Consider the following 57,671-nt stretch of genomic DNA (forward strand, 5'->3'; position numbering starts at 1 on the left):
GTCGAAGTCTGCTGCGGTCGCGGACGCGTCCAAGGACGCATCCCAGGACGCGGCTGCGGACGTGGACGTGAACGGGACGCCGAACTCGTCGGCGAGCTCGAACCCGGGTGCCAACGGTTCGCCCGACTCCGCGTCGAACGCGAACCCGAACCCGAACACGAACGCCTCGGCGTCCGCGGGGGCATCGGTCGACGCGGACGGGAACAACAACCCGGCTGCGAAGGCGGCGGCGAAGGCGGCCGCGAACGACGACGCCACCTCGCAGGCCTCTGCTGCGACCGACGTGACGGCGAAGGCCGCTGCGAAGACCGCCGGCAACATGGTCACCACCGCTTCTGCGGACGCGACCCAGGACGTCGCGGCGAACACGAACGCGGCGGCGAGCGTCGCGGCGAAGGCTGCGTCGAACGCGGACAACTCGTCCTCGACGAACGCGCAGGCATCGGCTGCGAAGAACGCCAACGCCAGTGCTGCATCGCAGGCCGCTGCGACGTCGAACGCTTCGAGCAACGCCTCGGGCAACGCGTCCGGCAACGCCAGCGGGCAGAAGGGCGACCTCGCCTTCACCGGTTCCGACGTCCTCCCGGTCGTCGCACCGCTCGCGGGCCTGCTGGTCCTGCTCGGAGGCGCGATGCTCTTCGTCGCGAAGCGCCGCAAGGCCTCGGAGAAGGTCTCCGACAAGGCCTGATACACCCCGTGGGAGCCCGGCGGAGCCGGGCTCCCACGGCCACGGATCCCGGTGGGGACCACGCTCTCAGCGGTCCCCACCGGGGTCTCCCGAGCCTCCCGGCTCGCGCACCGACCTCACTGCACCACATTCCGAAAGTGATGACATGAAACACAAGGCACCCCCTGGCGCGCGGCGCAAGGGAATCCTCCTCGCGAGCGGCGCGATCGGTCTGACGACCGCGCTGCTCGGGACGGTCGCGGTGTCGGCTGCCACCCAGCCGAACCAGGAATCCGGGACGGAGGCTCGACCCACCTCCTCGACGACGGCCGACGGTACGGCGCGCGACCCCGAGCTCCTCCTCGTCGAGGACTTCGAGAACGGCATGGGGACGACGCCGAAGCTGATCACCGACTACGTGGGGACGGATGGCCGGACCTACACCGCCGACCCTTTCTGGGTCAACGCGTCGCAGTGCAACGGCATCGTCCTCAGCTACACCAGCTCGGACATGGCCGGGTGTGGTTCCGGTCCTTCGCAGCAACTCAAGGCCCTCGCCAATGCGCTCGGCCAGGTCACCGGCACGCCCGCCGAGACCAACCACATCGTCAGCGCCTACACGACGTCGATCAACCCCGCGCGGGGGAGTGTCCAGCTCGAATCCGTGCAGCCGTACCAGGTGGACGAGAGCGGCCGCTTCATCTCCTTCGGTGTGAGTGCTGCAGCGGCGAGCTGTCAGGTCTCCTCCGCTGCGCCGCCGCTCCTCGACTTCTCGTTGATCGACGGTACGACCGAACACAAGATCGCTGACACGCCGATCAATCCCTGCACCGACAGGGGATCGTCGTCCTACACGGTGGGGAGCATCCCCGTGAAGGCCGGCCAGTTCGTCTCGAAGGGTGGACTCCTGTTCACCGGCGACACCGTTCGATGGCGGATGCGCAACCAACAGCCGACCTCCAACGGCAACGACGGCGCCGTGGACCGAGTGTCCATCCTCGACTCGACGCCGACGATGACCCAGACGCTGACCGGGACCCCGATCGTCGGTGACACCGCTCGCATGACCTACCGCGTGGTCAACACGACGGAACACGGGCAGAAGCCCGGTTGGTCGTTCACTGCCGACCTCCCGTCCGGCCTGACGGTCGCACCGACGCCGAACCAGTCGACGACCTGCGCTTCGCCGGAGGTGGCCGCCGCAGCTGGCGCGACCTCCGTGAGCGTGGGCGGCGGCCTCGCCGAGGGTGCTGTGGACTGCACCGTCTCGGTCGACGTCACGACCACGACGCCCGGCACCTACACGGCCGACAGCGGCCTCGTGACCACGCACACCGGTCTCGACCTCGCCGGGACGTCCTCGGTGACGTTTGCGCCGGAGCAGAACGCACTCACCGTGACCGGTACCCCGGTCATCACCGGTGGCAACGGCGACGCCGTGGCCGACCTCGGTGAGCAGATCGCGTTCCGTTACGACGTGAAGAACGACGGCAACGTCGCGGTCCACGACCTGAAGATCGGCGAGTCGGCCGACTCCTGCGCTGCGACGGACATCGCGGCGGGTGCGACCGTCTCGTGCACCACCCCCACCCGTGCGGTCACCCAGGACGACGTCGACGCCGGCAGCATCGACGACTCGGTGTCGATCTCCGCGTTCTCGCGTCTCGACGTGCCGGTCGCGGGTTCCGGTGCTGCCACGGTGAGCACCAGCGAGCAGAACGCCGGGGCGGGGCTCGTCCTCGCGCCGGTCGTGAAGACCACCGGTGACCCGGGTGTCGGCGACACCGTCACGCTGAGCGTCACGGCCTCGAACACGGGCAACGTCACGCTCCGTGACACGCGCATCGAGATCGGCGGTGCCCGCGGGATGACCGTCACGTGCCCGGTGTCGATCGCGCCCGGCGCGTCCGTCGAGTGCGACGTCGCGGGGTCGTACGAGGTGACCCAGGCCGACGTCGACCACGGTTCGGTCGAGTTCACGGCCACGGCGACGAGCACGTCGCCGAAGGGCGTCGAGGTCGAGGCGGAGGCGAGGACCACCCAGACGACCGTGGCGCAGGCACCCGAGGTGTCCGCGTCGTTCTCCGGCACGATCGCCGGGAAGGCCCCGAAGGCCGGCGACTCCGTGTCGTTCACCGGTTCCGTGGAGAACACCGGCAACGTCACCCTGCACGGGCTGACCGCGACCGTCCCGGGCTTCGACGGCCTCACCGTCGCCGTGACCGACGACGAGCTCGCACCCGGCACCTCGACCGCCGTGACGGTGTCGGACCACACGCTCACCCAGGCGGACATGGACGCCGGCACGCTGACCGTCCCGCTGCACGTCGCCGGCGTCGGTCCGAAGGACCAGCAGGTCGAGGACGACGCACGGGCAGATCTCCAGATCGAGCAGCGGACCGCGCTCACGGCGAAGTTCGGGGCGTCGCTCGACGCCACGGCTACGCCGAAGGCCGGCGACACGGTCTCGCTCACCGGCACGCTCAAGAACAGCGGCACCGTGACCCTGTCGGACATCACCGCATCGATGCTCGGTCGATCCGAGCTCTCCGTCGACGTCCCCTCCGGTCCGCTCGCTCCCGGTTCCGAGGTCCCGGTGACGATCGCTGCGTACCCGCTCGCCCAGGACGACATCGACGACGGTCTCGTCTCGTTCACCATGCGCGGTGAGTCGCACGGGCCGAAGAGCCAGGTCGCGAACAGCGAGGCCGGCGCGAGCCTGGACCTCGAGCAGGCCGCCGGTGCGGGCCTCGCACTGGCGCCGGTCGTGAAGACGACGACCGACCCGGGCGTCGGCGACAAGGTGTCGCTCGGCGTGACCGCATCGAACACCGGCAACGTGACCGTCCGCAACACGACGATCGTCATCGACGGTGACCGCGGCATGACCGTCACCTGCCCCGCGACCATCGCACCCGGCAAGTCCGTCAAGTGCTCCGTCGAGGGCTCCTACAAGGTGACCCAGGCCGACGTCGACCGTGGCTCGGTCACCTTCGACGCGACCGCGACGAGCACGGCGCCCAAGGGCGTCGAGGTGAAGGCATCTGCGAAGGCCACGCAGGCGACCGTCGCGCAGGTTCCGGCCGTGTCGGCGAAGTTCAGCGGCACGCTGAGCAGCAAGAAGGCGCCGAAGGCCGGTGACGCGGTGTCCTTCACCGGATCGATCCGGAACAGCGGCAACGTCACCCTGCACGGTGTGACCGCCGCCGTCCCCGGGTTCGACGGCCTGCGTGTGTCGGTCGCCGAGGAACGACTCGCACCCGGTGCCTCCGCCGCGGTGTCGGTGTCCGACTACACGCTGACCCAGGCGGACGTCGACGCGGGCGCGCTGAGCGTCCCGATGCACGTCGTCGCCGTCGGCCCGAAGGACCAGCAGGCCCAGGACGACGCTGAGACCGAGCTCGAGTTCGAGCAGCAGGCGACGATGAGCGCGCGCTTCGGCGCCGTGCTCGACGCGGAGGGTGCTCCGAACGCGGGCGACACCGTGACGCTCACGGGAACGCTGGCCAACACCGGCACGGTGACCCTCGCCGACGTGCAGGTCTCCCTGCCCGGCCACGAGGACCTGGCGATCGAGGCGCCGGAGACGATCGCTCCGGGAACGACGGCGAAGCTCACCATCGCCGGGTACCCGCTGTCCCAGACGGACGTCGACTCCGGCACGGTGCGCTTCTCGCTCGCCGCTGCCGCGACGGGACCGAATGGGCAGACGACCTCGGCGGACGAGACCGCTGACGTGACGCTGCTGCAGGAACCGCAGGTGCAGTCCGTGCTCTCGGCGCACCTGGCCGAGACCGACCACGGTTCGGCTCCGCGCGTCGGCGACGAGGTCGTGCTCTCCGCGACCGTCTCGAACGCGGGCAACGTCACGCTCGAGGGCCTGGAGTCCGTCGTGTCAGACGGCGACCCCGAGCAGGTCGGCGACGGCACCCTCGCCCCGGATGCCGAGGTCGTGCCCGAGCTGGCACCGTACGTCCTCACCCAGCAGGACATCGACCGCGGGACGGTCGGGTTCGACCTGACCACCGCGGGCACGACGCCCACGGGTGACTCGGTCTCCTCCGGTGACCACCGCGACGTCTCGCTGGAGTCCTCGGCCAGCATCGACATCAGCGGCGAGTACACCGCGTCGAACTCGGCGGAGACGCTGCGCCCCGGCGACGTCGTCACCGGTTCCTTCCGGTTCGCCAACACCGGCAACCGGACGCTCGACCGCGCCGAGGTCGAGCAGCAGGTCGGCACGCGGATCTCGTGCGGGACCGAGGCGCTGCAGCCCGGGCAGGTGGAGTCCTGCGAGACGAGCTACACGGTCACCGAGGCCGACGTCGCATCCGGCTCGCTGACCTTCTCCGCCAAGGCGAAGGGCCAGTACACGGTCACCGAGCAGGCCGACGAGGCGACGGCAGCCCGCGCAGCCACCCCGGCTGTCGCGCAGAAGACCGTGTGGGTGTTCTCGAAGGAGATCACGAAGAAGTTCGTCGTCGAGGCGGCTCCGCAGGAGCTCGCCTTCACCGGGACGAACGTGGTCATGATCGGCCTCCCGGTCGCGATCGTCGTGCTGCTGCTCGGCCTGGTGCTGCTGCTCGCAGCCCGGAACGCGCGGCGCCGCCGAGTGTGACCTGACACGGACACGACGACCCCCGACCACTCCGGTCGGGGGTCGTCGTGTTCCTGCCGGCGGACGGGAGGCCCGGTACACTGCTCGGGACACGGTCACGTCTCGCCACGTGGCCGTGTCATGGAGGGTTGTCCGAGTGGCCGATGGAGCCTGTCTTGAAAACAGGTGGGCAGCGATGTCTCGTGGGTTCGAATCCCACACCCTCCGCCATCATCAAGGTCCTTGATCCGCATGATCATGCGGATCGCGCTGGGCATCGTCTTCGTTCCCGGCTGCTCCTGCCCGCGATGTGACCTCGATCGTCTGCCCAAGATCGTGATGAAGGCGGCTCTCGATGAACGTGTGGCTCGACCTTAGGTAGCGGCCCGCGGGCGATGACCGGGGCTGGCTCTGCAGCGTCGTAGGCGACTCATCGGAGTTTCCTCGGGTGGACTCGGCGCCAGCCGAGCCTCTCCCTCGTCACGTCGTCGCCTGGCCAAATGGTGTGGCAGCGGAATCCTTTCGCACAGGCAATCTCGGAGCGTGCCCCGCTTGGGGGCGTCGAACTGCGGCGGCTCAGCCTGTACGTTCCCCGAGGTGGGGATCGCTCACCAGTGACCCGATCAGGAGACCTCGATGACCAGCACCGCCGCCGCCTCACAGCAGACGTATGCCAATGCCCGACCGCAGAAGCACATCGGCACTGCCTACAAGTGGGCCTTCTTCTTCGGCGTCGTCGGCGCTCACCGCTACTACATGGGGAAGATCGGCACAGGCATCCTCTACACCTTCACTGGCGGCCTCTTCGGCATCGGCGTGCTCGTTGACATCTTCACCCTCGACGGCCAGGTCATCGACGTCAACGAGAAGAACTCCGTCGCGCCGACGCTGCGGTAGCACTCGCGTCGGATCCGCCGGGGAGGAGCGAGGCGAGCCATGTCTGAGCCTCCTCTCAGGTGGTCCGCGCATTCGGGCGACTCGGCGTCGGGTACACAGTGGTCATGTAGTCGTCGCGGACGAGATCCCGAACTGACTCCGCCGAGACCCGTACCGCGACCGCGAACTCCGCGATCGAGCACTGACACGCGAACCGCGCGCAGCGCGGCGCCCAGCCTCCTCGCTACCAGGCTGTCTCAGTCGCCCACGTCGAAGCCGTGCAGCGTGGTCCGATCTCGTCGTCTGCGCCAGTGGAGCTGTACTTCCAGGGATCTGAGACGTCTGCCGCGCAACTGCCGGGCAGGGTGGTCTCGAGAGGCACACACTCCTCACCGATTCGTCACTCGCTCGTGCACCCCTGCAAAGGCCCTCCGTCCTGGAGGTCGGATGCACCACGGTGTTCGGCTTCCGGAGCCGTTCCCCGTCTGCGCGAGTCGATCTCGGTGGAACCATCGACGTCGTTCGGCGTAGCCGTCACCGCGTGCGTCCTGCTCGTTCCCCAAGGGGCGTCCTGCCACAGCCACACCGATCGGGGCGAGACGAACGACTCTCTGATGATCGTGACGATGCCAGCGGCGATGCCGCAGTACGCAAGGACGAAGGTCACCGCCGTCTCGTCGGTGAGCGCGAGCACTGCTACTCCATACGGGAGGAACGCTGCGACGATCGCCCACAGCTGCCATCCCGTGCGTTCGTACCGCCGCAGCCCGATCGGGAACACCGGGACCGCGGCTGCAGTCAGCGCAACGACTCCGACCAGGTACCCCTGAGGGCCGAACCGGAGTGCAAGGCTGAGTATCCACGCATTGAAGTACCAGAGCGACAAAGCTGCAGAACTCAGGAGCGCAATGCGAACGATCACGTTCCCGCGACTGAGTCGCTTCGGAGAAGCGGTGAGCATTCGTCGATTGTATGGCCTTCTCGACGACCCTCGATGCCGTGTTCCCTGCGCCGGGCCCATCGCCGAGAGATGAGCTCCCTCGCCTCCGGGGGTCCTCGCTTCTGCCGCGACGGAGCACGGAGGCGCCCCGCGTACCGTCGACGGCATGAGCGACATCATCATCTTCGGCGGCCACGGCAAGGTCGCACTCCTCGCGACCCGCATCCTCAGCGAGCGCGGTCACCACGTCACGTCCGTCATCCGGAACGCCGACCAGTCCGACGAGATCCGCGCCCACGGCGGCGATCCGGAGGTGGCCGACATCCAGACGCAGTCGCTGTCGGACCTCGAGGAGCTCGTCCGCGGCAAGGACGCGGTCGTGTGGTCCGCCGGCGCCGGCGGGGGATCGGCCGACCGGACCTGGGCGATCGACCGGGACGCCGCCGTGCTGACGGTGCAGGCGGCTGCGCGCGCAGGTGTGCAGCGCTACGTGATGGTCTCGTGGGCCGGGTCGGTCCTCGACCACGGGGTGCCGCAGGACGACGACTTCTTCGCCTACGCCCAGTCGAAGATGATCGCGGACGCGGTGCTCCGGGACTCCGGGCTCGCGTGGACCATCGTGGCACCGAGCACCCTGACCGACGACGAGCCCACCGGCAGCATCGACTGGGACGGCGAGGCGACGAAGGTCTCGCGTGCCGACGTGGCACACGTCGTCGCGGACGTGCTCGAGTCCGACGGCACCGCCGGCAGCACCTTCCGCTTCAACGGCGGATCGACCCCGATCGCCGAGTTCCTCCGCGCCGACCAGGCCTGAGTCGCCGCGCCGCCCGGCGCCGCCGGGCTGCCGCGCCGCCGGGCTGCCGGTCCGGTGGCGCCGCAGCCGGCACCGGCCCCGGCGCCGCCGGCCAGTACGGTGGTGCCGTGGGAGAACCGGCGGAGCGAGGGCGTCGCGCGGTGATCGTCGAGGCCGCCGCGGGGGAGTTCGACCGCGACGGCTACGCCACGGCCAGCATCGCCGGGATCGCCCGCGCGGCCGGCATCGGGCAGGGTGCGCTCCACCACCACTTCCCGACGAAGCTGTCGATCGCCCACGCGGTGATCGACGAGCAGAACGCCAGGACCTTCGCCGCGATGGACTTCACCGACGAGTCCCCGGTCGGGTCGCTCGTGCGGGCCTCCCGCGCGATCGCGGACCTGCTCATGGCGGACCTGGTCGTCCGGGCCGGCATCCGGCTCTCGCTCGAGCACGGCGTGCTCGCCGGCGCGACCTCGAGCTTCTACGAACAGTGGATCGCCGGGGTGGTGGACGTCTTCCGGCTCGCCGTCGCCCGCGGCGAGGTCGGGTCCGCACTGACACCGGAGCAGCTCGGTGACACGGTGGTGCCCTACTTCACGGGGGTGCAGCTCGTGTCGAACGTCCGGTCGGGGCGTGCCCATCTGCTGCCCTCGGTAGGGACGATGTGGCGCGTCCTGGTCCTGGCATCGGTGGAACGGGCACACCGCGGCCGTCTGCTCGCCCTCGTGGACGACCTCTTCGGCTGAGCGAGGTCAGACGTCGTGGAGTTCGCGGTCGCGGAACCACTTCAGCAGCCACGCGGCGCTCGTCCGGTCGAAGGACCGCGGGAAGTCGGTGGTCCCGGTGAGGAACGGGCTGAACCCCTCCTCGACGGCGAGGTCGTGGTCGTCGAGCCCGCGGTAGGCCATCGACCACCCGTCGAACCGGCGTCGCTCGATGTCCTCGCGGATCAGCGACGTGACCTCGGAGTGCCGCGGGTCCTGCGAGATGACGGCGAACCGGTCGTCGACGCTCCACGCCGGACCCTCGAGCAACTGCATGAACCGGCCGCCCTTGGCGACGAGGAGCCCGGAGACGCCGAGCGCCTCGTTGTTGAGGCGGGCTTCGCGGAGCAGCTCGCCGAGGTCGGCGTCGGAGAAGGGCTGTTCCGCGCGACTCATGTAGACGATCGAGACGAGCACGGGACCATCCTGCCGGGTCAGACCTGACGGTGTCCGACGGAGGACTGGAATCGGATGAGGTACCCGTCGGGGTCGGTCACCAGGAACTGGCGGACACCGGCCTCCCGCGCGGCGTCGACGCGGTACCACTTCGTCTCCGGCTCGAGGAAGAGCGGGATGCTCGCCGACCGCAGGTCCGCGGCGATCGCGTCGCTGTCCGGAACGCTGACCTGGAGGTTGATCCCGCGACCGTAGGGCCGCTCGAGCGGGCCCGTGACCCACTTCCGCCCGACGCCGGCCTGCTCGAGCATGACGTGCGCCGAACCGAGGACGACGTACGCGAAGCGTTCCTCCGGTCGGTCGTACGCCACGGTGAACCCGCAGAGGTCGACCCAGAACGCCAGGCTCGTGTCGAGGTCGTCGACGAGGAGTTCGGGGACGAGGGCGGGGTCGGGCGATGGCGAGGTCACGGGTCCAGCCTAGGATCGACCCCATGGCGACCGTCCTCCTCGTCCGGCACGGACGTACCACCGCGAACGCGACCGGACTCCTGGCGGGCCGCACCGCCGGGGTCGCGCTCGACAGCACCGGCAAGCAGCAGGCAGCCAGGACCGCGGAGCGCATCGCCGCCGTCCCCCTCGCGGCCGTCGTGTCGAGTCCGCTCGAGCGCTGCCGGCAGACCGCGCGCGCGATCACGGCCTTCCAGGACGGCACACCCGAGCAGCGCATCGAGCGCGGGATCACGGAGTGCGACTACGGCGAGTGGCAGAACCGGAAGCTCGCCGACCTGGCGAAGGAGCCGCTCTGGCGGACCGTGCAGACGAACCCGAGCGCGGTGGTCTTCCCCGGCGGGGAGTCCATGCAGACCATGCAGTCCCGCGCGGTGTCCGCGATCCGCCGACTCGACGCCGAGATCGAACAGGAGCACGGCCCGCACGCGGTCTGGGTCGCGGTGAGCCACGGCGACGTCATCAAGTCGATCCTCGCGGACGCCCTCGGCATGCACCTCGACCTGTTCCAACGGATCACGGTCGGTCCGGCGTCCGTGTCCGTCGTGCGCTACGGCGAGCACCGCCCGGAGGTCGCCGCGACCAACACCGACTCCGGCGACCTGTCGTGGCTCAGGGCGGCGGCAGCCCCGACCGGGGACGCCGCGGTCGGCGGTGGTGCGGGCAACGAGACCGGAACCGCCAGTCCCTGAACGGACGCAGGCACCCGCTCCTACAATGCGGGTATGCCCCCCATCGTCCACGGCTTCGACTGGCCGGACCGTCTCGTCGTCGGCACCATCGGGCGCCCCGGTGAGCGGTCCTTCTACCTGCAGGCACGCGACGGCCGCCGTGTGGTGAGCGTCGCCCTCGAGAAGGAACAGTCCGCGGTCCTGGCCGAGAAGCTCGACGAGCTCCTCGACGAGGTCGCCACCGTGGAGGAGAACCGGTTCAGCGTGCCCCCGACGGTGCCGCGCGAGCTGCACGACGTCGACCCGCTCGACCAGCCGGTGGAGCCCGAGTTCCGGGCCGGCGCCCTCAGCCTGGGGTTCGACCCCGCGACGGCGCAGGTGGTCATCGAGGCGTACCCGATCGAGGACGAGATCGAGATCTCCGAAGAGGCCGACGAGACCGGGGAGATCGAGGCCGTCGTCGAGATGCCCGAGCCCACGGAGCTCCTCCAGGTCAAGATCCCGGTCGGCACGGCACGCGCCTTCGTCGAGCGGACCCGTGAGGTCGTCGCGGCCGGACGGCAGCCCGGCGACGCATGACCGGAGCCGAGGCGAGCGGGATGCAGCTCACCGCCCGCATCCGCGAGGCATCGAACGCCACGTTCCTCGCCGAGCTCGACGGTGAGCAGGTGGTCTACAAGCCGATCGCGGGGGAGAAGCCCCTCTGGGACTTCCCGGACGGCACACTCGCCGGCCGTGAGGTCGCCGCCTTCCTGGTCTCCGAGGCGTTCGGGTGGCGCGTCGTGCCGCCGACGTGGCTCGGTGACGGGCCGCTCGGACGCGGCATGGTGCAGCGGTGGCAGGACGTCGACCCGGACCAGGACGCCGTCGACGTCATCCCGACCGAGGAGGCCGAGCAGCCGGACCAGCGGATGAAGACCGTCCTCGAGGCGATCGACGAGCACGACCGACCGGTCACCCTGGTGCACGAGGACACCCCGGCCCTCCGCCGGATGGCCGTCTTCGACGTCGTGGCCAACAACGCGGACCGGAAGGGCGGGCACGTCCTCGCGATGCCGGACGGCCACCGCCACGGTGTCGACCACGGCCTCACCTTCCACGTCGAGCACAAGCTCCGCACGGTGCTCTGGGGCTGGGTCGGTGAACCGCTGCACGACGACGAGCTGGCCGGGATCGACCGCGTCGTCACCGCGCTCCACGGAGACCTCGGCGTACAGCTCGAGGAGCACCTGACCGTCGACGAGATCGACAACCTCGAGGCGCGATGCGCCGCCCTGGCGGCGACCGGCCGCTTCCCCGCCCCCAACGGGTACGGGCCGGCCGTCCCCTGGCCGCTCTTCTGAGCGGACCTGCGCAGCAGGGCGACAGGGACGCCCGCGGGCGCGCGCACACTCGTCGTCACCGCGCGCAGATGGCGAGGGACGACGGACGGGAGGCCCGTGGCGGCACCGCCACGGGCCTCCAGGCCGTCAGCCGAACCGGCCGAACCCGCCCCAGTCGTCGTCGCGGAAGAGCGCGCCGCCGCGTCGTGACCCCAGGTAGGAGCCGACCACGGCGACCCCGAGGTCGTCGTTCTCCGGCGCGGTGACCGTGCCGTCCACGCGCCGGGCCATGCCGTCGATGAAGCGGGCGAGACCTGGGTCGTCGCCGAGCCGGAAGAAGGTCGTCTGCGCGCCGAGCCGGCGGGCGTTGTCGAGCTCACGGACGCTCAGCGCGATCGTCATCGGGTCCGGCGGGTAGCTGAAGAACACCTGCCCGTCGGGCTCGAGGTGCGACGTCGGCTCGCCGTCGGTGACGATGAGCAGCACCGGTTGCGCCGTGGGGTGCTTCCGGAAGTGCCGGTTCGCCAGGAGCAGCGCGTGGTGCAGGTTCGTGCCCTTGTCCCACATCGCGTCGAGGCCGACAAGCTGCTCGACGTCCATCACCTCGGCCTCGCGCCCGAAGGCGATGAGCTGGAGCTCGTCGCCGCGGAACCGGGTGGAGATGAGCGTGTGCAGGGCGAGCGCGGTGCGCTTCATCGGGACCCAGCGGTCCTCCATCGCCATCGAGAACGACGTGTCGACCAGCAGCGCCACGCACGCCTGCGTCCGTGCCTCGGTCTCCTGCACCTCGACGTCGTCGATCGTCAGGCGCACCCCGGCGTCGTCACGGCCTGACGCTGCCGTGCGGGTGACGGCGTTCGTGATGGTGCGGGGGATGTCCCACGGCTCGGTGTCGCCGAAGGCCCACTGGCGGGTGGCGCCGGACGGCTCGCCGGACGCTCCCGAACGGCGGAGGTCACGTGCGCCCTGCCGACCGGACATCTTCTGCGCGACGTCCTTGAGCAGGCTCTTGCCGAGCTGCCGCATGGCCTTCGGCGTGAGCTTGTACTGCCCGTCGGCACCGCGACGCATCGTGCCGGAGTTGCGGAGGGCCTTCTCGAGCTGCTGGAGCGTCCTGGCGTCGACCGCGGCGTCGTTCCCGAGCTGCCGGGCGAGCGACTCCAGGTCGAGGTCGTCGAGGTCCGAACCCGGGCTCGACTGCGCGAGCTGCTCGGCGAGGGCGTCGAGGTCGGCGATGTCCTGGAACACCCCGGTGCCGTCGCCGAGGCCGAGCCCCTGGTCGCCCTCCATCCGCTCGGACCCGCCCCAGTCCTCCCCGGGGCGGAGCGCGCGGAGGTTCCCGTCGAGCTGGCTGAGCGCGCCCATGAGGTCGGGGGAGCCGAACGCCTGCTGCGCCAGGGCATCGAGTTCGTCGCGCTGCTCCTGCGTCATCGAGTTCCGCATCCGCTGGGCGGCGGCCGACCGGGCGGCGAGGTCGTCGAGCAGTTCGTCGACGTTCTGCGGACCCGACGGGAAGTACTCGCCGTGCTTCGCCATGAACTCGTCGAACTGCTCCTGCGTGTCGGTACCGGCGCGGTGGTCCTCGAGGAGCTGGTTGAGGTCCTGCATCATCGCCTGCACGTCGGCGCGGTCGGCGTCGCTGGCGTTCTCGAGCGCCTGCTTCATGCCGGTGAAGCGCTGGTCGAGCATCTCGCGGCCGAGCAGGTCCTTGATCTCCTCGAACTTCTGCCTGGCCTCCGGGCTCTTCCAGTCGTAGGCGCCCAGTTCGCTGACCGCCGCCGCCGGCGACGGCGGGAGGCTGTCGAGCTGCATCTCGGCCAGGGCACGGTCGCCGTCGTCCATCTCGGTGTCGCGCGCGAGCTGCCCACGCTCAGCGAGCACGGCCTCGTCGAGCAGCTGTTTGATCTGCTGCAGGGTGCCGTCGAGGTTGTTCTTCGCCGTGAGTTCGCGGCGCTTCTCGGCGACGCGCCGTGCCAGGTCGTCGAGACCGCGCTGGTCACGGCCGCCGCGGCGCAGGAACTCCCGCATGGCCCGCTCGGGGGAGTACCCCGCCATGACGTCCTGGCCGATCGCGTCGAGCGCCTCGGACAGGTCGGCGGGCGGCGCGAGCGGATCGGGACCGCCCTCGTACCTGCCGTACCGGGTGTCCCGCGACAACCGGCGGTTCTGCCGACTAGCCATAGACGGCTTCGCCCCCGCCGGACTCCTTGCTGATCTTGCGCGCGAGGAACAGACCCTCGAGCGCGAGCTCGATCGCGCCGGCCCGTTCGCCGTCGTTCGTGGCGCCGAGTCGTTCGCAGATCTGGTCGTAGAGGTCGGACTCGCCGAGCGAGGGGAGACCCTCGAGGAACGCCCGCGCCGACACCTGCTCGCCGGTGGTCACCATCGTGCCGCCGTCGAGGGCCTCGACCAGCTGGCCGAGGTCGAGCCCGCGCAGCCGGGACCGGACGGTCTCGGCGGTCGCGGTGCGGAGCAGGTGCTCGAGCACCTCGTCGGCCCGGTCCTCCTCGCCGGACTCGAACTCGATCTTGCCGCCGAGGACGTCGACCGCCGTCTCGAGGTCGATCGGTCGGGCGACCGGTTCCGTCTCGCCCTGTCGTGCCGCGCGGTGCACGGCCGCGGCGGAGACGGTCTCGGCGCCGGCGATCGAGAAGCGTGCGCTGACGCCGCTCCGCTGGTCCACGGCGCTCGACTCTCGCAGCGCCCGGGTGAAGCGGGCGAGGATCTCGACGAGTGCGTCGGGGACGTCGGCGGTCAGGTGCGCCTCCTGGCGGATGACGGCGATCTCGTCCTCGAGCTCGATCGGGTAGTGCGTGCGGATCTCGGCGCCGAAGCGGTCCTTGAGCGGCGTGATGATCCGGCCGCGGTTCGTGTAGTCCTCGGGGTTCGCGCTGGCGACGACGAGCACGTCGAGCGGCAGACGGAGCACGTAGCCGCGGATCTGCACGTCGCGCTCCTCCATCACGTTGAGCATCGCGACCTGGATGCGCTCGGCCAGGTCGGGGAGCTCGTTGATGGCGACGATGCCGCGGTGCGCCCGCGGGATGAGGCCGAAGTGGATCGTCTCGGGGTCGCCGAGGCTGCGACCCTCCGCGACCTTCATGGGGTCGACGTCGCCGATGAGGTCGGCCACCGAGGTGTCCGGCGTCGCGAGCTTCTCGACGTAGCGGCCGTCACGGTGCCACCAGTCGATGGGCATGGCGTCGCCGAGCTCCTCGGCACGGCGGATGCTCGCGGTCGTGATCGGCTCGTAGGGGTGTTCGCCGAGTTCGGAGCCGGCGATCACCGGGGTCCACTCGTCGAGCAGCCCCTGCATCGTGCGGAGGAGCCGGGTCTTGCCCTGGCCACGCTCGCCGAGCAGGACCACGTCGTGGCCGGCGATGAGGGCACGTTCGAGCTGTGGGATGACGGTGGTCTCGAAGCCGTGCAGGCCGGGCCAGGGGTCGCGGCCCTCGCGGAGGGCACTGAGCAGGTTGTCGCGGATCTCGGCGCGGACCGTCTTCTGGACGTGACCAGAGGTGCGGAGCTCGCCGACCGTTCTCATGGTGGGTCGGGTCACGTGGTCGACGGTACGCCTGACCGCCGACGAACCGGCCCACCTGTTCGCCCAGGGCGAGTGACGACGGACGGAAGGCTCGGTGCCAGCTGGCACCGAGCCTCCCGTCCGCCGTCGGCGTCAGCCGAAGAGCCGCTTGCTCGCGATCTCGGCACCCTCGGTGAGCGCGCGGAGCTTCGCCCACGCGACGTCCGTCGCGACGAACTCGTAGCTGGCGAACGTGGCCAGGCCGCAGTCGGTGCCGGCCACGATGCGGGTCGGGTCGCCGACCGCCTCGGCCGCCTCGACGATGCGGTTCGCGACGAGCTGCGGGTGCTCCAGGTAGTTCGTCGTCACGTCGATGACGCCGGCGACGAGGACCGCGTCCTCGGGGAGCGGCAGGTCGCGGAACGCCGGGAACTCGTGCGCGTGGCGGGGGTTGCCGAACGGGATGCTGAAGGACCCGACCTGCGCGCGGTACAGGTGGGGGAGCAGGACGTCCACGGGGACGTCGTCCTGGTGCGGACCCTGCCAGTTGCCGTAGCAGACGTGCAGGCGTGTCTGCTCCTTCGGGATGTTCCGGAGCGCGTGGTTGAGCGCGTCGACGTGCAGGTCGACCGCTGCCAGGAACTCGTCGAGGCTGGCGTCGCCGAAGTGGATGACCCGCTCCATCGCGAGGTCGGGTGCGTCCAGCTGGAGGACGTGCCCGCGGGCGACGATCTCCTCGTACTCGATCCGGAGCTGTTCCGCGAGGGCGAAGACGTACTCGCGGTGGTCGGCGTAGTGCGGGTTCTGGTCGTCGAGCAGCAGCGTCGTCGCGACGATACCGGGGGTGGCTGCGGAGATGAAGGTCCCGGCGGGCTTCCGCCCGGCTGCGGCGTTCCGCGCGAGTTCGCGCTCGAAGCCGTCGAGGTCCTCGCGGATGCCGGCGCGCTCTGCGTCGTACTCGAGCAGGCCCTGCGCGACCGGGGTGTCCCAGACCCGGGCGAACTCGGCGCCCTCGTCGATCTGCTTGGCCTGGAAGGCCGCGTAGTCCGGGAACTTGAGCGAGTCGAGCGTCGGCTTCCGGTGCCCGACGCCGCCGAAGCCGCTGAGGCGCTCGCGGATGTACGTCGAGAAGCCCACGCGGGGGACCTCGCCGTCGTTGATCACGTCCAGGCCGGCGTCGAGCTGGGCGTCGACGGTCGCGGCGAGGACGGAAGCCGTCTCGTCCCGGAGGGCCTGCTCGTCGTACGGCTTGCCCTGGTCGCGGGCGACGAGCAGGGCAGTCAGCTCGGGGGTCCGGGGGAGCGAACCGGTGTGGGTGGTCAGGATGCGGTCGGTCGAGTTCTGCAGCGGCACGGCTCCACGCTACTTGTGAGAATCCATAGCAGCCGCGATGATCATCATCGGGTCGTCCGGACGCCACCGCGCCGACACCCTCGCGACCGGCGCAGGAGCCGGATTCGATAGGGGGATCCGGCTCCGCGTCCGGCCCGGTCGTACCGGGGCCGAACAACATGCGCGCGCACGGCGTACGTTCACCGTTCGTGAGCAGCGCAACGACGAACGGGGCCGTCAAGAGCCTGGTCCCCGCACGCATGGACAGGCTCCCGTGGACCCGCTTCCACTGGAGTGTCGTGGTGGGCCTCGGGGTCTCGTGGATCCTCGACGGGCTCGAGATCCAGATCGTCTCGAACGCCGGGTTCCAGGCCGATCTGCACCTCGCCACGCAGCAGGTGACCTCGCTCGGGACCATCTACCTGGTCGGACAGGTCGTCGGTGCCCTGGTGTTCGGGCGCATGTCCGACCGGCTCGGCCGCCGCAAGCTCTTCATCCTGACGCTGGCGATCTACCTCATCGGCTCCGGCATCGCCGGGTTCGCGCAGGACTTCTGGTTCCTGGCGGCCTTCCGGTTCGTCGCCGGACTCGGCATCGGCGGGGAGTACGCCGCGATCAACTCCGCGATCGACGAGCTCATCCCCTCGAAGTACCGCGGTCACGTCGACATCGCGATCAACGGCACGTACTGGGGCGGTGCGGCCCTCGGCGCCTTCGCGAACATCTACCTGCTCGACCCGTCGCTGTTCTCGGAGAACATCGGGTGGCGCATCGGGTTCTTCCTCGGCCCGGTGCTCGGCATCGCGATCATCTTCCTCCGACGGCACATCCCGGAGAGTCCACGGTGGTTGATGACCCACGGCCGCGAGGAGGAGGCGGACGCCACGGTCACGCAGATCGAGGAGTCCGTCGAACGGTCGACCGGCAAGCGACTGCCGGACGTCGACGCATCGAAGGCCATGACCGTGACCCCGATGGACCGCGTCCGGTTCACCACGATCGTGAAGGTGCTGTTCCAGCAGTACCCGACCAGGACCCTGGTCGGGGCGACGATGATGATCACGCAGGCGTTCCTCTACAACGCGATCTTCTTCACGTACGCGCTGGTCCTGACCAACTTCTTCGGCCTGAAGACCTCGCAGACGTCGATCTACTTCTTCCCGTTCGCGATCGGGAACCTGCTCGGTCCGCTCGTGCTCGGTCGGCTCTTCGACACCTGGGGTCGTCGGCAGATGATCTTCAGCACGTACCTGGTCTCCGGGCTCGTGCTGGCGGTGTCGGCGTTCCTGTTCCGCGCCGACGCCATCTCCGCCACGGTGCAGGTCGTGTTCTGGTGCGTCTCGTTCTTCTTCGCGTCGGCTGGAGCCTCGAGCGCGTACCTGACGGTGAGCGAGATCTTCCCGCTCGAGCTCCGCTCGCAGGCCATCTCCTACTTCTTCGCCCTCGCGCAGATCTTCGGCGCAGTCGCCCCGACGATCTACGGCGCCTTCATCGGGGACGGGTCCTCGCGTGAACCACTCTTCTGGGGGTACCTGCTCGGGTCCGGGGTGATGATCGTCGGCGGGGTGATCGCGCTGATCTTCGGCGTGGACGCTGCGCGGAAGGGGCTCGAGGACGTCACACAACCGCTGTCCGTCATCGTCAAGGAGGAATCGTCACGGCGGTGAAATCCGACATCCGGGATGTTTAGCGCCTGATCGGCCCGCCTGCCACTGTCGTCCCATCGATCCCGAGTCGGGGATCACCGAGAGTGGGAGTGCTGTGATGCGAGACGACGTGGTCGGGCCCCGTGCCCTCCACAGTGCGAGGGCCGGTGAGACGCTCCACCGAACGCGGTGGCTCGGCCGCGGCGGTGGCGCCGATGCGTGAAGGTCGGCACATGGGGTACGACGAACACCCGGGCTCGCGAGCGCAGAGTCCCGCCATGATCGCTGACAGCCCGCTCGATCCGCTGGGCGTGCCGCGCAGCCTCCTCCGCGACGCCGTCTTCTTCCGACTGCTCGACCGCATCCTCCGTGGCGAGTACCGGCGGGGACAGCGGCTCCGGCTCGACACCCTGGCGGACGACATGCGCGTGTCCCGGACCCCGGTCCGAGAAGCCCTCGTCCCGCTCGAGATGCTCCGGCTCGTCTCGGTGCAGCGGTACGTGGGGGTCGTGATCGCCCAGTGGTCGGTCGACCAGATGAAGGAACGCATCCGGGTGGCGTGCACGATGCTCGCCGAGCCGCCGGTGACCGCGGACGCTCCCGCTGAGCGCTTCGACCCGTTCTGGATCCGGGAGTGCATGAGCGAAGCCGGGGCGTTCGTCGAGCTGTCCGCGTGGTTGCTCCGACGCACCGGCGCCTCCGTCAGTGCGGACTGGGTGGCGTCCCAGCGCCCCGTGCTCGACATGTTCTTCACGGACGACGTCGCGGTCGCGAACGGCATCGACGCGGTGGTGGACCGCCGTCGCCGGCAGACGCTGGCCGACGCCGCGCGGACGGCGGCGATGCGAGGCGACCGCCAGGAGTGCACCCGGCTCGTCCTCGAACTCGGTGACCTGCTGGTGGCGCTGCCGGACCGGTTCCGTGCCGCGGTACCGGCCTGACGGCAGGAGCGTGCTGCTCCGTCTGCCCCGTGAAGGTGGGCTTCTCCGCACTCTCTCTCCGGTTGCACACTGATTCGTCAGGCAGTCCTGTGGCAGCCTTGTCCGGTTGCCGTCTCCGCGGCACCGGTGCAGCAGGTCGCATGACGTGCCTGCCGTCGCGGGGGTCGCCGCGGTGTCGAACAGGACGACGCCGCCATCGTGTCCGCAGACGACAGGAGTGCCCGTGAACGACGTTCGTGATCGATCCCACCGACTCAACCGAGCCAACGGGATCGCCCGTCACGGACGTCTCCGCCGCCGCTCGCCCTTCGGCACCGTCGCGAAGGTGCTCTCCGGCGTGGTGGCCGTCGCCCTCGTCAGCTCGGCGTCGGTCGCAGCCATCGCGGCGAAGCAGGTGAGCGACGACCTCGGTGAGGGCGTGCGGATCCAGGGTCAGCCCGTGTCGCAGGCCAAGCCGGCCGGGAACGTCCTCAGCGCGTACCAGGGCGGCTTCACCATGCTCGTGGTCGGCACCGACAACGACCCAGCCCAGGGCCTGGAGTACGGCGAACGCGATGCCACGCTCAACGACGTCAACATCCTGCTGCACGTCTCCGCCGACCACACGAACGCGACCGCGGTGAGCATCCCGCGCGACCTCGTCACGCCGATCCCCGCGTGCCAGAAGCCCGACGGCTCCGGATCGACCCCGGCGATGGCGGCGCAGCCGATCAACAGCGCCTGGGGCGAAGGCGGCCTCAACTGCGTCGTGCAGACCGTGCAGGGGTTGACCGGCCTCGACGTGCAGTACTCGGCGGCCGTGTCCTTCAACGGCGTCATCGAGATGTCGAACGCGATCGGCGGCGTACCCGTCTGCGTCGCGTCGCCCATCCACGACCGGTACACCGGGCTCGACCTGCCCGCCGGGACGACGACGCTGCAGGGGTCGCAGGCGCTCGAGTTCCTCCGGACGCGGCACGGTGTCGGTGACGGCTCGGACCTGGGGCGGATCTCGAGCCAGCAGGTCTTCCTGTCGTCGCTCCTCCGCACGGTGAAGTCGAACGAGACGCTGACCTCGCCGACGACGCTCTACAAGCTCGCCCGCGCGGCCGCCTCGAACATGCAGCTCTCGCAGAGCCTCAACGACCTCGGGACGATGGTGCAGATGGGTCGAGCGCTGCAGGACCTGCCGCTCGACAAGGTCAACTTCGTGCAGTACCCGGGCACGACCGGCGGCACGGGTGTCTACGCGGGCAAGGTGCAGCCGACGAAGTACCTCGCAGAGCAGCTCTTCGACAGGATCAAGGCGGACGAGTCGTTCTCCCTCGGTGCCGGGAGCACGGGCATCGGGTCCGAAGCGGACCCGACTGCCTCGGCGTCCCCGTCGTCCGACCCGTCCGCTCCCGCGGCCGACCCGTCCTCGGCAGCTGCGGCCCCGTCGACCCCCGCGGCCGGCGCTGGCGCTGCGACGCCGTCGGCCCCGGCCACCTCCGACACGATCGACGGGTTGCAGGGGCAGTCCGCGGCGCAGCAGACCTGCTCGAAGGCGTTCGGCTCGTAGCGCGTGCCAGGTGCCGGCTCGTAGCACGCGGCCGGCGCCCGGCACGCCGCGGAGGCCTCCGTGCTGGCGCTGCCCGCCGACGAAGAAGCGGGGACGTGACCGTGGCCACGCCCCCGCGGAGTCGCTCACCGGCAGACGCCGGACATCGGGCGAGCCGGGTCCAGGCCGGGAGCGACGCTGGGTGCTGTGTCGCGACAACGGGGTGGAGCCCCGGAACGTGATCGCCGCGTCCCGATGAGACTAATCACCGGGGTACAGCACCACAACCCTGACCTGTCCCCACTTCGGGGGACCGGTCGTGCGTGGCGGTCGACGTGCCGGGTCGTGACGCAGCCCGTCCTCCTGTATGGTGGTGTGAGCGTCCGCGAGGGCGCATGGAGACGTCGCATAGTCAGGCCGAGTGCACCACCCTGCTAAGGTGGAGTCCCCTTTCGGGGACCGAGGGTTCAAATCCCTCCGTCTCCGCACTCACCGAGACCCCCTGTTCCGCAGGGGGTCTCGTCGTTTCCCCGACGGCTGCCAGCCGAGCGTCCGACAGGCGTCCGGAACGACCGATGGCCAGCCGCGTGGGACGCAGCTGGCCATCGGTGTCGATCAGTGGGCGGGTACCGCTCAGGAGTTGTCGATCACCCGGACGTAATCGATCTTCATCTGCTGGGGGAACTGCGTGGTGCCGTCCGGGGAGCCCGGCCAGTTCCCGCCGACCGCCAGGTTCAGCACGATGAAGAACGGCTTGTCGAAGACCCACGGGTTGCTGCCCGTGTCCGCGGGTGTCACCGTCTTGTAGGCCACACCGTCCACCGACCAGGTGATCGACCCCGGCTTCCAGTCCACCGCGAACGTGTGGAACGTGTCGGCGAAGGACCATCCCTGCGGGTGCTGGTAGCTCGACGTGATGCCCTGGCCTCCCGAGTAGCCAGGGCCGTGCACGGTGCCGTGGACGGTCGCGGGTTCGTAGCCGACGTTCTCCATGACGTCGACCTCGCCGGAGTTCGGCCAGCCGACCTGGGGGAGGTCGGCGCCGAGCATCCAGAACGCCGGCCATATGCCCTGACCGCGCGGGATCTGGATGCGGGCCTCGACCCGGCCGTACTGCGGCGTGTACTTGCCCTGCGTGGTCAGACGGGCGCTGGTGTACGAGCCGTCCGACTCGCGCTTCGCGGTGATGACGAGGTTGCCCTGGCCGTCGAGTGCGGAGTTGTCGCGCGAGTCGGTGTAGTTCTCGAGCTCGTTGTTGCCCCAGCCTCCGCCGCCGGTCTCGTTGGTCCAGACCGACCGGTCGGGTGCGCTGCCGGCGGGACCGTCGAAGTCCTGCGACCAGATGACGTCACCGCTCGCGGCGTTCGCCGGTGCGCTGGCGGTCAGCGTGGGCGTCAGCCCGAGCGCCGCTGCCGCGGCGCCGGCGACCACGAGTGCGACCGCGCGACGGTGGTTCGTGATGCTGTGCATCGGTGTCCTCCTCAGTTGCTCGACCCGAGCCCGGCCCGGGTCGATCGCTCGACCCGGGCCGATGGCCCGACGCGGCTCAGTTGTACGACGCCAGTCGGTTCGGCGCGGTGTTGCCCGCCGGCGTCGGCACGGCCCCACCGACCCCGTTGATGACGCTCGAGATCGTGCCCGTGTCGCCCAGGGACACCGTCACGAGCCCGTGGGCACGGACGCCGGCGGTCTGCGGCACCTCGAACGCCCGGTCGGCGTGCACCGCGGGGTTCGTGTTGAAGAAGCAGTAGACGCCGCCGCCCCAGATCTCGTGGTTCGTGACGTTCGACGCGACCTTGTACGCGGCGTAGCCGGCGCCGGTCGGGCTCTGCCACGAGGCGTTGTCCGGTACGTCGTACGGCATCTCGTTCTGGAAGAAGATCGTCTTCCCGTTGTTGCCGTTCCACTGCACCTCGTACTTCTGGTAGTGCTCGACGAACAGTCCGGTCGCCAGGACGTCGTTGCCGTTCACCTCGACCCCGGTGGCGCCGGTGTTGACGGTCCATCCGGTCGCAGCACCACCGTGGTCGGCGCGCCACGCCCAGATGTGGTCGACGAGGGTGTCGTCCGCGTTCACCTGGAGGGTCGTCGTCGCCTTGCCCTGGATGCTCGAGCCGACGCGGAAGAACACGTCCTGGATGCTCTGCGGGTCTGCGGCGTGGTCGACGTGCGAGCCGCTCGTCCCGAGCCGGATGAGCTGGGCACTGTTCTGCGACCCCGCGTCCACGACGAGGTTCGACACGTTCACCCCGGCGACGTCGGAGGACGTCAGCACGGCGTTCCCGCGGGTGGGGACGAGCGTCGGGAAGCCGATGCCCGTGATCACGGTGTCCGGGCGCGTGACCGCGATGGCGGAGTCGAGCTGGTACGTGCCCGGCGTGAAGAACAGGTTGAGTCCCTGCGCGAGCGCACTGTTGATCGTCGCCGCGGAGTCACCGGGGTGCGCGACGTAGAAGTTGCGCATCGGGATGTCGGTCCCGGCGGTGTTCGGCCAGGTCACGCCGCTGGAGTTCTGCTTCAGCGACGGCACGAACACGTGGTACTTGTTCGACGAGTCGACGTAGAGGTAGGGCTTCTCGCGGGTCGTCGGTGTGGTGGACAGGGTCGTGTAGCTCTTCGAGAAGTCGTTCGCGGGTGCGCCCTGCACGCCGGAGAACGTCATGTTCCAGTTGCCGCCCTGCCACGACCCGATGGCCGAGTTGCGGGTGTACCACTGCTGCTGCGACCCGGAGGTGACGGTCCCGTCGACCTTCGTGTCGGCGATGTACCCGCCCGACGAGTAGCCCTGGCCGCCGTCCTGGTTGGAGGGGCCCATCGTCAGGTTCCCCTCGACGTGGACCCGACGCATCGGCGCCGCCTGGGACACGGCCCAGCGGTCGGTGCCGCCCTCGGGGACGATCGCCAGGTTCTCGACCGATCGCCAGAAGTTCTGCGTCGCGTTCTTCTCGTCACCGGCGTTCCAGCCGGAGTCGACGTTCACCGCGCCGTTGATCGTCACGTCGTCGGGGTTCTTCCCGAGGCCGGCGACCGACGTGTAGAACCCGAGGTTGGCCCAGACCCGGCCGTAGCTGCCGGGCTTGAAGAGGAAGGCGTACCGCTGCGACCCGAACTGCGCGGTGGTGCTGCGGAGCTGCGCGTTGAAGGCGGCGTCGACGTCGGCCTGGATCGTGGAGGCCGGGGTCGAGGGGCTGTAGATCTTGACGTTGCTCCCGAAGTCCGGGGTGTCGCTCGTCGTGACCGCCTGGGCGGCGACCGCGGGCACGAGTGCTCCCACGACACCGGCGCTCAGCGCGATCGCGACGAGTTGCTTCATCCGTCGTTGCATGATGCTCGATTCGTCACCGTGCGGCGTCGTTGCCGCACGCAACAGACGCTAGACCTGTCGGTGCGCTCAGGCAGTCGGACGAACGGCGGACGTGCGTGTCCCCCGATCGGGGGTGGCCGGCCCTAGCCCTGGACGGAGTCGATCCAGCGCACCCAGCCCTCGAGCTGCGCCTTCGCACTGTCCAGGGTGCTGTGCTGCCCCCGGACCGCGCCGTCGGCGGACCGGACGGCGTACCCGTGGTGCCACGACACCACACCGACGAGCTCGGGACCGGACGACCCCACCCAGCGTCCGTCGGCCGTCTCGGTCCACCGGACCGCGGCGTGCGCGGTCATCGGGTGCCCACCCGGTGCGTGTGAGGGACGGTGCGGGTACTCGGGTACATGGGGACTTCCGGTCGGCTGCGGACGAGAGATCGTTCCGGCGGCCTGGGTCCTGGGGTCACCTGTCGCCGACGGTAGTCCGGTCGGCTGTGCGTCGTGCCGGTGACCACGAGACGGACGGGAGGCTCGGCACGCGTCGTGCGCCGAGCCTCCTGTCCGGGTGTGGTTGCCGCTCAGGCGACGGTCCGGACGCTCCCGGTCGTCGCCGCCGACGGGCGGTGCGCGGCTCGGCCGTGCCGCGCCGCCGACGCGGCGACGGCGACGAGCGCGAGTCCGGCGAGCGTGATCGCCGCGCCCGCCCAGATAGGCGAGGTGTAGCCGAGTCCGGCCGCGATGGTGAGCCCGCCGACCCACGCGCCGAACGCGTTGCCGAGGTTGAACGCGGCGATGTTCGCTCCGCTCGCCAGGGTGGGGGCGTGGTCGGCGTACTGCATCACCCGGGTCTGCAGTGCCGGCACGGTGGCGAAGCCGAACGCCCCCATGAGCACGAGCGCCACGACGGTGAGGACGGGGTTCGACGCGACGGCGGCGAAGAGCGCCAAGACGACCGTCAGACCGGCGAGCACGGCGATGAGCGTGCCGTCGATCGAGCGCGCGGCGAGCCGACCACCGGCCCAGTTGCCGACGAACAGGCCGAGACCGAACACGACCAGCAGCCACGGGACCGCCGCGGACGTGAACCCGGAGACCGCGGTGAGGGTGTACGCGATGTAGGTGAACGCGCCGAACATGCCGCCGTAGCCGAGCACCGTGACACCGAGCGACAACCACACCTGCCCGGAGCGGAACGCACCGAGCTCCCGCGCGAGTGACGGTGCCGTCGTCGACTCCGGCGCGGGGACGAGGACGGCGACGCCGATCAGGGCGACGACGCCGATCGCGGCGATCGCCCAGAACGTGGCACGCCAGCCCAGCGCCTGTCCGAGGAACGTGCCGAACGGCACACCGAGCACGTTCGACGCGGTGAGGCCGGTGAACATCAGGGCGACCGCGGAGGCTCGCTTCTCCCGCGCCACCATCTCCGACGCGACGACCGCGCCGATGCCGAAGAACGCGCCGTGGCAGAGCGCGGCGACCACGCGGCCGGTCATCATCACGCCGTACGTCGGCGCGAGGGCCGAGAGCGTGTTGCCGATCACGAACAGCACGAGGAGCCCGATGAGCACCGCCTTCCGTGGCAACCGTGTCGTCGCGGCGGTGAGGCCGAGCGCGCCGACGATGACGGCGAGTGCGTAGCCCGTGACGAGCCAACCGGCAGTGGTCTCGGAGACGCCGAAGTCCGCCGCCACCTCGGGCAGCAGGCCCGTGATGACGAACTCGGTCAGACCGATGCCGAAGCCACCGAGGGCGAGGGCGATGAGTCCAGCGGGCATGCGTGGTCCTCCTCCTGCTGTCATCGCGGACGTGCCGCGTACGCTTGCAGTTGCACGCGCGGGATAGATGGTTGCACACGCCAGGTATCGGCGCAAGCAACTGTCCGCGCCTGCAACTTCCCGTTCTCGAGCACCTGTGAGGCCCCATGAGCATCGACGACACCGCGGTCGCGGTCCGCGCGCACGGCTGGCGCACCCTCGGGGCGTTGCACGGGCTCATCGACGCGCACCTCGAGCGAGCCCTCCGCGAGGTCGACCTGTCCGTCGTCGAGTACACCGTGCTCGACGCGCTCCGGCGGCAGGACGGGTTCCACATGCGGATGCAGCAGCTCGCCCGCGCCGCGGCCCTCAGCGCGAGCGCCACGACGCGCCTCGTGAACCGGCTGGAGGAGCGGGCGCTCCTGACCCGGGTGCTCTGTGCGGACGACCGTCGCGGGCTCTACACCGAGCTCACCTCGGCGGGCTCCGCGCTCGTCGACCGCGCGGCGCCCGTCCACGCACGCGCACTGGAGGCGGCGCTCGCCGAGGCGCACGAGGTCCCGGAGCTCGACGAACTCGCGACGGCCGTGGAACGACTCGAGAGCGAACACGTCGTCGAGCGGGCGGAGCACGCAGCCCGCTGACCCTCCTCCCGCACCCGCTACGGTGGCCACGTGCTCCGTGGTGCTGGTCTCGTCGCTGTGCTGGCCGTCGCCGGGCTGCTGCTGAGCGGCTGTCAGGCCGAGCGGGGCCTCCGGATCGAGGCCTACGTCGAACCCGGGGGAGCTGCCGCGGTGCAGCGTGTGCGTGACGCCGTCCCGGTCGCGACGACGATCGGCATCGACGGAGTCACGGTGACCGCCGACGGCTCCGGGCTCGACGACGTCCCCGACGGGCTCGCCGGACTGGCCCGAGCGGCGGGCAGCGGGTCGGAGCTCCTCGTCAGCAACTACTCCGCGGCGCTCGGGGACTTCTCCCCGGAGATCGGGACGGCGCTGCTGGCCTCCCCGGCACACCGGGACCGAGTCGCCCGACTGGTCGCCGCGGCGGCCGACCGGGCCGGGATGCACGGGGTGCAGATCGACCTCGAGTCCCTCCGGCCTCGCGACCGCGCCGGGCTCGTCGCGTTCGCCGCCGCGGTGCGTTCTGCCGTGCACGACCGCCTCGGCGACGACGCCGGTGTGTCGATGGCGGTGATGGCCTCGACCTCGGCGGCCGGGTTCCGGGACACCGGCTACGACCTGGCGGCGCTGGCAGGTCCGGTGGACCGGTTCGTCCTCATGACCTACGACCAGCACGGTCCGTGGAGCGGTCCCGGTGCGATCGGCGCGCTGCCGTGGACGTCGCGCGTCGTCCGGGCCGCAGTGGCCCAGGGGCTCCGCGCCGACCGGATCGACCTCGGCATCGCGTCGTACGGGTACGCCTGGGGGCCGGGTGCCGGTGACGCACCCGTCGCTCCGGCCGCTGCCCGTCGGCTCGCCGCTGGTGCGGCACGGTGGTCCGACCGGGACGGCGAGTGGTCGGCGACGCTCGACGACGGCCGGGAGCTGCACTGGTCCGACGCCCGGTCGTACCGGGTCCGGACGGCGCTCGCGCAGGAGCTCGGTCTGCACGGCGTCGCGATGTGGTCGCTCGGTTCGATGCCCCTGCCGCACTGAGTTCCCGAGGACGGTTCCGGCCGGGTGCGGTCGGTGACACATCCTCCGGCTGCTGTCACCAGGCCGAGGTAGCATGCGCGGACCACTGCCCCCTTCCCTGAGGAGCCCTGCGTGCCCGACGCCCCCGACCTCGCCATCCCCGTCGACCAGGTCCGTGACGCCGGGGCGGCGATCATGTCCGCCGTGGCCACGGTGGTCGACGGCAAGACCGACGCGATCCGCACCGCGCTGACCGTCATGCTGGCCGAGGGACACCTGCTGGTCGAGGACGTCCCGGGTGTCGGCAAGACCGTGCTCGCGAAGGCGCTCGGCGCCAGCGTCGGCGGCACCGTGAACCGCATCCAGTTCACCTCCGACATGCTGCCGTCCGACGTCACCGGGGTGAACATCTTCGACCAGTCGTCCGGCACGTTCCGGTTCTCGCCGGGGCCGGTGTTCGCCAACGTCGTCATCGGTGACGAGATCAACCGCACCAGCCCGAAGACGCAGTCGGCGTTGCTCGAGGCGATGGCCGAGTCCCAGGTCACCGTGGACGGCGTCACCCGCACGCTCGAGTCGCCGTTCATGATTGTCGCCACCCAGAACCCGGTCGACATGGAGGGCACCTACCCGCTGCCCGAGGCCCAGCGCGACCGCTTCATGGCGCGCATCGCGATGGGGTACCCGAGTGCCGAGGCCGAGCGTCGGATGCTCACCGCCCGCGGTGGCCGCGACCCGCTGACGTCCGTGCGGCCGATCGTCGACGTCGCGATGCTCCGCGCGATGATCGCCGCGGTCCGGCAGGTGCACGTCGCCGCCGACGTCGAGGCGTACATCGTGGCCATCGTGCGCGCGACCCGGACGCACCCGGACCTCGTGCTCGGCGCCAGCCCGCGAGCCACGCTCCACCTGGCCCAGGCGGCCCGGGCCCACGCCGCGCTGCAGGCCCGACCGTTCGTGACCCCCGACGACGTCGCCGAGCTCGCGCCGATCGTCCTCGCGCACCGCCTCGTGCCCGTCGCCCGTGGCCTCGGCGGCTCGGCGGAGGACACCGCACGCGAGATCGTGGTCCGTGTCGTCGCCGAGACGGCCGTGCCCTTCACCGCCGCGCCCGTCCGGTCCTGATGTCGTCCTCGTCCACGCCGTCGTCGCTGCTCCGCCGTGCGGGGGCGGCGCGCTCGGTGTCGGAGCGGTGGACGCGACGCGGTCTCGCGATGCTCCGGCGGACCCCGTTCCCGCGGCCGACCGCACGTGGCTGGTCGGTCATCGCGGTCGGCATCGGGCTCGTCGGGGGCGGCCTCGTCGCGACCACGAGCGTCGCCGTCTCCGCGGGACTCCTGCTGCTCGTGCTCGTGGTGCTCGGCATCGCGATGGCCTTCGTCGTCGCCGCGCCGCTCCGGGGCTCGCGGGCCGCTCCGCGCGCGATGGTGCAGGTCGGCGAGGTCTACCGCGAGCGGATCACCCTGCGTGGGACGTCGATGCCGATCGGGCCGCGCTCGACCCTGCTCGTCCGGGAACAGCTCGACGACGCCTTCGCCAGCGTCTCCGACGCCGAGGCCCTCGTCGAGGTCGGTCCGACTCTGCCCCCCGCGGTGTTCGACGTCGAGGCACTCGCGATGCACCGCGGCCGCACCGTGGTCGGGCCGGTGACGATCCGCGTCGAGGACCCCTTCGGCCTGCTCCGCATCGACCGACCCGTCGTCGCGCCCGAGGAGGTCGTCGTCGTGCCGGCGTCGACCGCGCTGTCCGCGATCGACACCGGGGCGCTCGCCGGAGCCGTGTCCGCGGACGAGGGCCGTGTGGGCCAGGGCGGGTCCGCCGACGACAGCGAGCTCCGGCCGTACCGACCCGGCGACCCCATCCGCCGCGTGCACTGGGCACAGAGCGCCCGCCGCGGCGAACTGCACGTCCGGCAGACCACGCAGGCCCAGCCGCCGGAGGCCGTGATCGCGCTCGACCTGCGCCGCGAGTCGTACCAGCAGCTCGGGCGCGACGACCTCGCCGAGCTCGCGGACCTCGGTGGCGACGCCGCGTTCGAGCACGCCGTCGTCGTCGCGGCGAGCGTGGCGAGGGCCCTCGCGGCACGGACCTCCCGGGTGGTCCTGGTGACCGACGACCTCGGCGGTGCCACGCGCCACACGGGCGACGCCGGGGGACTCACGGACGTCCTCGTCGGGCTCGCGGACGTCCGGCTCCGCGGCGACGCCCGTCCGGTGACCGACGTGCTCCCCGACGTCCGCGGGCGCGACGTGCACGGGATGACGGCCGTCGTCACCGGCCACTGCACCGCCGAGCAGGCCGCGGAACTCGTCTCGTCGACGTCCGGTTCGAGCCGCGGGATCCTGGCGACGATCGTGCCCCCCGACCCGGTGGTGCGAGGGATCCTCGACCGCGGTGGGTGGCGGACCCTCGTCGTGCCGGTGGTCGGATCGGGAGGCGTGCGGTGACCGCGCAGGACACGCGACCGGCGCGTGGTCGTGCCGACGTGCGCGCGATCCTCGACCGCCCGGACGACCGACCGGCGGTGTCCCCGTGGGTGGTCCTGCTCGCTCCGGTGCCCGTCCTCGTGGCGGCGCTGGCGTTCCGTCCCCTCGTGCAGGGCATCGCCTGGTGGACCTCTGCCCTCGCCATCGTCGTCGTGCTCGTCGGGGTGGTCCTGTCGGTCCGCCGCCGGCCACCCGGCGTCCGCTTCATCGCCCTCGTGGGCACCCTCGTCGCGTGTTCGTGCGCAGCAGCCCTGGTGAACGACATCCAGCCGCTCGGGTGGATCGACGGCGACGGCGCGCTCGGGCAGACGATCGCGGCGATCCGGCTGAACCCCGCCCCGCTGCCGCAGACCGACGCGATCCGGTTGGTCGTGACGGTGGCGATCGCCTGGGTGGCGGCAGCGTCCCTGTTCCTCGCGACGGTGGCCCCGGCCGCGGCCCTCGCGGCAGCGCCGGCGCTCGTGATCCTCATCGTCCCCGGCGTCGTCACGGGCACCCCGGCGAGCACCGGGCTCGTGGTCGTCACCGCCCTGGTGTTCCTCGCGCTGCTGTGGCTGTCGGTCCGGCCGGTCCAGCGTGCCCTCCCCGCCGTCGTGGTCGGCGCCGTCGCGCTGGTGGTCGCGATCGGCCTGCCGACGGTCGTCCCGCTGAACGCCAGCTGGCTCTCCGGGGTCACCGGTGCTATCCAGGCGCCGATCCAACCGGGACGCCCGGGCACGCTGCTCAACCTCGGCCAGGACCTCCGGCGTCCGAGCGAGCTCGAGGTGTTCCGCTACCGCACGTCGGACGGGCAGCCGGAGTACCTGAAGCTGGCCGACCTCGACGAGTTCGGCACCGGGGACTGGGTGCCGACGGTCACCGACGTCAGCAACGCGCCGACGGCGGACCAGCAGCAGTGGGCCGTCGGGGTGAACCCCCGCGTGGCCACCCGCGGCGACGTCACGGTGCAGATCACCGGACTGTCGAGCAACTACCTGCCGGTGCCCTCCGGCGCGGTCTCGATCCAGTCGCAGTCGACGAACCTCGAGCTCGACCAGTGGCGGTGGATGGGGGACTCGAACACGGTCAGGTCGACCGGGCCGGCCACCCGACGTGGTGCCACGTACGAGGTGTACGGCGCGTCGACGTTCGCGAACGCGTACCTCGACGCGATCGACGCCGCCGGACGCCTCGAGCCGTTCGACGGGCGCGGCTACCCGACGCCGTCGAAGGCCCAGCTCCGCACCGACCTCGCGCTGCCGAAGGACCTGCCGTCGAGCATCGCGGCGACGGCCCGACGGGTCGCCGGTGGCGCGACGACCGACTACGAGAAGGCGCGGACCATCGAGCAGTGGTTCCGCAGCGACCTCTTCACCTACTCCGAGACCGCCCCCGTGCAGCAGGGCTACGACGGCGACAGCATGGACGTCGTCGCGAAGTTCCTGCAGGTGCGCGAGGGGTACTGCGTGCACTTCTCGTCGGCGATGGCGGTGATGGCCAGGACGCTCGGCATCCCGTCCAGGATCGCCGTCGGGTACCGCGCCGGCGGCACGCAGGAGGGTGGCGAGTGGGCGGTGTCGAACCGGCAGCTGCACTCGTGGCCGGAGCTCTACATCGCCGGTGCCGGCTGGGTCGCGTTCGAGCCCACGCCGGACTCCGACACCGCGGCGACGCCGGACTCCGAACCGTCGCAGACACCGAGCGCCGCGGCTCCGGAGACCCCGCTGCCGCAGCCGGACTCGTCGACCGAGCCCTCCGCGACCACGACACCGACGCCGAGCGCCTCGGCCGCTCCCGGCGCGGGTGCGTCAGCGGGCGGGTCGAGCGGCGGCCCGTGGGGCATCGCGGTCGGCGTCCTCGTCGCGCTCGCCGTCCTCGTCGCGCCGGCCGCTGTCCGCGCGCTCCGGCGGCGGTCCCGGCTCGCCGCCGTCGCCGCGGGGCGGTCGCCGGCCGTGTCGGCGTGGCGGGAGCTCCTCGACGACGTCGCTGACCACGGCTACGCCCCGGGACTGGCACCGCCCGGCGACGCCGCCGCGGCCGCCAGGACCGCGCGCGCCGTCCTCGGACGGTTGCGGTCGACCGTGCCGGCATCGGTGCTGCCGTTCCTCGAGACCGTCGTCGACGCAGTCGACCAGGAGCGCTACGCGTCAGCGGGTTCGGTCGACACCGGTGCCCTGACGACGGCCGTCCGGGAGGCTCGGGTCGCCCTGGATGCATCGGTCCGGCTGCCGCGTCGGGTGCGGTCGCGCCTGCTGCCGCCGAGCCTGCTGCCGTCGTCCTCGTGGTCGCACGAGGGTCCGCGCCGCCGGACGGTCTGACCCGCGGAGGGCCTGATCCAACGGACTGCCTGAACGGCAGGCGGGGCCGGGAGCCTCGGGTCAGCGGGGCCGGATGACGGCCTCGACGAGGGCCGCGACGACCTCGCCCGGGTCCACGCCGTCGAGCGCCGGTGCATCGAACACGATGCCGACGTTCGTGGCGATGAGCGTGGTGGCGAGGGCGTCGAGCGGCATCCCGGGGTCGACCTCTGGGTGTGCGCCGAACCAGAGGAGGACGAGTCGGCGGACGCCGTCCTGCAGGACCTGCCGCTGGCGGACGAACTCGGGCATCAGCTCCGGGTGCCGGAGCGCGAAGCCGCGGAACTCACTCAGCAGGGCGAACTGGGCGCGCTGGTCGTGCCGGCCGAACGCGGCACGGACGACGTCGCCGATGTCCGTCGCGGCGATGTCCTCGCGGACGAGGTCCTCGAGCGCGCCGAGCACCAGGTTCGTGGCGCGCTGCATCACCTGCGCGACGAGGTCCTCCTTCGAGGAGAAGTTCGAGTAGACCGCGCCCTTGCTGAACCCGGCGCGGGCGGCGACGTCGTCGAGCCGCGCCTCGTGGACGCCCTGCTCCGCGAAGAGCTCACCGCCGGCGACGAGCAGGCGCTCGCGCACCTCGGCCCTCGGGGTCCGCGCGGCGGTCTGACGGTCGTCGGGGGAAGCGGCGTCGCTCATCTGGTCCTGATTCAGACGGCGCCCGGTCACCGTCACGTCGACGTCGTCCGGGCGGAGATGTGGTTGCCGTCCATTCTGCTCGCAGCGGTCGCGGTGGGGAACGCTGCCGCGCCGTCCGTGCTCAGTCCTGCCCGTCGTCGCCCGGGCGCGTGCCCCGCGAGTGCACGTCTCCGGAGCCGCGTCGACGACCAGGTCGGCGCAGCACGCGGATGGCGTCGGGACGGATGCCCCGCCCGCGGCGCAGCAGTGAGGCGAGGGTGGACTGCGGCTGCCAGTTGCGGCCGTTCGGCAGGCCCCAGCCCCAGCGCACGGCGCCCCACCGCAGGACGAGCGAGAGCACGACGGCGGCCACGATGCCGATGGTGGGGGAGCCGAGCGCCGACGCGATCACCATCACGGCCGACGCCGCGACGGCCACCGAGGCGTAGAGGGCGTTGCCGCCGAAGACCGCCGGGACCCGACGGAGCAGCAGGTCGCGGCCGACCCCGCCGCCGACGGCCGTGATGGTGCCCATGATGATGGCGGCCGGCCACTCGAGGCCCGCGTCGAAGGTCCGCTGCACCCCGACCACCGCCCAGAACCCTATGACGGCGGCGTCGAGGAACGTGAACAGGCGGTCCCATCCGCGCTCGGAGAACGACACGAAGAACGCCACGAGCGCCCCCGCCACCGCGATCGGCACGTAGAGCGGGTCGGTGAGCGCGACCGGGGGACCGTTCTGCAGCAGGACGTCGCGCAGCATGCCGCCGCCGAGGCCGGACACGAACCCGACGACGAGGAACCCGAACAGGTCGAGACCCATCGCCCGGGCGACCGCACCACCGAGGAGCGCGGACGCGAAGACCCCGGCGAGGTCGAGCACGTTCGTCACCGCGGCCAGGCCGTCGACGGAGAGCAGGTTCATGAGAACCATCAAACCCCACGCGGCGGAGGTCGACGGAAGCGGTGAGGTAAGGCTAACCTTGCCAACGCCATGCTCGCCACACTCGTCATCGGTCTCCGTGAAGGCCTCGAAGCCACGCTCATCGTCGGCATCATCGCCGCCTTCCTCCGCCGCAACCGTGTCCCGCTCGCGCCCATGTGGCTCGGGGTCGGCGTCGCCGTGCTGCTGAGCGTGGCGGTCGGCCTCGGCCTGCAGGCCGTCGAGCAGGCGCTGCCCCAGGCGCAGCAGGAAGGCATGGAGGCGGTCATCGGCAGCGTCGCCGTCGTCTTCGTCACCGGCATGATCGTCTGGATGCGCACCCACGCGCGCACCCTGACGAAGGAGCTCGAGGCGAGCGCCGAGCAGGCGCTGGGCCGCGGCACGGCGTGGGCACTGGCCGGCATGGCCTTCCTCGCCGTCCTCAAGGAGGGCTTCGAGACCGCGGTGTTCCTGCTGGCCACGTTCCAGGCGTCGAGCGACACCGGGCTCGCCGCGCTCGGTGCGTTCGTCGGTGTCGCGGGGGCCGTGGTGGTCGGCTACGGCATCTACACCGGCGGCGTCCGCCTGAACCTGTCGCGGTTCTTCACCGGCACCGGGGTCTTCCTGGTGTTCGTCGCCGGCGGACTCGTCCTCACCGTGCTCCGCCGTGCGCACGAGGCCGGATGGGTCGTCATCGGCCAGCAGCGCACCGTCGACCTGTCCTGGCTCGCGCCGAACGGCTCGGTGCAGGGCGCGCTCGTCACCGGCGTGCTCGGCATCCCGCCGGACCCCCGCGTGATCGAGGTCCTCGGGTGGCTGGCCTACGTCGTCCCGGTCCTCGCGATCTCGCTCTGGCCGCGCGCATGGCGGCCGTCGACCGCCCGCGTCCCCCGCGTGCGGACCGCCGTGGCCTCCACCCTCGCCGTCGCCGCGGTCGTGCTGGCGGTCGCGGTCCCCTCCGGTGCCGTGCACACGCCGAGCACCGTGCAGGCGACCGGCGACCAGACGTCGGTGACCGCCGAGGTCCACGGCGCCACCGCGGTCCTCCGCACGTCGGGCAACGGGAGCAGCTCGCGCACGGACTTCCCGGCGTCGAGCCACCGCACGGTCACCCGTGAGGGTGTGACCGCGGACCGGTGGCGGTCGCGGACCTCGTCCTCGCGCGACGGCGGCCCCGGCTCGCTGAGCCTCGACGACCTCGTCGGGATCTTCGGCCGGCTGCCCGTCGGCATCTCGCCGTCGACGAACCCCGGACCCTTCCGCGCCCGGTGGGCCGTCGCGCAGACGACCACCCTCTGGAGCGTCGGAGGTGGCGTCCTGGACGCGACCCGCTCGGAACGGTCGGTGATCACGCTGAGCGGAGGGGGCCTCCCGTCCGCACGCACCACGTCGATCGACCGCAGCGTCTTCGCCGTCCCCGACGCCCGCGTCCAGCGGACCGCCGCCGCCGTGGCGGCCGACCGGCAGCGCGCTGCCGAGCTCGCCCTGTGGAAGGTCTGGCTGCCGATCGCCCTCGGCGTCGCAGCCGCCGTCCAGTTCGCCCTCGCCCTGCGCGACCGTCGCCGACAGGCGACGCCCCCGCGCCACGACCCCGTACCCGTCCCCGTCCGCGGACCACCCGCAGGGGACCCGACAAGGAGCACTGCCCATGCCGTTCGTTGAGCGAACCGTCCGACCCGTCACCGTCCTCGGCGCCCTCGGGATCGTGAGCGTCCTGGCCCTCGCCGGGTGCGCCGCGAACTCGTCGTCCGCCTCGGACGACGCCTCCGCCTCCGGCAAGGTCTCGCGTGTCTCGATCACGCTGACGAACGACGGCTCGGACAGGTGCGCCGTCTCGACCACCGAGGTCCCCGCCGGTCCCGTGACCTTCACCGTGGAGAACAAGTCCTCGACCGCCATCACCGAGGTCGAGCTGCTGCAGGACCAGCGCATCTTCGGCGAGAAGGAGAACCTCGCACCCGGCCTCGACGCCGTCCGCTTCACCGCGACGCTCGGCGGCGGGAAGTACCAGGTGTACTGCCCGGGAGCCGAGCACGAACTCACCGACTTCACGGTCACCGGCAAGGTCGCCTCGACGGCGGACAGCAGCGCGGCCAGCCTGCTGAAGTCCGGTGCCACCGGCTACGCGGCGTACGTGGACGGGCAGGTGACCGACATGGTCACCGCGGTCCAGCAGCTGCAGCGTGACGTCGACGCCGGCGACCTCGACGCGGCGAAGCGGGACTACGCCGATGCCCGTCCGTACTACGAGCACGTCGAGAGCGACGTCGACGGCTTCGTCAAGAAGGGGTTCACGGCCACCGACAACGCCGGGAACCTCGACTACCTGATCGACATGCGGGAGTCGAACCTCGACCCGGCGGTCGGGTGGAGCGGGTTCCACGCGGTCGAGCGCGACCTGTTCCAGGCCGGCGCGATCACGGACACGACCAAGAAGACCGCCGCAGACCTGACGGCGAACGTCGAACTCCTCGCGAAGCTCGTCCCGACGCTGCACTACAAGCCCGAGGACCTGGCGAACGGCGCTGCCGGGCTCCTCGAGGAGGTCCAGTCGAACAAGATCACCGGCGAGGAGGAGGCGTACAGCCACATCGACCTCGTCGACCTCGCCGCGAACGTCGAGGGGGCCCGTCAGGCCTTCGCGTACCTCAAGCCGGGCCTGACGAAGCTCGACCCGACGCTCACCGCGCAGATCGCGAAGCAGTTCGACCAGACCAACACGACGATGGACGGCTTCCGGAACGCCGGGGACCTCGGCGGCTTCGACAGCTGGGACGACGCCACGAAGTCCGCGCACGCGAACGAGGTCTCCCAGCGCGTCCAGGCGCTCCAGGACCCGCTGTCGCGGCTGGCCGAGAAGGTCGCCACCGCGTGACGGACGAGCAGACCTCCGACCCGTCCGACGCGCGCCCCGGCGTCTCGCGGCGCGGGTTGTTCGGCGCCGGGCTGGCCGCGGCCGGTGCCGGGGTCGGTGCCGCGGCGGGGATCGCCGGCGCGGCGGCCGCCTCGGGCGTCGACCCGTTCAGGGCGGCGAGCAACGGCGACGAGTCGATCGACCTGTCCGGGAGCGTGCCGTTCTACGCCACGGCGTCCCGACAGCCGCAGGGCGGGATCCGCACCACCCCGCAGCGCCACTGCGTGTTCATGACCTTCGACCTCGACGCCGGCACGGCCACCGACCTGCAGGTGCTCCTCGCCCGGTGGTCCGCCTCGATCGCGCAGCTGCAGGCCGGGAAGACCGTGGGCAGCGTCGAACCCGCGCACGGGAACGGCGTCGGTGCAGACACCGGCGAGGCGCTCGACCTCGGCCCGGCGTCGCTGACGGTCACGGTCGGCCTCGGCCCCGGCGTGTTCGACGACCGCTTCGGGCTCGCCCACAAGCGCCCGGCGGCGCTCCAGCCGATCCCCGCGCTGCCGAGCGACCGGCTGCAGGACGGGCTCACCGGTGGTGACCTGTCGCTGCAGGCGTGCGCGGACGACCCGCAGGTGGCCTACCACGCGGTCCGCGACCTCGCGAGGATCGCCCGCGGGACCGCGACCGTGCGGTGGACCGTCCTCGGCTTCGGTCGTGCCTCCGCCGGACCGGCCCAGACCACGCCCCGGAACCTGATGGGGTTCAAGGACGGCACCAGGAACGTCACGACCGACGAGGAGTACGACCGCTTCGTCTGGGTCGGGGACGACGACGCCGCGTGGATGGCCGGTGGCACCTACCAGGTGGTCCGGAAGATCCAGATGAACATCGAGATCTGGGACGCCGACGTGGTCAGCGACCAGCAGCGGGTGTTCGGGCGGACCAAGATCGACGGGGCGCCCCTGTCCGGCGGGTCGGAGCACACGACGCCGGACTTCCACGCACGCGCGGCGGGCGGGGCGACGGCGATCGACCCGCGGTCGCACGTCGCCCTCGCGGCGCACGAGAACAACGGCGGGGTGAAGATCCTGCGGCGTCCGTACAACTACACGGACGGGTTGAACCAGTACGGCCAGCTCGACGCCGGGCTGCTCTTCGCCGCGTACATGAACGACCCGTCGCACTTCACCCGCATCCAGCGACGCCTCGGCGCGGTGGACCGGCTGAACGAGTACATCGCGCACATCGGCTCCGGAGTGTTCGCGATCCCGCCGGCGCCGCGCAAGGGGTCGTACATCGGCGAGCAGCTCTTCCGGTAGCGCAGGCCCGGGACGGGTGAGGGGGTGTCCTCCGTCGTTTCCCTGGAGACGGAGGACACCCGCGCCGCGGGGTCTCGCCGGGCGGAACCACCGTCCGGCAGGAGGGGTGACCCGGCGCGGCGCGTCGCTGAGCGACAGAGCGAAGGATACCGCGTCCTGCTGCCGAACCGCACCGTCTGTCCGGCGCGGACACGGGGAACGGACCGCCGCACCTCGGTGCGGCGGCCCGTTCATCCGGCCTGGAGGCTCGGTGTCAGTCCGCCTGGACCTCGACCTGGCGCCGTGCGCGCTTCCGGCGAGCGACCACCAGGGCCGTGATGCCGGCCAGGAGGAGCAGCCCGGCGACGGCGGCCGGGGCGGCGATGTCCGCACCCGTGAAGGCCAGCGCGTCGGACCGGTTCCCACCGGCGGCGGACGAGCCGACCGTCCCGGCGGTCCCGGTGCCGTTCGCACCGGCACCGGCGCCGGCTCCGGTCCCGGTGCTCCCGGTCCCGGTGCCGGTGCCGTCACCACCGCCGGGGACCGGCGTGCCGGGGTCGGTCGGGTCGACCACCGCCGCGACCGGGATCGTGACCGGCAGGACGATGCGCGTCGCACCGGCCGTGACCACGAGCGGTTCGTCGGTGGTCGCCGCGGCGCGCGCGGTCGGCTGGGACCCCGTCTCAGCGGGTTCCGGGACCGTGAACTGCAGCGTCGCGGTGCCCTGTTCGTCGGTCGTGTCGACCACGGCGGCGTTGATCGGAGCGCTCGCGAGGACGTCGTCGCCGGCCGACACCTGCACGGTCGTCGGCTGCCCGGGAGCGTTGCTGAAGACCAGCGAAGTCAGCGCGATCGACACTTGGTCGCCGGGCTGGAACCCGCCGGCGGGCGTCGGCGTCGTCCTGACACCGACCGCACGCTGGTCGGCTGCGACCGTGACGGCCCGGTTCGCCTGGAAGTACGCCACCTGCGCCTCGAGGTCGACCTGCCCGCTGTCCTGCTTGGCAGCGGCACCGGCGAAGGCCGTGAAGTCGTCACCGCCGGCGGCGAGGAACGAGTTCACCGTCACCTTGTACGTCGTCGCGGCGTCGATCGGGGTGCCGTCGAGGGTCATCGCGGTGACGTGCGACCCGGTGGCGGCCTGTGGGTCGTAGGTGTAGGCGAAGCCCTCGGACGCACCGAGCTTGAGGAAGGGGCGGTTGGCGCCTGGACGCCACTGCTGCTCCAGTGCCTGCTTGATCTGCGCGCCCGTCAGGTCGAGCACGACGAGCGTGTTGGCGAACGGCTGCACGACGGCGGCCTCCTTGTAGGTCACCGAGCCGGACTCGATGTCGGCGCGGAGGCCACCGGGGTTCATGAAGGCGATCTGCGCGCCCTGCCGGTCCTCGGTCGCGCTCCGCTGCACCTCGGCGACGAAGTTGCCGAGGGTCGACTCCCCACCCCGGTTCTCGCTGCCGTTGCTCTGCACGGCACGACGCAGGTCCGCGTCGACCGTCCCGAGCTCGACCGCACCGAGCACCTCGGCGCGCTGCACTGCGGTGTTCACCGTCGCGGCGACGCCGGCGTCCGGCGCGTACGTCCCGTCGACCAGACGGAGGTTCTCCGCCTTCGTCGCCCTGGTGGTGCCGTCCGCGCCGACCGTGAGCTGGACGTGCCCGAGGTTGAAGCCGTACGACCCCGTCTGGATCACCGGACGGGGGACGGTGCCGCCCTTCGGGACCACGCTGTGGACGTAGGTCTGGTGGGTGTGGCCGGACAGGATCGCGGAGACCTTCGGCGACACCTCGTGCACGGCGCGCGCGAAGGCGCTGTCGCCGTCGAGGTCGGCTGCCGCGGCGGTCTCGGCGCCGTCGTGCACGAGCAGGACGAGGACGTCGGCCTCGCCGTTCGACTCGTCACGGTCCGTCAGCTGCGTGGCGTACCTGTTGACCGAGTCGGTGATGTCGGCCATCGCCAGGCCGGCGATCCCGTCGGGACTCACGAGGCCCTCGAGGTCGACGGTCGCGCCGATGAAGCCCACGCGCTCGCCGCTGATCGTCCTGATCGAGTACGGCTGGAACGCCGGCTGGCCGGTGGCGGTGTCGACGATGTTCGCCGAGACGTAGTCCCACTCCGCGTTCCGGGCGTCCGTCGGCCCGATGACCCGGTCGCGCAGGTCCGCCGCGCCCTTGTCGAGCTCGTGGTTGCCGATCGCACTCACCGACAGGTCCATGGCGTTCAGGACGTCGATCGTCGGCTGGTCCTCCTGGATGAAGGACTCGAACGTCGAGGCGCCGATGTTGTCGCCGGCGCTGACGAACGCGGACGTCGACCGGTCCGCGCCGCGCAGTCGGTCCAGGGCCCCCGCGAGGACGGCGGCGCCGGCGGCGTCCCCGTCACGCGGCGGGGTGTTGAGCGACTGCGCGATGCGACCGTGGAAGTCGTTGACGTCGTAGAGGTCGATCACGGCGTCGCCCTCGGCGGCGACGGCGGTGGACGGGACGGAGAGTGCGAGGAGGACGCCGGCGGTCGCCATTGCGGCGCCGACCAGCGCCCCGCGCCTGCGGGGAGAAGGGTGAGCGTTCATCGCCGAGCAACCTATGAGGACGCACAGCTGACGCGCCAGGGTCCGGGCGGTCTCGTCACGAGAAGTTCACACTCGTACCCCGGTCCGGGGGTCAGTCGCGCCCGAGGACGCCCTTCACACGCTCGACCGCCTCCGCGGCCATGGCCTTCGCGGAGTCCTTCACGACGTCGAGCTCGACCGGGTCGCCCTTGAGCAGGCTCTTCGCCGTGTTGATCGCGTACTCCGCGGTGATGTGCGGCGGCAGCGGCGGCACGTTCCGGCTGACGTAGGCGTCGATGAGCGTCACGCCCTGGTGGGCGAAGGCGCGCTCCACCGCCGCGTCGACCTCGTCGTCGCTGTGCACCGCGATCCCCTGGAACCCGAGCAGGGTCGCGTACCCGGCGTAGTCCATCGACTCGACGTCCTGCGAGCCCCGCCACATCGGGTTGCCGTCCTCGGTGCGCATCTCCCACGAGACCTGGCCCAGGTCGTCGTTGTGCATGACCACGATGACGAGCTGCTTGTCGGGCCACGAGCCCATGTACTTCTTCACGGTGATGAGCTCGTTCATCCCGAGCATCTGGAAGGCACCATCGCCGATCGTGCAGACGGCGGGCTTGTCCGGGAAGGCGAACTTCGCGGTCACGGCGTACGGCATGGCGGCGAGCATCGTCGCGAGCCGGCCGGACATGTCCCCGTGCATGCCGCGCCGCAGCCGGATGTGGTGGCCGTACCAGTCCGCCGTGGTGCCGGCGTCCGCGGTGACGGTGACGCCGTCCGGCAGACGGTCGTTCACGGCCTGGATCACACGGCGCGGGTTCACGCCGTCGTCGTAGGCCACCTCGGCCTGGGCGCGCATCTCCGACTCCCACTCACGCATCTCCGACGCCACGGTCTCCTGGAAGGACCGGTCGTCCTTCTGGGTCAGCAGCGGGAGCACCGCGTCGAGCGTCGCGCCGACGTCGCCCCAGAGGTTCAGCTCCGTCGGGTAGCGCAGTCCGAGCTGCTCGGGCTTGATGTCCACCTGGATGCCACGGGCCTGCCCGGTCTTCGGCATGTACTCGCCGTACGGGTAGTTCGTGCCGAGCAGCACGATGGTGTCGCAGTCGCGGATCTGGTGCAGGGACGGCAGGGAGCCGAGGAGTCCGAGCTGCTGCGAGTGGTACGGCACGTCCGCGGGGACGACGTCCTTCCCGCGGAGCGCCGTGATGATGCCGGCGCCGACCTTCTCGGCCGCGGCCAGCACCTGGTCGGTCGCACCACGGGCACCGGCACCGACCAGGAACGTGACCTTCGAACCGGCGTTGATGATGTCCGCCATCTTCCGGATCTCGTCCATCGGCGGGGTGATCCGCGTCGACGCCGGCACGTCGCTCGACCGGGACACCCAGTGCTCGGCCGACGGCGCTGCGTACGACATCGCCTGGACGTCGTGCGGCAGGACGACCACGGCGGGCTGCTTCCGGAGCGACGCCGTCCGGAACGCGGTGTCGAGGACGACCCCGACGGCGTCCGGCGTGGTCACGGTCTCGACGTAGCAGGCGACGTCGGCGAAGACCCGCTCGAGGTTCGACTCCTGCTGCGTGAACGTGCCGATGGAGGCGAGCCCCTGCTGCCCGACGATCGCGACGACCGGCTGGTTGTCCATCTGTGCGTCGTACAGACCGTTCAGCAGGTGGAACGCGCCGGGGCTCGACGTGGCGACGCAGACACCGACCTCGCCCGTGAACTTGGCGTGCGCCGTCGCCATCAACGCGGCGATCTCCTCGTGCGTCGGACGGACGTACTCGAGCCCCTCGCCGTGGTCGGCGGCCTTGCCGAGCGCCCCGTCGAAGGCGCCGATCCCGTCGCCCGGGTACCCGAACACGCGGGACACGCCCCACGCCTTGATGCGGTCGATGACGAAGTCGCTCACAGTCGTGCTCATCACCCCAGCGTGCTCGCGCTGCCTGGAAGAGCTGTCACTCCACGGCGACGAGCGGGCGGAGCGTGCGGTGCGCGATGCGGAGGCCCTCGAGGACCTTCTCGTCGCTGCCGCCCCACAGCGGGTCCTCGTGTTCGACGCTGAGCGTGCCGTCGAAGCCGGCCTCGTAGAGCCGGTCGACGACGTGCGGCCAGTCGACGACCCCCCGACCGGGCACCCGGAAGCGCCACCAGCCCATGTCCCACGGGTCGTCGCCCTTGTCGACCTTGCCGAAGAAGCCGTAGGCGTTCCGGGCGTCGGGGAAGAGCTCGACGTCCTTCGCCTGCGCGTGCACGATGTGCTCGGCGAACGGCAGGATCGTCGCCACCGGGTCGATGCCGATCCAGGTCAGGTGCGACGGGTCCCAGTTCAACCCGAACCCGAGGCCGGTGACCCAGTCCCAGAGCTCCGGGGAGTACGCGAGGTTGCCGGGGGCGCCGTCCGGGTGCCAGCCCTCCATCACGCAGTTCTCGACGACGAGCCGCACGCCGCGCTCGCCGGCCCGGTCGACGAGCTCGGGCAGCACCCGGTCGCCGAGCGCCATGTTCTCGCGGATCGACAGGGTGGTGTCCCGCCCGACGAATGTGCCGACGTAGGGCACGCCGAGCACTGCGGCGGCGTCGATCGCGTGGAACAGGTGCTCCTTGACGGCGGCCCGGTGGTCGAGGTCGTGGTGCAGGTTGTTCTCGTAGTAAGCCAGGGCGCTGATCTCCAGGCCGGTGCGGTCGAGCAGGTCCCTGGTCGCCTCCGCGTCGGCGTCCGTGAACGTCGCCACCGGCAGGTGCGCCGCCTCGAAGTCCCGCGACCCGGTGTCCGGCCACACCGCGACCTCCAGCCGCTCGTAGCCCTGCTCCGCCGCGAACGCCGCGATCCGGTCGAGCGGCCAGCCCGGCAGGCACGCCGTCAGCATCCCGAGCTTCATGCGATGTCCCGCCACGCGTCGGAGCCGGCGCTGGCGACCACGGCGTCGATCACCCGCGCCGACCGCGCCCCGTCCGCGAACGTCGGCAGACCGTCGGGTGCGACGCCCGTCCGCACCGCCGTGTAGGTGTCGGCGACGAACGCGGCGAACGCGTCGAGGTAGCCCTGCGGGTGTCCGGACGGCACGATCGCCAGGCGCCGCTGGTCCGGCGACCCCTGCGCGGGGTCCCTGACCAGGATCTGCGCCCCGGTCTCGTTGCCGAACCACGCCGACTCGGGCTGTTCCTGGTCGAACGCCGCGCTGCCCCTGGTGCCGTCGACCTCGAACCAGAGCCGGTTCTTCCGCCCGGCGGCGACCTGGGACACCACGACGTTGCCGATGCGCCCGGTGCCGGTGCGGAAGGTCGCGACCGCGGTGTCCTCGGTGGTCACCTCGGCGCGGGTCGACGCGTCGGCGAGGGGGTCGGGATCGGGGGACCCGGAGAACGACGGCCCGGACGCGGCCGGCCGGGTGGGGAAGACGATGTCGGTCACGGCGCTCACCGACGCGAACCGCTCGCCGGTGACGAACTCGACGAGGTCGCACCAGTGCGAGCCGATGTCCGCGAACGCGCGAGACATGCCCCCGGACCCCGCGTCGACGCGCCACGAGGACGCGTCCTCGTCGAGCATCCAGTCCTGCAGGTAGTGCCCGTGCACCGTCAGGACACGACCGAGGTCGCCGGCCTGGATCTTCGCCCGGACCTCGCGCACCATCGGATGGAAGCGGTAGACGAACGGCACCGTGGCCACGACACCCGCCGCGGACGCTGCCCGGTCGAGCTCGGCGGCCTGCTCGCTCGACACCGAGAGCGGCTTCTCGCAGACGACGTTGATGCCGGCCTCGATGACCGCGAGCGCCTGGGGGTGGTGCTGGTCGTTCGGGGTGCACACGTGCACGACGTCCGGTCGGTCCGCGATGACGTCCTCGAGCGAGGCGTAGCCCGTCGGCAGGTCCAGCTGCGCGGCGACCTGCGCGCTCCGCCCGGGGTTCCGGCCCAGGATCCCGAGCACCTCCGCCCCGGCGGCCCGTGCGGCACGGACGTGCACCGCTGCGATCATCCCGGTCCCGACGACGACCACCCGCAGTCGTCGTCCGGTGTCCTCGTTCGTCATGGTGCTCCTTCGCGCCGTTGCCCCCACCGTATGCGACCCGACCGGCGCCACGCCGGAACCGGCACCGCGGCGGAGCCGCGCCGGAACCGGCCACGCACCGGAGCCGCGTCGGAACCGGCCACGCGCCGGAGCCCGTCTGTACGGTCTGAGGCATGTCGAGCCTCCAGACCACCCTGCTCATCCTCGGCGCCAGCGGCGACCTGTCCAAGCGGCTGCTCCTGCCCGGACTCGCGACGCTGCTCGAGGTCAAGGACGACTGGGACGTCCAGCTCATCGGTGCGGGGGTGGAGGACGTCGCCGACGACGACTGGAAGCAGCTCGTGCACGACGCGTTCACGGACGCCCAGGCGTCGAAGAACGAGGAGGACGAGGGTGCCTCCGGTGGTTCCCGGCTCGACGCCCGGCTGCAGGCGGTCGTCGACGCGTCGCGCTACCACCGGGCCGACGTCACCGACGCGGACGACCTGCGGACCCTCCTCGCCGACTGCGACCACGATCCGGCGGTGTACTTCGCGCTGCCGCCGGCCGTCACCGAGCAGAGCTGCGCGGTGCTCAAGGACCTGGACCTGCCTGCCGGCACCCGGCTCGCCCTCGAGAAGCCGTTCGGCACCGACGCCGCGAGCGCCGAGCACCTCAACGACGTGCTGCACTCGTTCCTGCCCGAGGAGCGCATCCACCGGGTCGACCACTTCCTCGGCCGCTCCACCGTGCTCAACCTGCTCGGGCTGCGGTTCGCGAACCGCATCGTCGAGCCGCTGCTCTCGAGCGCGCACGTCGACCGCGTCGACATCGTCTACGACGAGACCCTCGGCCTCGAGGGCCGTGCCCGCTACTACGACAAGGCCGGTGCCCTGGTCGACATGATCCAGAGCCACCTGCTCCAGGTGATGGCCGTCGTCGCGATGGAGGCCCCGGCCTCCATCCACGCCGAGGACCTCCGCACCCAGAAGGAGCTCGTCCTCCGCGCGGTCCGCCCGTGGGGCGGCGACCCGCTCACGGCCGGCAAGCGCGGCCGGTACACGGCGGGCACGGTCGGCGACCGCTCGTTGCCGTCCTACGTCGACGAGGACGGCGTGGACCCGTCGATCGGCACCGAGACCCTCGCCCAGATCACCCTCGAGGTCGCGAACTGGCGCTGGGCCGGCGTCCCCTTCACACTGCGGTCCGGCAAGGCCCTCGGTGCGCAGCGCCGCGAGATCATGATCACGTTCAAGGACTCGCCGCACGTGCCGGACGGCCTGGCCGGGGTGCACCACCCGGACCGGCTGCACATCTGGATCGCCCCCGACCAGATGCAGCTCGAGCTCAACGTCAACGGCCCGGGTGACCCGTACACGATCGACCACACCGCCCTCGAGGTGCAGTTCAACCCCGGACGGCTGAGCGCCTACGGCGAGGTCCTCGCCGGCGTGCTCGAGGGCGACGCCACGCTCTCCGTCCGCGGTGACAGCGCCGTGCAGGGCTGGAAGGTCGTCGAACCGTTCCTCACCGCCTGGGCGGCCGGCAAGGTGCCGCTCGACGACTACGCCGCCGGGTCCCGCGGACCGGAGGGCTGGGACAACATCGAGGCGTAGGGTCCGGAGGCGTGACCACGATCGACGACGTCCTGCAGACCGTTCCCGAACCCGCCGGATCCGACATCTCCGTCGAACCCGTCCACTACGAGCACGAGGGCACGGCGCTCGCCGGGGTCCTGGCGAAGGACACGGCCGTGTCCGGGCCCCGTCCCGCCGTGCTCGTCATCCACGACTGGCACGGGGTGAACGAGCACGTCGAGGCCCGCGTCACGATGCTCGCGCGGCTCGGCTACGTCGCGTTCGGCGCCGACGTCTACGGCGCGGACGTCCGCCCGGGGGACGACACCGCCGGTCAGGTGGCGTCGTCGTTCTACCAGGACCTGCCGCTCATGCGCGCCCGGGTGCAGGCGGGGCTCGACCGCCTCCGCGAGGACCCGGACGTCGACCACTCCCGCGTCGTCGTGATGGGCTACTGCTTCGGCGGCTCCGCAGCGCTCGAGCTCGCCCGGACCGGGGTGGACCTCGCCGGGGCCGTCTCCTTCCACGGCAACCTCGTGACGCACGAGCCCTCGGACGCGGCCGCGATCCGGACGCCGCTGCTCGTGCTGACCGGCGCCGCGGACCCGATCGTCCCCGACGAGAAGGTCGCGGCGTGGCAGGACGAGATGCGCGCGGCGCCGCACGTCGACTGGCAGGTCGTCACCTACGCGGGGGCGATGCACGCCTTCGCCGTGCCCGGCACGGATGCTCCTGACCACGGGGCGCAGTACCAGGAGCGTGCCGACCGACGGTCGTGGCAGGCGCTCCAGGTGTTCCTGGCCGAGGTGTTCGACGAGGAACCCACCGGGCTCTGACCGGCGACACGCCGGACGACGGCCGTGGGCGTGCTCGATTGGCGCTTCGACCTGCACCTGTTGTAGAGTCTTCCACGGCCGCTACGGCAGCCACGCGCTCGTAGCTCAATGGATAGAGCATCTGACTACGGATCAGAAGGTTGGGGGTTCGAGTCCCTTCGAGCGCACAGCAGCACGGACATCCGTGCAGGAACGCCCCGAAGCCCACCGGCTCGGGGCGTTCTGCGTTCCAGGCGTTCGGGTTCCGGGCGTTCGGGTTCCAGGCGTTCTGCATCCGGTCAGGAGGACATCGTTGGCGACGGTACGAGGCACACTCCGCTCCACCGAGACCCGCGAGTCCGAGGGCAGCGGCGACACCATCGGTGACGCCCGCATCGCCGCGACGGCCGCACTCGACCTCGACGGCTTCGAACTGCTGCAGGTCACGACCGTGACGAGCAAGGCGACGGGGGAGTCGACCGTGCGCGCCGTCGCCCGGTCGACGGCCACACGCGAGCACGAGGCGACCGGGCCGACCTACGAAGCGGCGCTCCAGGCGTTCCGCGCGTCGATCCCGGAGGGCTGGCAGGCGCAGTACGCCCACGAGGTCCGGGACTGACCGCACACCGACCCGTCCGTCAGGGGCGCTCGGTGTCGTCGAGCGCGCCGCCGGTGAGCACCGACAACCGCTCCAGTCCGGCGTCCGCGACGAGCTGCCGCGCGAGCGGTCGTGCCCGGGCGACGGCCTCCTGCACGTCGACCCGGGTGACCTCGCCGCCCTCCAGGCTCAGCGTGCCGTCCACCCAGACGTCACGGACCTCGCGGCTGCCCGCGACGAAGACGACGGCCTGGTACGGGTCGTGCACGTTCGCGAGCGTCGGGCTCTCGCCGTCGAAGACGACGACGTCCGCCCGCTTGCCGACCTCGAGCGACCCGATGGTGTCGTCCATCCGGAGTGCGGCGGCGCCGCCGATGGTGCCCATCGTGAACGCCTCCCTGGCGCTCATCGCGGTGGCCTGCAGGTCGCGGATGCGCGCCAGGAGCGCCGCGGTCTTCATCGCCTGCAGGAAGTCCTGCGAGTCGTTCGACGCGGGGCCGTCGACCCCGATGCCGACGGGGATCCCGAGTGCCCGGAGTTCGGCGACCGGGGCGATGCCGCTGGCCAGTATGCCGTTCGCGACCGGGTTGTGGGCGACACCGACGCCGTTCGCGGCGTAGCGCTCACGGTCGTCGCGGTCCATCCAGACGCTGTGCGCGGCGATCACCGGCACCTGGAACATCCCGGTCGCCTCGGCGTGCCCGACGACGGTGCGGCCGGTGCGCTGTCGTGCGGCGGTGACCTCCTCGCGGACCTCGTGCACGTGCACGTGGATGCCGTGCCCGCCGGCGACGGCGTACGCGATGTGGGACTCCCACGCGGCGTCCGTGTACCGCCCGATCGAGGACATGCCGACCCGGAAGGTGCTGTAGCGGCTCGCGTCGGCGGCCTCGCGGAGGGCGTCGAACTCCTCGAGGATCGGGCCGGGACCGAACCCGCGGTCGACGTCGCCGGAGCCGAAGGACACGACACCGCGGAGCCCGAGCTCCTCGAGGGCCTGGACGACACCGAGCGTGGCGGGTTCGCCCGGGATCGGGTCCGAACAGAACATGTCGTTCGCGGTGGTGACACCGCTGCGGAGCATCTGGATGCCCTGCAGCATCGTGCCCGCGTACGCCTTGTCGCGGGTCATCACCGGGTTGACGTGCGAGATGAGCTCCTGCAGCCACTCCCACAGCGTGTACTGCGACCCGATCCCGGTGATGAGCCCCTCGCTGAAGTGCCCGTGGGTGTTCACGAAGCCCGGCGTGACGATGTCGTTCGTCCCGCCGCGGACCGGCACGTCGGGATGCGCCGCGGACAGCGACGCGAAGGTGCCGACGGCGGCGATGCGGTCGCCCTCGAGCAAGACCGCGCCGTCACGGATCGCCGACGGGGTGTCGCTGTGGTCGGGGGCGGCGGTGAGCACCCACCCGCCGCGGATCAGGATCGGGGCCATGTCCCGACCGTATTGAGCGAGTGTCACGGGGATGTTTCGGCAGGGTCACCAGCAGCCACCCCGACGGGCACCGGGAACGCCGTGGCGTGGATCGGTCCCGAGCCCTGGACGAGCGGGCGGCCGGAGGCCCCGGACCGGACGGCGACGACCTCGGCCATGATCGCGATCGCCATCTCGGCCGGTGTCGTCGCGCCGATGTCGAGCCCGATGGGGGAGCGGAGCCGGTCGACGTCCGGCGTGCCGAGGTCGGTCAGGACCGCCAGCCGTCGGTCGTGCGTGGCACGGGAGCCCATCGCGCCGACGTAGCCGGCCCCGCGCCGGAGCGCCAGGTCGATCACGTCCGCGTCGAACCGGTCGTCGTGCGACAGGAGCACGACGGCCGTCCGCGCGTCGATCGGCAGCTCGTCGAGCACCTTCGGCGGCCACCCGACGATGCGCTCCCGGGCGGCCGGGAACCGCTCGTCGGTGAGGAACACCGGCCGCGGGTCGACCACCGTGACGGCGTACCCGAGGACCGCCGCGGCGTTCGTGACGGCGACGGCGAACTCCACGGCCCCGACGACGATGCACCGCGCCCGTCCTGCGGCGTGCTCGGTGAACACGCGCCCGTGGCACGCGTCGTCGACGACGGTGCCGAGCGTCTCGGCGTCGAGCGAGAGCGTCAGCGCGACCGGGTCGCCGGCGGCCGCGGCGCGCAGGGCGGCGACGACCCGGTGGTCCGACGGCGCGATCCGGTGCACGAGCACCTCGACGCGGCCGCCGCACCGGAGCGCGGGAGCCCAGAGGGCGTCCTCTGCCGACTCGGACCCGAAGCGCTCCAGCACGGCGTCGCCGGTCGCGAGCACCTCCTCGGCGGTCAGGAAGAGCGAGCCCTCCACGCAGCCGCCGGAGATCGTGCCGATGACCTGGCCACCCGGCAGCACGGCCATCGACGTGCCGGGACCGCTGGGGGCGCTGCCCTGGACGTCGACGGCGGTCGCCACGACGACCGGGTCACCACCGTCGAGCACGGCCAGGAGGCGCGGTGCGAGTTCCAACATCACGAACCTCCGTCGGTGGGTCGGCCGGCGCCGGTGGCGAGGGCCCAGACCCGGTCGCGGGTCATCGGCAGGCGGTACGGACGGACGCCGAGCGCGTCGCGCACGGCGTTCGCGATCGCCGGCGCCACGGGGTTGTACGGCGCCTCGCTCATCGACTTCGCGCCGAGGGGGCCGAGCGGGTCGTGGGTGTCGGCGAACAGCACCTCGGTCCGGGGCACGTCCGAGAACTTCGGCACGCGGTAGGCGCGGAAGCTGTCGGTCGTCACCCGGCCGGTGTCGTCGAGGACGACCTCCTCGTAGAGCGTCGAGCCGATCGCCTGCGCCGAACCGCCCTCCACCTGGCCGCGGAGCTGCTCCGGGTTGAGGACCGTCCCCGCGTCGACGGCCTGCACGCTCTGCAGCACCCGGACCTCGCCGGTGGGCCGGTGCACCGCGACGCGGGCCCCGTGCACCGTGAACGCCAGGGAACGCGGGGTCCCGTCGTGGGTGCCGTGCGCGACGAGCGGTCCGACGGCGAGGAGTTCGTCGACCCTGACCAGGTCGTCGCCGACCCGGACGCCGTCCGGCTCGACGCGCACGGCCGGACCGAGCACGCCGCTCGCCGTGCGCGGGGTGCGTGCGGCCACGAGTTCGAGCGCCCGCGCGGTCATGTCCTCGCGGAGGGTCTGCGCGGCGGCGTACAGGGCACGCCCGGCCACGACGACGCCGGCAGATCCGAAGGCACCGGTGTCGTAGCGCGCGGCGTCGGTGTCGGACTGGTGGACGTCGACGCGGTCCGGGGTGGTGCCGAGCGCCGTGGCGACGAGCTGCGTGTGCACCGTCGTCGTGCCGTTGCCGAACTCCGCCGTCCCGACGCCGATCCGGTAGCGGCCACCGGCCGTCAGCTCCACCGAGGTGTGTGCGTGGTGGCCTCGCGGCGGCATCGTGGCGATGGCCGCGAGCGCGACCCCGGTGCCCGTCGCCCAGTCCGGGGAGTCGTCGAGCGGCGGACCGTCCATCGCCGGCACCGGCCCGGTCGGCCCGGCGGCGAGGGCGCCCTCGACGAGGTCGAGGCACTGGTCGAGCCCGTAGCTGCCCTCCCAGCGCAGGTCGGTCTCCTCGTGCGGGTCGGTCACGACCAGCGGGTCGCCCGGGACGACGACGTTCCGCCGGCGCAGCTCGATCGGGTCCATGCCGAGCTCGTGCGCGAGCTCGTCCATCGCCGACTCGATCGCGAAGACGACCTGGCCGAGGCCGTAGCCGCGGAACGCTCCGGAGGGCAGGTTGTTCGTGTAGACCGACTCCGCGTCGACGCGCTTCGCCGGGCACCGGTACACCGCGACGGACTCGCTCACCGAGTGGTACATCACGCCGACGCCGTGGTTGCCGTAGGCCCCGGTGTCCATCGTCTGGTCGACGTGCATCGCGGTGAGCGCACCCTCCGCCGTCGCTCCGAGACGGACCCGGACGCGCATCGGGTGCCGGGTCGGGGCGATCGTGAACTCGTCCTGCCGACTGAACTCGTACTGCACCGTGCGACCAGTGCGGAGCACCGCGAGCGCGACGAGGTCCTCGGTGAGCATCTCCTGCTTGCCGCCGAAACCGCCGCCGACGCGTTTCGCGACGACGCGGACGCGCTCCGGGTCGAGACCGAAGACGCGGGCCACCTCGTCCCGGACCAGGAACGGGACCTGCGTGGCGGTCCGCAGCACGAGCCTCCCGTCCTGGTCGAGGGAACCGCGCGTCGCGTGCGTCTCGAGGGCCGCGTGCGAGACGCGACCGGTCGTCCACGTGCCGTCGACGGTCGCCGCCGCCACGGCCAGCGCGCCCTCGACGTCGCCGGTCTCGCCGTGCAGGGCCGCGACCACGTTGCGGCCGGGCTCGGCGATCCGATGTTCGGCCGTCGTCTTGTCGCCGTGCAGCAGCGGTGCCCCCGGGGCGCGCGCGGCGTCGGGGTCGTGCACGCTCGGCAGGACCGCGTAGTCGACCCGGATCAGGGCGCACGCCTGTTCCGCGATGCGGACGCTGTCGGCGACGACGGCGGCGACGCGCTGCCCGCGGAACCGGAGCACCGTGTCGAAGACCAGGGTGTCGTCGGGGTCGTCGAGGCGGGACTCGTGCCGACCGGTGGAGAACAGCACGCCGGGGTCGTCCCGGTGGGTGAGCACGGCGTGGACGCCGGGGAGCGCCGCCGCCGCGGTCGTGTCGATCGCCTCGATTCGGGCGTGCGGGTGCGGGCTGCCGAGGACGGCGATGTGCAGCAGCGCCTCGGTCCTCCGGACGTCGAGCGTGTACTCCTCGCTGCCGGTCACGATGCGCATCGCCGCGGGAGCCCGGACGGACGTCCCGACCGCGGCACCGGCGCTCGCGCAGGTCGTGTTCGCGACGCCGTCCAACGCGTCGTCGATCGCCCGGTACCCGGTGCAGCGGCAGAGGTTGCCCTTGAGCTTCCGGTGACGGTCGGCCAGGTCGTCCGCGTCGAGCGTCGACGCGGTGACGACGTACCCGGCGGTGCAGAACCCGCACTGGAACGCGGCGGCGTCGGCGAACGCCCGCTGCACGGGGTGCGGCTCGTCCGGGGTGCCGAGGCCGGCGGCGGTGGTCACCGAGCGTCCCTCCATGCGGTGCGCCGGGGTGATGCACGAGTGCACCGGGGTGCCGTCGACGAGCACCGAGCAGGCGCCGCAGTCGCCGGAGTCGCAGCCCTTCTTGACACTGGTGACACCGTGCTCGCGGAGCAGTGTGCGGAGGACCTGTCCCGGCGCCGGTGTGACGTCCAGGGGTGTGCCGTCGACGGCGAACCTCATGCCGCACCTCCGGCGGCCTCGGTGCGCAGCTCGTGCGCGAACCGGGTGCTGACGGACCGGCGCCAGGCGGGGGAGCCGTGCGGGTCGTCGTACCAGTCGTCGTGGGCGCCGAGCGCGGCGTCGAGCTCCTCGGCGTCGGGCACGCCGGGGAAGCGCACCACCAGGGGCCGTGGGGTGGCCGCGGTGACGACGAGCACGAACGCGTCCGCGGTCCAGCGTGCGGTGACGAGCGCCCCGGACCGCCCGTGCGGGCTCAGGGACACCCGGCGGTGGCCGGTCGTGGCGCGGAGCGCGGCGACCGGTACCTCGAACGCGCGGATCAGCTCGCCGGGTCCGAGGTCGAGCCGTCGGACCCCGACGACGAGGTCCGACACCGGCACCCGTCGGGTGTCACCGGAGGGCATCCACACCACCGCGGTCGCGTCGAGCGTCGTCAGCAACGCCGTCATCGCCCCCGCCGGCAGCCCGACCGCGACGTTCCCGCCCACGGTCGCCGCGTTCCAGACCTTGAACGAGGCGAGCAGGGCGTTCGCGCACGCGTCGACCAGCGGCCACGCCTGCCAGTCGTCGTCGGGTCGGGCCCGGAGGAGCGTCGCGATCGTGCACGTCGCCGCGATCGTCAGCAGCCCGTCGGAGCGCTCGACGTCGGGCCAGCCGAGCGTGGTGAGGTCGACGAGCCCGGTCAGTCCCGGCTGCTCCTCGGAGAACAGCCAGGTGCCGCCGGCGAGGGGCTGCTCACCGGGTACGAGTGCGAGTTCGTCGCGGTGCGACGGCGTCCGCACGGTGCGGACGGAGACGAGGTCCATGGACGGTCCGATCTGGGCGAGGAGGAACGGGGACGAGTGCGCGGACCGGCCGTCGGCCGTGCGCGATCATCCCGCGGTTCCAGGCCATCGGAGGACCTCCTCGATCGGTGGTGTCGTCGGCGCAACCCTAGGAAACGGGTGTTTCCACGCGGTTTCGGTGCGGGAACGTCCGGTTACGGCTGCTCCGGTCCGGCTGGCATGCTCGGACCATGTCGACCGCTCCCCGCACCGCCGGACTCGTGCTGGCCGCCGGCGCCGGGACCCGCATGGGGCGCCCGAAGGCCCTCGTGCGCGACCCCGACGGGCGCGCGTGGCTGGACGTCGCCGTGGACGTCGTGCTCGCCGGCGGGTGCGACGAGGTCCTCGTCGTGCTGGGCGCTGCGGCGGACGAGGCGCGCGGATCGGTGCCGGACCGCGCCGACGTCCGGGTCGTCGTCGCCGAACGCTGGGCCGACGGGCTTGGGGCGTCCCTCGACGCCGGACTCGGGGCGCTCGCCGACGACCCGGACGTGGTTGCCGCCCTGGTGACCCTCGTCGACCTGCCGGGGCTGCCGCCCGCCGCCGTCCGGCGTGTGCTCGGTGCCCCCGCCGGCCGGTCCGCAGTGCTCCGGCAGGCGGAGTACGACGGTCGTCCCGGTCACCCGGTGGTCGTCGGCCGCGAGCACTGGGCAGCGCTCCGTGCGTCCCTCGAGGGCGACCGCGGTGCAGGGCCCTACCTGCGTGCCGCGGGGGTCGAGCGCATCGGGTGCGAGGACCTGTGGGACGGCGAGGACCAGGACCGGCCGCTGCCCTGACGGGTCAGCCGCGGGACGGGGTCATCGCCGCGCGGAGGTCGGCGCTCAGGTAGGGCTCGAGGGTCGTCGCCCAGGTCCCCGTCACGTGGCTCGAGTCGCGGTACACCAGCACACCCCCGATCACCGCCGGGCAGGTGGTCTGCGTGCAGTAGTACTTCGTCAGGTCGATCACCGAGCCGCGTCCGCCGTCGGCGTGGAAGGTCCGCATCGCCGCTGCCGAAGAGTCCGAGGGGGTGAGCGCGACGGAGCGGGGCTGGTCGCACGAGTCGTCGGTGGCGCCGGACATCCGGCTGACGCACACGATCACGTCTGCCCGGGGGATCGGGTTGTCCCGGATCGCGATCACGGGGAGCGAGTCGCCCGCCGCCTGCTGCCACGCGTCCACGAGACCCGCCTCGGTCGCCGCTCCGGAGCCGCCCGGGTTCGGCGTCGTCACCGGTCGGAGGTTGGCGGAGTGGGTCACGACGAGTGCGTCCGCCTCGGTCCGGTGCTGCTGGACGTACCGGATCGCGTCCTGCTTCCAGGCGTTGCAGGCGCGGACCCCTGCCTCGTCGGGAGCCGCCTGCTGCGCCGTGGTGAGGTAGCAGCCTCCGCTGCCCGCGAGGTCGATCCGCCAGCCGTTCCGTCGCCCGATCGCGTCGTAGGCACCGAGGAGGGCGTTGCTGTGCGAGTCGCCGAGCACGATGAGCCGCTTGCTGTAGCCCCTGGTCGTCCCGAGCTCGCAGACGTGGAACGTCGCGTTCCAGCACGCAGGGCGGTTCGGGTCGTCCCGCTCGGCCGCCGACGGGGCCGGCACCCGGACGTCGGCGAGTCGCGGGTTCACGCAGGGCTTCGCGGTGCCGATGGCCGCCGCCGCGCCGAAGCAGGGCGCGTCGCCCTGCGCGAGTTCGTGCGCGAACGTCGCCGCCTGCACCTGTTGCACGTGGACGGCTCCGAGGGTCGAGGCGCCCAGTGCGACGACCACGACCGTCGCCACGGCACCGAGCAGCGCCACCCGGCGCGGTCGGAGCGTGCGCATGCGCCGCGAGAACCGCAGCGGCTCCTCGAACGCGACGGTCGTGACCGTGGCGAGGAGGAACGACACCACGAGGACGGCCAGTTTCGTGCGCCACCCCATCGGATGCCCGAGCGCGATCGGCACGATGACGACCAGCGGCCAGTGCCAGAGGTAGAGCGCGTAGGAGATCCGTCCGGTGAACGCGACCGGTCGGAGCGCGCCGAGCTGCTCGAACACCGTGCCGGCGCCGACGGTGACGAGCACCGCAGCCCCGAGCACCGGGAGCGCCGCCGCGATCCCCGGGAACGGCGTCGCCGGGGTGATCACCACGAGCGAGGCGACCAGGGCGAGCGCGCCGACCGTGGCCAGACCCGTCCGTGCCGCGCGGCCCACGCCGGTCCGGACGACGGGGAGCCGGACCGTGGCGACGAGACCGCCGAGCGCGAACTCCCATGCGCGTGTCCCGGTCGAGAAGTACGCGACACCGGGGCTCGTCGCCGTCTGCACGACACACCAGGCGAGGGACACGACGACGACCGTGCCGAGCAGCAGCCGCGCGCGCACGAGGGGCGAAGTGCGTCGCCGGAGCGCCAGGGACAGCAGCACCAGGAGCAGGGGGAGCCCGATGTAGAACTGCTCCTCCACCGACAGCGACCAGAAGTGCTGGAACGGCGAGGCGGCGTTCTCCGAGTCCAGGTAGTCGACGGCGCTCGCCGCGAGCTCCCAGTTCTGGGCGTAGAGCGTCGACGCGATCAGCTCGCGCCCGTACTGCCCCCACAGCGCGCTCGGCACCACCGCGAGGACGGCCACACCGGTCGCCAGGATCGTGACGAACGCCCCGGGGAGCAGGCGCTTGGCGCGTCGGGCCCAGAACGGTCCCAGGCGGATGCGACCCGTCGCCTGTTGCTCGCGGAGCAGGTGCCCGGTGATGAGGTAGCCGGAGATCACGAAGAACACGTCCACACCGACGAACCCGCCGTGGAGACGCGCCGGCCAGAGGTGGTAGAGGACGACCGCGAGCACGGCGAACGCGCGGAGTCCCTGGATGTCCCAGCGCGTGGTGTCGCGTGCTCGGTGTGCGGCGGCCGGCCTGGTGTCTCCCTCGGGCCGCGGCGTCGTCAGCTCGGTGACCACGCTCAGTCGCCCCAGTCGCCGAGCGCGAAGCGGTACGACTGGTAGGTCGCGTCGACGATCCCGACGCCGAGCGCGACCCAGAACACCCACCGCGTCCGTCGTCGTCCGAGCGTCGACGCCACGAGGACCATGAGCGGGAACTGCACCGAGCTCTCGCGCGCCATCGACGTCCACGCGTAGCTCGTGCCCATCGAGACGACCATGAGGCCCGTGTAGACGAGCTCCGGCCACCAGCGCTTGGCCACGAGGAACCCGATCGCGACCAGGTACAGCGCCACCATGACGATGTCCGACCACTCCTGGAACTGCCCGGACCCGGTCGTGCCCGTCGCGATCGAGAGCGTGGTGGCGAAGGTCTCCCACGGCCACTGCGTCTTCCGGTGCCAGCCGAGCTCCTGCACGAGGAACCAGTGCCGCGGGTCGCCGGTCTCGTGCCAGAGCCACACGAGGTAGTACCCGAGACCGAGTGCCCCGATCGCACCGAAGGCCACCGCGCGCCAGAGTCGCGCGAGGAACGGCCGGACCCGCGGCCCGAGCAGCTGTGCCACGACGAGGGCGGCGACGAGGTACACGGTCTCGACGCGGAAGGTGCCAGCGGCGATGCAGAGCAGGGCAGCGGAGAACCACCGTCCGCGCTGCACGAGCAGCCAGGCACCGATCGCGAACGCGAGGTACGGGGCGCCGGCGTACGGCGCCACCAGGAAGTGCGCGTACGGCCCGGCGACGAGGATCGCCACGGCGCCGGCGGCGATGCGGGCGTCGAAGCGGTCCCGCACGGTCCGCCAGAGCAGGACGGCGGCGATCGCGGCGGAGGCCCCGGTCACGAGCCACATCCCGGCGGCGACCTGCGTCGGGTTGGGGGTGACGGTGAAGAACACGCCCTCGGCGACGAAGCGGGAGAGGAACGGGTAGCCCGGCAGGAACGCCTCGTCGAAGGGGACGACGCCGAAGGTCGGGTAGCCCGCGAGGGCGACGTGTAGGTAGTTCTCGCTGTCCCAGTGCGACAGGATCGTCGGGAAGGTCGCGAGGGACAGCTGACCGGGTCGCTCGACCAGCCAGGCCACGACGGCGGCGCCCTCGAGCACGATCCGCGCGGCGGCCCAGATCGCCAGCGCGAGCAGGGTTCCGCGGAGGCTCCGTCGGCGGCGTTCGTCCCGGGCGGCCGCGCGACCGGAGGTCGCGTCGTCGAACCGGTCGGCGCGGTCGGTCTCGTCGGTCCGCTCGAGGGACGGCGGCGCGGTCGCGGTGCTCACCAGGAGATCGTAGACGGGAGGCGCGGTGCCAGCTGGCACCGCGCCTCCCGTCCGTTGCTGCTCGCGTCGACTACGCGACCGGCTCGCTGACCTCGGCCAGCGTCGGGTAGTCCGTGTAGCCCTCGCCGGTCACGCCGTAGAAGTGCTCGGGGCGCGGCTCGTTGAGCTCCGCCTCCTG

General features: G+C 71.7%; 46 protein-coding genes and 3 tRNA genes (1 of these 49 running past the window's edge). 26 read left to right on the forward strand and 23 right to left on the reverse strand.

The window, feature by feature from the left end:
* The 4 genes from FS641_RS08845 to FS641_RS08860 all read left to right on the forward strand — a co-directional run.
* On the forward strand, positions 1-688 hold a 688-nt coding region (locus FS641_RS08845; RefSeq protein ID WP_144762936.1), incomplete at its 5' end, for an LPXTG cell wall anchor domain-containing protein.
* 145 nt (positions 689-833) lie between these two features.
* Positions 834-5,285 carry a hypothetical protein gene (locus FS641_RS18055; protein WP_186317668.1) on the forward strand — a complete coding sequence of 1,484 codons (4,452 nt, stop codon included), beginning with the start codon at positions 834-836 and terminating at the stop codon, positions 5,283-5,285.
* 122 nt (positions 5,286-5,407) lie between these two features.
* A tRNA-Ser gene (locus tag FS641_RS08855) sits at positions 5,408-5,495 on the forward strand.
* 405 nt (positions 5,496-5,900) lie between these two features.
* Positions 5,901-6,161 carry a TM2 domain-containing protein gene (locus FS641_RS08860; protein WP_144762938.1) on the forward strand — a complete coding sequence of 87 codons (261 nt, stop codon included), beginning with the start codon at positions 5,901-5,903 and terminating at the stop codon, positions 6,159-6,161.
* Positions 6,162-6,540: 379 nt separating this feature from the next.
* On the opposite strand, the gene FS641_RS08865 is transcribed toward FS641_RS08860, so the two are convergent.
* Positions 6,541-7,101: a hypothetical protein gene (locus tag FS641_RS08865; protein ID WP_144762940.1), complete on the reverse strand. Its 561-nt coding sequence runs from the start codon at positions 7,099-7,101 to the stop codon at positions 6,541-6,543.
* A 145-nt stretch (positions 7,102-7,246) separates the two neighbouring features.
* Here FS641_RS08865 and FS641_RS08870 point away from each other — a divergent pair, with 145 nt between their 5' ends.
* Together FS641_RS08870 and FS641_RS08875 are read left to right on the forward strand one after the other, a co-directional pair.
* Positions 7,247-7,897 carry an SDR family oxidoreductase gene (locus FS641_RS08870; protein WP_144762942.1) on the forward strand — a complete coding sequence of 217 codons (651 nt, stop codon included), beginning with the start codon at positions 7,247-7,249 and terminating at the stop codon, positions 7,895-7,897.
* A gap of 107 nt (positions 7,898-8,004) precedes the next feature.
* Complete coding sequence (locus FS641_RS08875) at positions 8,005-8,625, forward strand: TetR/AcrR family transcriptional regulator (protein WP_186317669.1); 621 nt, start codon at positions 8,005-8,007, stop codon at positions 8,623-8,625.
* Positions 8,626-8,631: 6 nt separating this feature from the next.
* Here the strand turns inward: FS641_RS08875 and FS641_RS08880 are convergent, their stop codons facing one another.
* Complete coding sequence (locus FS641_RS08880; protein ID WP_144762946.1) at positions 8,632-9,060, reverse strand: BLUF domain-containing protein; 429 nt, start codon at positions 9,058-9,060, stop codon at positions 8,632-8,634.
* Positions 9,061-9,077: 17 nt separating this feature from the next.
* A complete protein-coding gene (locus FS641_RS08885; protein WP_144762948.1) occupies positions 9,078-9,509 on the reverse strand; it encodes a VOC family protein in 432 nt (143 codons plus the stop codon).
* Positions 9,510-9,532: 23 nt separating this feature from the next.
* Here FS641_RS08885 and FS641_RS08890 point away from each other — a divergent pair, with 23 nt between their 5' ends.
* The 3 genes from FS641_RS08890 to FS641_RS08900 are packed head-to-tail and all read left to right on the forward strand — an operon-like array spanning position 9,533 to position 11,562.
* Entirely contained in the window at positions 9,533-10,240 is a 708-nt protein-coding gene (locus tag FS641_RS08890; protein WP_144762950.1) for a histidine phosphatase family protein, read from the forward strand.
* A 33-nt stretch (positions 10,241-10,273) separates the two neighbouring features.
* Positions 10,274-10,798 (forward strand): DUF3090 domain-containing protein, encoded by a 525-nt coding sequence (locus FS641_RS08895; protein ID WP_144762952.1) that lies wholly within the window; start codon positions 10,274-10,276, stop codon positions 10,796-10,798.
* Positions 10,795-11,562, forward strand: a complete 768-nt coding sequence (locus tag FS641_RS08900; RefSeq protein ID WP_144762954.1) for an SCO1664 family protein — start codon at positions 10,795-10,797, stop codon at positions 11,560-11,562. Before FS641_RS08895 ends, FS641_RS08900 begins: the two co-directional genes overlap by 4 nt.
* Before the next feature lie 126 nt (positions 11,563-11,688).
* On the opposite strand, the gene FS641_RS08905 is transcribed toward FS641_RS08900, so the two are convergent.
* From FS641_RS08905 to FS641_RS08915, 3 genes are all read right to left on the reverse strand, one after another.
* Positions 11,689-13,722, reverse strand: a complete 2,034-nt coding sequence (locus tag FS641_RS08905) for a VWA domain-containing protein (protein WP_144762956.1) — start codon at positions 13,720-13,722, stop codon at positions 11,689-11,691.
* Positions 13,715-15,085: an ATP-binding protein gene (locus FS641_RS08910; RefSeq protein WP_144763807.1), complete on the reverse strand. Its 1,371-nt coding sequence runs from the start codon at positions 15,083-15,085 to the stop codon at positions 13,715-13,717. Before FS641_RS08910 ends, FS641_RS08905 begins: the two co-directional genes overlap by 8 nt.
* Before the next feature lie 132 nt (positions 15,086-15,217).
* A complete protein-coding gene (locus tag FS641_RS08915; protein ID WP_260855757.1) occupies positions 15,218-16,417 on the reverse strand; it encodes a cobalamin-independent methionine synthase II family protein in 1,200 nt (399 codons plus the stop codon).
* A 188-nt stretch (positions 16,418-16,605) separates the two neighbouring features.
* Here FS641_RS08915 and FS641_RS08920 point away from each other — a divergent pair, with 188 nt between their 5' ends.
* From FS641_RS08920 to FS641_RS08935, 4 genes are all read left to right on the forward strand, one after another.
* Positions 16,606-18,063 carry an MFS transporter gene (locus tag FS641_RS08920; protein WP_313957797.1) on the forward strand — a complete coding sequence of 486 codons (1,458 nt, stop codon included), beginning with the start codon at positions 16,606-16,608 and terminating at the stop codon, positions 18,061-18,063.
* A gap of 257 nt (positions 18,064-18,320) precedes the next feature.
* Positions 18,321-18,983, forward strand: a complete 663-nt coding sequence (locus FS641_RS08925) for a GntR family transcriptional regulator (RefSeq protein ID WP_186317670.1) — start codon at positions 18,321-18,323, stop codon at positions 18,981-18,983.
* Between the two features lie 223 nt (positions 18,984-19,206).
* Positions 19,207-20,523 (forward strand): LCP family protein, encoded by a 1,317-nt coding sequence (locus FS641_RS08930; protein ID WP_144762961.1) that lies wholly within the window; start codon positions 19,207-19,209, stop codon positions 20,521-20,523.
* Between the two features lie 376 nt (positions 20,524-20,899).
* Positions 20,900-20,988, forward strand: a tRNA-Ser gene (locus FS641_RS08935).
* 147 nt (positions 20,989-21,135) lie between these two features.
* Here FS641_RS08935 and FS641_RS08940 read toward each other — a convergent pair.
* The 4 genes from FS641_RS08940 to FS641_RS08955 all read right to left on the reverse strand — a co-directional run bounded on the left by FS641_RS08940 (position 21,136) and on the right by FS641_RS08955 (position 25,583).
* Positions 21,136-21,972 carry a family 16 glycosylhydrolase gene (locus tag FS641_RS08940; RefSeq protein WP_144762963.1) on the reverse strand — a complete coding sequence of 279 codons (837 nt, stop codon included), beginning with the start codon at positions 21,970-21,972 and terminating at the stop codon, positions 21,136-21,138.
* Positions 21,973-22,048: 76 nt separating this feature from the next.
* Positions 22,049-23,815 (reverse strand): hypothetical protein, encoded by a 1,767-nt coding sequence (locus tag FS641_RS08945; RefSeq protein ID WP_144762965.1) that lies wholly within the window; start codon positions 23,813-23,815, stop codon positions 22,049-22,051.
* Between the two features lie 134 nt (positions 23,816-23,949).
* Positions 23,950-24,162: a hypothetical protein gene (locus FS641_RS08950; protein ID WP_144762967.1), complete on the reverse strand. Its 213-nt coding sequence runs from the start codon at positions 24,160-24,162 to the stop codon at positions 23,950-23,952.
* Between the two features lie 221 nt (positions 24,163-24,383).
* Complete coding sequence (locus tag FS641_RS08955; protein ID WP_144762969.1) at positions 24,384-25,583, reverse strand: MFS transporter; 1,200 nt, start codon at positions 25,581-25,583, stop codon at positions 24,384-24,386.
* 146 nt (positions 25,584-25,729) lie between these two features.
* On the opposite strand from FS641_RS08955, the gene FS641_RS08960 reads away from it, so the two are divergent.
* The 5 genes from FS641_RS08960 to FS641_RS08980 all read left to right on the forward strand — a co-directional run bounded on the left by FS641_RS08960 (position 25,730) and on the right by FS641_RS08980 (position 31,982).
* Positions 25,730-26,206, forward strand: a complete 477-nt coding sequence (locus FS641_RS08960; protein ID WP_144762971.1) for a MarR family winged helix-turn-helix transcriptional regulator — start codon at positions 25,730-25,732, stop codon at positions 26,204-26,206.
* 30 nt (positions 26,207-26,236) lie between these two features.
* Positions 26,237-27,220, forward strand: coding sequence for a glycosyl hydrolase family 18 protein (locus tag FS641_RS08965; RefSeq protein ID WP_144762973.1), 984 nt, complete (start codon positions 26,237-26,239; stop codon positions 27,218-27,220).
* A gap of 111 nt (positions 27,221-27,331) precedes the next feature.
* Positions 27,332-28,324 carry an AAA family ATPase gene (locus FS641_RS08970; protein WP_395879275.1) on the forward strand — a complete coding sequence of 331 codons (993 nt, stop codon included), beginning with the start codon at positions 27,332-27,334 and terminating at the stop codon, positions 28,322-28,324.
* Positions 28,324-29,646, forward strand: coding sequence for a DUF58 domain-containing protein (locus FS641_RS08975; protein ID WP_144762975.1), 1,323 nt, complete (start codon positions 28,324-28,326; stop codon positions 29,644-29,646). Before FS641_RS08970 ends, FS641_RS08975 begins: the two co-directional genes overlap by 1 nt.
* Complete coding sequence (locus tag FS641_RS08980; protein ID WP_144762977.1) at positions 29,643-31,982, forward strand: DUF3488 and transglutaminase-like domain-containing protein; 2,340 nt, start codon at positions 29,643-29,645, stop codon at positions 31,980-31,982. The genes FS641_RS08975 and FS641_RS08980 overlap by 4 nt, the downstream gene beginning before the upstream one ends.
* 60 nt (positions 31,983-32,042) lie before the next feature.
* On the opposite strand, the gene FS641_RS08985 is transcribed toward FS641_RS08980, so the two are convergent.
* Both FS641_RS08985 and FS641_RS08990 read right to left on the reverse strand, forming a co-directional pair.
* On the reverse strand, positions 32,043-32,660 hold the full coding sequence (locus FS641_RS08985) for a TetR/AcrR family transcriptional regulator (protein ID WP_144762979.1): 618 nt from the start codon (positions 32,658-32,660) through the stop codon (positions 32,043-32,045).
* A gap of 121 nt (positions 32,661-32,781) precedes the next feature.
* Positions 32,782-33,564, reverse strand: coding sequence for a trimeric intracellular cation channel family protein (locus FS641_RS08990; RefSeq protein ID WP_144762981.1), 783 nt, complete (start codon positions 33,562-33,564; stop codon positions 32,782-32,784).
* Between the two features lie 69 nt (positions 33,565-33,633).
* Between FS641_RS08990 and efeU the strand changes: the two genes are divergently transcribed.
* From efeU to FS641_RS09005, 3 genes are read left to right on the forward strand one after another with little or no spacing between them, the layout of a single operon-like run.
* Positions 33,634-35,223 carry an iron uptake transporter permease EfeU gene (gene efeU / locus FS641_RS08995; protein WP_144762983.1) on the forward strand — a complete coding sequence of 530 codons (1,590 nt, stop codon included), beginning with the start codon at positions 33,634-33,636 and terminating at the stop codon, positions 35,221-35,223.
* On the forward strand, positions 35,210-36,436 hold the full coding sequence (efeO, locus tag FS641_RS09000; RefSeq protein WP_144762985.1) for an iron uptake system protein EfeO: 1,227 nt from the start codon (positions 35,210-35,212) through the stop codon (positions 36,434-36,436). The genes efeU and efeO overlap by 14 nt, the downstream gene beginning before the upstream one ends.
* Positions 36,433-37,734 (forward strand): Dyp-type peroxidase, encoded by a 1,302-nt coding sequence (locus FS641_RS09005; RefSeq protein ID WP_144762987.1) that lies wholly within the window; start codon positions 36,433-36,435, stop codon positions 37,732-37,734. The genes efeO and FS641_RS09005 overlap by 4 nt, the downstream gene beginning before the upstream one ends.
* Positions 37,735-37,987: 253 nt before the next feature.
* On the opposite strand, the gene FS641_RS09010 is transcribed toward FS641_RS09005, so the two are convergent.
* The 4 genes from FS641_RS09010 to FS641_RS09025 form a co-directional block, all read right to left on the reverse strand.
* Complete coding sequence (locus FS641_RS09010) at positions 37,988-40,279, reverse strand: bifunctional UDP-sugar hydrolase/5'-nucleotidase (RefSeq protein ID WP_144762989.1); 2,292 nt, start codon at positions 40,277-40,279, stop codon at positions 37,988-37,990.
* A gap of 91 nt (positions 40,280-40,370) precedes the next feature.
* Complete coding sequence (locus FS641_RS09015; protein WP_144762991.1) at positions 40,371-42,185, reverse strand: thiamine pyrophosphate-requiring protein; 1,815 nt, start codon at positions 42,183-42,185, stop codon at positions 40,371-40,373.
* A gap of 34 nt (positions 42,186-42,219) precedes the next feature.
* On the reverse strand, positions 42,220-43,143 hold the full coding sequence (locus tag FS641_RS09020) for a sugar phosphate isomerase/epimerase (protein ID WP_144762993.1): 924 nt from the start codon (positions 43,141-43,143) through the stop codon (positions 42,220-42,222).
* Positions 43,140-44,297 (reverse strand): Gfo/Idh/MocA family protein, encoded by a 1,158-nt coding sequence (locus FS641_RS09025; protein ID WP_144762995.1) that lies wholly within the window; start codon positions 44,295-44,297, stop codon positions 43,140-43,142. The genes FS641_RS09020 and FS641_RS09025 overlap by 4 nt, the downstream gene beginning before the upstream one ends.
* Before the next feature lie 152 nt (positions 44,298-44,449).
* On the opposite strand from FS641_RS09025, the gene FS641_RS09030 reads away from it, so the two are divergent.
* The 4 genes from FS641_RS09030 (at position 44,450) to FS641_RS09045 (ending at position 47,266) form a co-directional block, all read left to right on the forward strand.
* The gene (locus FS641_RS09030; RefSeq protein WP_144762997.1) at positions 44,450-45,871 is read left to right on the forward strand and encodes a glucose-6-phosphate dehydrogenase; all 1,422 of its coding nucleotides are present in this window, start codon (positions 44,450-44,452) and stop codon (positions 45,869-45,871) included.
* An 11-nt stretch (positions 45,872-45,882) separates the two neighbouring features.
* Positions 45,883-46,668: a dienelactone hydrolase family protein gene (locus FS641_RS09035; protein ID WP_144762999.1), complete on the forward strand. Its 786-nt coding sequence runs from the start codon at positions 45,883-45,885 to the stop codon at positions 46,666-46,668.
* A gap of 94 nt (positions 46,669-46,762) precedes the next feature.
* Positions 46,763-46,835, forward strand: a tRNA-Arg gene (locus FS641_RS09040).
* Positions 46,836-46,960: 125 nt separating this feature from the next.
* Complete coding sequence (locus FS641_RS09045; protein ID WP_144763001.1) at positions 46,961-47,266, forward strand: hypothetical protein; 306 nt, start codon at positions 46,961-46,963, stop codon at positions 47,264-47,266.
* Between the two features lie 19 nt (positions 47,267-47,285).
* Here the strand turns inward: FS641_RS09045 and FS641_RS09050 are convergent, their stop codons facing one another.
* Genes FS641_RS09050 through FS641_RS09065 form a run of 4 tightly spaced genes read right to left on the reverse strand, consistent with a single transcriptional unit; the run spans position 47,286 to position 53,315 of the window.
* Complete coding sequence (locus FS641_RS09050; protein WP_144763004.1) at positions 47,286-48,683, reverse strand: amidohydrolase family protein; 1,398 nt, start codon at positions 48,681-48,683, stop codon at positions 47,286-47,288.
* A gap of 23 nt (positions 48,684-48,706) precedes the next feature.
* Complete coding sequence (locus FS641_RS09055) at positions 48,707-49,723, reverse strand: XdhC family protein (protein WP_144763006.1); 1,017 nt, start codon at positions 49,721-49,723, stop codon at positions 48,707-48,709.
* The gene (locus FS641_RS09060) at positions 49,723-52,509 is read right to left on the reverse strand and encodes a molybdopterin cofactor-binding domain-containing protein (protein ID WP_144763008.1); all 2,787 of its coding nucleotides are present in this window, start codon (positions 52,507-52,509) and stop codon (positions 49,723-49,725) included. The genes FS641_RS09055 and FS641_RS09060 overlap by 1 nt, the downstream gene beginning before the upstream one ends.
* Positions 52,506-53,315, reverse strand: a complete 810-nt coding sequence (locus FS641_RS09065) for a xanthine dehydrogenase family protein subunit M (RefSeq protein ID WP_144763009.1) — start codon at positions 53,313-53,315, stop codon at positions 52,506-52,508. Before FS641_RS09065 ends, FS641_RS09060 begins: the two co-directional genes overlap by 4 nt.
* Before the next feature lie 209 nt (positions 53,316-53,524).
* Here FS641_RS09065 and FS641_RS09070 point away from each other — a divergent pair, with 209 nt between their 5' ends.
* Positions 53,525-54,109 (forward strand): NTP transferase domain-containing protein, encoded by a 585-nt coding sequence (locus FS641_RS09070; RefSeq protein WP_144763011.1) that lies wholly within the window; start codon positions 53,525-53,527, stop codon positions 54,107-54,109.
* A gap of 4 nt (positions 54,110-54,113) precedes the next feature.
* On the opposite strand, the gene FS641_RS09075 is transcribed toward FS641_RS09070, so the two are convergent.
* The 3 genes from FS641_RS09075 to FS641_RS09080 all read right to left on the reverse strand — a co-directional run.
* A complete protein-coding gene (locus FS641_RS09075; protein WP_186317671.1) occupies positions 54,114-56,240 on the reverse strand; it encodes an acyltransferase family protein in 2,127 nt (708 codons plus the stop codon).
* A 2-nt stretch (positions 56,241-56,242) separates the two neighbouring features.
* Positions 56,243-57,493: a hypothetical protein gene (locus FS641_RS18060; protein ID WP_186317672.1), complete on the reverse strand. Its 1,251-nt coding sequence runs from the start codon at positions 57,491-57,493 to the stop codon at positions 56,243-56,245.
* A gap of 70 nt (positions 57,494-57,563) precedes the next feature.
* Positions 57,564-57,671, reverse strand: partial view of an alkene reductase gene (locus FS641_RS09080; RefSeq protein ID WP_144763015.1) — the 3' end only. It continues 987 nt past the right edge of the window; only the last 108 of its 1,095 coding nucleotides appear in the window; its start codon lies beyond the right edge, outside the window; it ends in the stop codon at positions 57,564-57,566.

This window comes from Curtobacterium sp. 9128, from assembly GCF_007673775.1.
In the GTDB taxonomy this organism is placed as follows: Bacteria; Actinomycetota; Actinomycetes; order Actinomycetales; family Microbacteriaceae; genus Curtobacterium.

Coding starts and splice junctions, on each gene's coding strand:
- FS641_RS18055 (WP_186317668.1), top strand. CDS start 834: ATGAAACACAAGGCACCCCCTGGCGCGCGGCGCAAGGGAATCCTCCTC.
- FS641_RS08860 (WP_144762938.1), top strand. CDS start 5,901: ATGACCAGCACCGCCGCCGCCTCACAGCAGACGTATGCCAATGCCCGA.
- FS641_RS08865 (WP_144762940.1), bottom strand. CDS start 7,101: ATGCTCACCGCTTCTCCGAAGCGACTCAGTCGCGGGAACGTGATCGTT.
- FS641_RS08870 (WP_144762942.1), top strand. CDS start 7,247: ATGAGCGACATCATCATCTTCGGCGGCCACGGCAAGGTCGCACTCCTC.
- FS641_RS08890 (WP_144762950.1), top strand. CDS start 9,533: ATGGCGACCGTCCTCCTCGTCCGGCACGGACGTACCACCGCGAACGCG.
- FS641_RS08895 (WP_144762952.1), top strand. CDS start 10,274: ATGCCCCCCATCGTCCACGGCTTCGACTGGCCGGACCGTCTCGTCGTC.
- FS641_RS08900 (WP_144762954.1), top strand. CDS start 10,795: ATGACCGGAGCCGAGGCGAGCGGGATGCAGCTCACCGCCCGCATCCGC.
- FS641_RS08905 (WP_144762956.1), bottom strand. CDS start 13,722: ATGGCTAGTCGGCAGAACCGCCGGTTGTCGCGGGACACCCGGTACGGC.
- FS641_RS08910 (WP_144763807.1), bottom strand. CDS start 15,085: ATGAGAACGGTCGGCGAGCTCCGCACCTCTGGTCACGTCCAGAAGACG.
- FS641_RS08925 (WP_186317670.1), top strand. CDS start 18,321: ATGATCGCTGACAGCCCGCTCGATCCGCTGGGCGTGCCGCGCAGCCTC.
- FS641_RS08940 (WP_144762963.1), bottom strand. CDS start 21,972: ATGCACAGCATCACGAACCACCGTCGCGCGGTCGCACTCGTGGTCGCC.
- FS641_RS08945 (WP_144762965.1), bottom strand. CDS start 23,815: ATGAAGCAACTCGTCGCGATCGCGCTGAGCGCCGGTGTCGTGGGAGCA.
- FS641_RS08950 (WP_144762967.1), bottom strand. CDS start 24,162: ATGACCGCGCACGCCGCGGTCCGGTGGACCGAGACGGCCGACGGACGC.
- FS641_RS08955 (WP_144762969.1), bottom strand. CDS start 25,583: ATGCCCGCTGGACTCATCGCCCTCGCCCTCGGTGGCTTCGGCATCGGT.
- FS641_RS08960 (WP_144762971.1), top strand. CDS start 25,730: ATGAGCATCGACGACACCGCGGTCGCGGTCCGCGCGCACGGCTGGCGC.
- FS641_RS08975 (WP_144762975.1), top strand. CDS start 28,324: ATGTCGTCCTCGTCCACGCCGTCGTCGCTGCTCCGCCGTGCGGGGGCG.
- FS641_RS08985 (WP_144762979.1), bottom strand. CDS start 32,660: ATGAGCGACGCCGCTTCCCCCGACGACCGTCAGACCGCCGCGCGGACC.
- FS641_RS08990 (WP_144762981.1), bottom strand. CDS start 33,564: ATGAACCTGCTCTCCGTCGACGGCCTGGCCGCGGTGACGAACGTGCTC.
- efeU (WP_144762983.1), top strand. CDS start 33,634: ATGCTCGCCACACTCGTCATCGGTCTCCGTGAAGGCCTCGAAGCCACG.
- efeO (WP_144762985.1), top strand. CDS start 35,210: ATGCCGTTCGTTGAGCGAACCGTCCGACCCGTCACCGTCCTCGGCGCC.
- FS641_RS09010 (WP_144762989.1), bottom strand. CDS start 40,279: ATGAACGCTCACCCTTCTCCCCGCAGGCGCGGGGCGCTGGTCGGCGCC.
- FS641_RS09015 (WP_144762991.1), bottom strand. CDS start 42,185: ATGAGCACGACTGTGAGCGACTTCGTCATCGACCGCATCAAGGCGTGG.
- FS641_RS09020 (WP_144762993.1), bottom strand. CDS start 43,143: ATGAAGCTCGGGATGCTGACGGCGTGCCTGCCGGGCTGGCCGCTCGAC.
- FS641_RS09025 (WP_144762995.1), bottom strand. CDS start 44,297: ATGACGAACGAGGACACCGGACGACGACTGCGGGTGGTCGTCGTCGGG.
- FS641_RS09030 (WP_144762997.1), top strand. CDS start 44,450: ATGTCGAGCCTCCAGACCACCCTGCTCATCCTCGGCGCCAGCGGCGAC.
- FS641_RS09050 (WP_144763004.1), bottom strand. CDS start 48,683: ATGGCCCCGATCCTGATCCGCGGCGGGTGGGTGCTCACCGCCGCCCCC.
- FS641_RS09055 (WP_144763006.1), bottom strand. CDS start 49,723: ATGTTGGAACTCGCACCGCGCCTCCTGGCCGTGCTCGACGGTGGTGAC.
- FS641_RS09060 (WP_144763008.1), bottom strand. CDS start 52,509: ATGAGGTTCGCCGTCGACGGCACACCCCTGGACGTCACACCGGCGCCG.
- FS641_RS09065 (WP_144763009.1), bottom strand. CDS start 53,315: ATGGACCTCGTCTCCGTCCGCACCGTGCGGACGCCGTCGCACCGCGAC.
- FS641_RS09070 (WP_144763011.1), top strand. CDS start 53,525: ATGTCGACCGCTCCCCGCACCGCCGGACTCGTGCTGGCCGCCGGCGCC.